Source organism: Balneatrix alpica DSM 16621, assembly GCF_000619885.1.
GTDB lineage: Bacteria > Pseudomonadota > Gammaproteobacteria > Pseudomonadales > Balneatricaceae > Balneatrix > Balneatrix alpica.
Map to the genome: position 1 here is coordinate 279,062 of NZ_JHUZ01000006.1, position 55,555 is coordinate 334,616.

57 protein-coding genes (2 of these 57 cut by a window edge) are annotated in these 55,555 nt (G+C 56.2%); 29 read left to right on the top strand and 28 right to left on the bottom strand.

Translation table 11 applies throughout. From position 1 onward, the window contains the following. Positions 1-214, bottom strand: the start of a protein-coding gene (chrA, locus tag Q334_RS0101875; RefSeq protein WP_027311726.1) for a chromate efflux transporter. 1,124 nt of this gene lie to the left of the window's left edge; only the first 214 of its 1,338 coding nucleotides appear in the window; the start codon lies at positions 212-214; its stop codon lies beyond the left edge, outside the window. 167 nt (positions 215-381) lie between these two features. Between chrA and Q334_RS0101880 the strand changes: the two genes are divergently transcribed. Then, positions 382-1,125 (top strand): GntR family transcriptional regulator, encoded by a 744-nt coding sequence (locus tag Q334_RS0101880; protein WP_035460505.1) that lies wholly within the window; start codon positions 382-384, stop codon positions 1,123-1,125. Here the strand turns inward: Q334_RS0101880 and Q334_RS17630 are convergent. After that, positions 1,065-2,294, bottom strand: coding sequence for an MFS transporter (locus Q334_RS17630; protein ID WP_051527441.1), 1,230 nt, complete (start codon positions 2,292-2,294; stop codon positions 1,065-1,067). The genes Q334_RS0101880 and Q334_RS17630 overlap by 61 nt on opposite strands. A gap of 99 nt (positions 2,295-2,393) precedes the next feature. Here Q334_RS17630 and Q334_RS0101890 point away from each other — a divergent pair, with 99 nt between their 5' ends. Further along, on the top strand, positions 2,394-3,272 hold the full coding sequence (locus Q334_RS0101890) for a LysR family transcriptional regulator (RefSeq protein WP_027311728.1): 879 nt from the start codon (positions 2,394-2,396) through the stop codon (positions 3,270-3,272). Here Q334_RS0101890 and Q334_RS0101895 read toward each other — a convergent pair. Continuing rightward, the gene (locus Q334_RS0101895) at positions 3,265-3,927 is read right to left on the bottom strand and encodes a fumarylacetoacetate hydrolase family protein (protein ID WP_027311729.1); all 663 of its coding nucleotides are present in this window, start codon (positions 3,925-3,927) and stop codon (positions 3,265-3,267) included. The two genes, Q334_RS0101890 and Q334_RS0101895, sit on opposite strands and share 8 nt — an antisense overlap. Before the next feature lie 204 nt (positions 3,928-4,131). Here Q334_RS0101895 and serA point away from each other — a divergent pair, with 204 nt between their 5' ends. Next, complete coding sequence (serA, locus tag Q334_RS0101900) at positions 4,132-5,364, top strand: phosphoglycerate dehydrogenase (RefSeq protein WP_027311730.1); 1,233 nt, start codon at positions 4,132-4,134, stop codon at positions 5,362-5,364. 69 nt (positions 5,365-5,433) lie between these two features. Here the strand turns inward: serA and Q334_RS0101905 are convergent, their stop codons facing one another. The 3 genes from Q334_RS0101905 to uraH all read right to left on the bottom strand — a co-directional run bounded on the left by Q334_RS0101905 (position 5,434) and on the right by uraH (position 8,336). Continuing rightward, the gene (locus Q334_RS0101905) at positions 5,434-6,198 is read right to left on the bottom strand and encodes a GntR family transcriptional regulator (protein ID WP_027311731.1); all 765 of its coding nucleotides are present in this window, start codon (positions 6,196-6,198) and stop codon (positions 5,434-5,436) included. Positions 6,199-6,423: 225 nt separating this feature from the next. After that, positions 6,424-7,779 carry an NCS2 family permease gene (locus tag Q334_RS0101910; protein WP_081414296.1) on the bottom strand — a complete coding sequence of 452 codons (1,356 nt, stop codon included), beginning with the start codon at positions 7,777-7,779 and terminating at the stop codon, positions 6,424-6,426. Between the two features lie 182 nt (positions 7,780-7,961). Next, a complete protein-coding gene (uraH, locus tag Q334_RS0101915) occupies positions 7,962-8,336 on the bottom strand; it encodes a hydroxyisourate hydrolase (protein ID WP_027311733.1) in 375 nt (124 codons plus the stop codon). Between the two features lie 392 nt (positions 8,337-8,728). Between uraH and puuE the strand changes: the two genes are divergently transcribed. From puuE to Q334_RS0101960, 8 genes are all read left to right on the top strand, one after another. Then, positions 8,729-9,652, top strand: a complete 924-nt coding sequence (gene puuE / locus Q334_RS0101920; RefSeq protein ID WP_027311734.1) for an allantoinase PuuE — start codon at positions 8,729-8,731, stop codon at positions 9,650-9,652. Then, positions 9,652-10,170, top strand: a complete 519-nt coding sequence (gene uraD / locus Q334_RS0101925) for a 2-oxo-4-hydroxy-4-carboxy-5-ureidoimidazoline decarboxylase (protein WP_027311735.1) — start codon at positions 9,652-9,654, stop codon at positions 10,168-10,170. The genes puuE and uraD overlap by 1 nt, the downstream gene beginning before the upstream one ends. A gap of 27 nt (positions 10,171-10,197) precedes the next feature. Then, entirely contained in the window at positions 10,198-11,208 is a 1,011-nt protein-coding gene (gene alc / locus Q334_RS0101930; RefSeq protein WP_027311736.1) for an allantoicase, read from the top strand. A 3-nt stretch (positions 11,209-11,211) separates the two neighbouring features. After that, entirely contained in the window at positions 11,212-11,712 is a 501-nt protein-coding gene (locus Q334_RS0101935; RefSeq protein ID WP_027311737.1) for an ureidoglycolate lyase, read from the top strand. 108 nt (positions 11,713-11,820) lie between these two features. Next, on the top strand, positions 11,821-13,065 hold the full coding sequence (locus Q334_RS0101940; protein WP_027311738.1) for a urate hydroxylase PuuD: 1,245 nt from the start codon (positions 11,821-11,823) through the stop codon (positions 13,063-13,065). 412 nt (positions 13,066-13,477) lie between these two features. Then, positions 13,478-13,630: a hypothetical protein gene (locus Q334_RS20385; RefSeq protein ID WP_155888942.1), complete on the top strand. Its 153-nt coding sequence runs from the start codon at positions 13,478-13,480 to the stop codon at positions 13,628-13,630. After that, a complete protein-coding gene (locus Q334_RS17635; protein ID WP_051527442.1) occupies positions 13,623-15,035 on the top strand; it encodes a nucleobase:cation symporter-2 family protein in 1,413 nt (470 codons plus the stop codon). The genes Q334_RS20385 and Q334_RS17635 overlap by 8 nt, the downstream gene beginning before the upstream one ends. A 109-nt stretch (positions 15,036-15,144) precedes the next feature. Next, positions 15,145-16,500, top strand: a complete 1,356-nt coding sequence (locus Q334_RS0101960) for an 8-oxoguanine deaminase (protein WP_027311740.1) — start codon at positions 15,145-15,147, stop codon at positions 16,498-16,500. Here the strand turns inward: Q334_RS0101960 and Q334_RS17640 are convergent. Further along, the gene (locus Q334_RS17640) at positions 16,497-17,399 is read right to left on the bottom strand and encodes an alpha/beta hydrolase family protein (protein ID WP_051527443.1); all 903 of its coding nucleotides are present in this window, start codon (positions 17,397-17,399) and stop codon (positions 16,497-16,499) included. The genes Q334_RS0101960 and Q334_RS17640 overlap by 4 nt on opposite strands. Further along, positions 17,392-17,808, bottom strand: coding sequence for a MarR family winged helix-turn-helix transcriptional regulator (locus Q334_RS0101970; protein ID WP_027311741.1), 417 nt, complete (start codon positions 17,806-17,808; stop codon positions 17,392-17,394). Before Q334_RS0101970 ends, Q334_RS17640 begins: the two co-directional genes overlap by 8 nt. A 155-nt stretch (positions 17,809-17,963) precedes the next feature. Between Q334_RS0101970 and Q334_RS0101975 the strand changes: the two genes are divergently transcribed. Together Q334_RS0101975 and Q334_RS0101980 are read left to right on the top strand one after the other, a co-directional pair. Further along, positions 17,964-18,467 (top strand): DUF1993 family protein, encoded by a 504-nt coding sequence (locus Q334_RS0101975; RefSeq protein WP_027311742.1) that lies wholly within the window; start codon positions 17,964-17,966, stop codon positions 18,465-18,467. Between the two features lie 205 nt (positions 18,468-18,672). Further along, a complete protein-coding gene (locus Q334_RS0101980) occupies positions 18,673-20,379 on the top strand; it encodes a thiamine pyrophosphate-binding protein (protein ID WP_027311743.1) in 1,707 nt (568 codons plus the stop codon). Here Q334_RS0101980 and Q334_RS17645 read toward each other — a convergent pair. Together Q334_RS17645 and Q334_RS0101990 are read right to left on the bottom strand one after the other, a co-directional pair. Next, positions 20,333-21,352, bottom strand: a complete 1,020-nt coding sequence (locus Q334_RS17645) for an MBL fold metallo-hydrolase (protein ID WP_081414297.1) — start codon at positions 21,350-21,352, stop codon at positions 20,333-20,335. The genes Q334_RS0101980 and Q334_RS17645 overlap by 47 nt on opposite strands. A 60-nt stretch (positions 21,353-21,412) precedes the next feature. Next, complete coding sequence (locus Q334_RS0101990) at positions 21,413-21,937, bottom strand: cysteine hydrolase family protein (RefSeq protein WP_027311744.1); 525 nt, start codon at positions 21,935-21,937, stop codon at positions 21,413-21,415. A 106-nt stretch (positions 21,938-22,043) separates the two neighbouring features. Here Q334_RS0101990 and Q334_RS0101995 point away from each other — a divergent pair, with 106 nt between their 5' ends. From Q334_RS0101995 to Q334_RS0102020, 8 genes are all read left to right on the top strand, one after another. Further along, entirely contained in the window at positions 22,044-22,991 is a 948-nt protein-coding gene (locus Q334_RS0101995) for a GlxA family transcriptional regulator (RefSeq protein WP_211249471.1), read from the top strand. A 516-nt stretch (positions 22,992-23,507) separates the two neighbouring features. Next, positions 23,508-24,542: a TIR domain-containing protein gene (locus tag Q334_RS17650; protein ID WP_051527444.1), complete on the top strand. Its 1,035-nt coding sequence runs from the start codon at positions 23,508-23,510 to the stop codon at positions 24,540-24,542. A 98-nt stretch (positions 24,543-24,640) separates the two neighbouring features. Next, the gene (locus Q334_RS0102005; protein ID WP_027311746.1) at positions 24,641-25,498 is read left to right on the top strand and encodes a hypothetical protein; all 858 of its coding nucleotides are present in this window, start codon (positions 24,641-24,643) and stop codon (positions 25,496-25,498) included. Positions 25,499-25,500: 2 nt separating this feature from the next. Next, on the top strand, positions 25,501-26,160 hold the full coding sequence (locus Q334_RS0102010; RefSeq protein ID WP_027311747.1) for a hypothetical protein: 660 nt from the start codon (positions 25,501-25,503) through the stop codon (positions 26,158-26,160). A gap of 114 nt (positions 26,161-26,274) precedes the next feature. After that, on the top strand, positions 26,275-26,604 hold the full coding sequence (locus tag Q334_RS20220; RefSeq protein WP_081414298.1) for a DHCW motif cupin fold protein: 330 nt from the start codon (positions 26,275-26,277) through the stop codon (positions 26,602-26,604). Positions 26,605-26,721: 117 nt separating this feature from the next. Continuing rightward, the gene (locus tag Q334_RS20225) at positions 26,722-27,111 is read left to right on the top strand and encodes a GFA family protein (protein ID WP_081414299.1); all 390 of its coding nucleotides are present in this window, start codon (positions 26,722-26,724) and stop codon (positions 27,109-27,111) included. Positions 27,112-27,315: 204 nt separating this feature from the next. After that, on the top strand, positions 27,316-27,651 hold the full coding sequence (locus Q334_RS0102015) for an antibiotic biosynthesis monooxygenase family protein (RefSeq protein WP_027311748.1): 336 nt from the start codon (positions 27,316-27,318) through the stop codon (positions 27,649-27,651). Between the two features lie 30 nt (positions 27,652-27,681). Then, complete coding sequence (locus Q334_RS0102020; RefSeq protein WP_211249472.1) at positions 27,682-28,497, top strand: BPL-N domain-containing protein; 816 nt, start codon at positions 27,682-27,684, stop codon at positions 28,495-28,497. Positions 28,498-28,988: 491 nt separating this feature from the next. Here Q334_RS0102020 and Q334_RS0102025 read toward each other — a convergent pair whose 3' ends face one another. Beyond that, positions 28,989-30,239 carry a type II toxin-antitoxin system HipA family toxin gene (locus tag Q334_RS0102025; protein WP_027311750.1) on the bottom strand — a complete coding sequence of 417 codons (1,251 nt, stop codon included), beginning with the start codon at positions 30,237-30,239 and terminating at the stop codon, positions 28,989-28,991. Continuing rightward, positions 30,236-30,541, bottom strand: coding sequence for a helix-turn-helix domain-containing protein (locus Q334_RS0102030; protein WP_004249763.1), 306 nt, complete (start codon positions 30,539-30,541; stop codon positions 30,236-30,238). Before Q334_RS0102030 ends, Q334_RS0102025 begins: the two co-directional genes overlap by 4 nt. Positions 30,542-30,771: 230 nt before the next feature. On the opposite strand from Q334_RS0102030, the gene Q334_RS17655 reads away from it, so the two are divergent. After that, positions 30,772-30,975: a DUF3955 domain-containing protein gene (locus Q334_RS17655; protein WP_035460509.1), complete on the top strand. Its 204-nt coding sequence runs from the start codon at positions 30,772-30,774 to the stop codon at positions 30,973-30,975. An 82-nt stretch (positions 30,976-31,057) separates the two neighbouring features. Here Q334_RS17655 and pyk read toward each other — a convergent pair whose 3' ends face one another. From pyk to gcl, 5 genes are all read right to left on the bottom strand, one after another. After that, positions 31,058-32,485: a pyruvate kinase gene (pyk, locus tag Q334_RS0102040; RefSeq protein ID WP_027311751.1), complete on the bottom strand. Its 1,428-nt coding sequence runs from the start codon at positions 32,483-32,485 to the stop codon at positions 31,058-31,060. Beyond that, entirely contained in the window at positions 32,472-33,752 is a 1,281-nt protein-coding gene (locus tag Q334_RS0102045; protein WP_027311752.1) for a glycerate kinase type-2 family protein, read from the bottom strand. The genes pyk and Q334_RS0102045 overlap by 14 nt, the downstream gene beginning before the upstream one ends. Before the next feature lie 55 nt (positions 33,753-33,807). Further along, positions 33,808-34,695, bottom strand: a complete 888-nt coding sequence (locus Q334_RS0102050) for a 2-hydroxy-3-oxopropionate reductase (protein ID WP_027311753.1) — start codon at positions 34,693-34,695, stop codon at positions 33,808-33,810. A gap of 10 nt (positions 34,696-34,705) precedes the next feature. Then, on the bottom strand, positions 34,706-35,488 hold the full coding sequence (gene hyi, locus Q334_RS0102055) for a hydroxypyruvate isomerase (RefSeq protein WP_027311754.1): 783 nt from the start codon (positions 35,486-35,488) through the stop codon (positions 34,706-34,708). A gap of 158 nt (positions 35,489-35,646) precedes the next feature. After that, positions 35,647-37,422 carry a glyoxylate carboligase gene (gene gcl / locus Q334_RS0102060; protein ID WP_027311755.1) on the bottom strand — a complete coding sequence of 592 codons (1,776 nt, stop codon included), beginning with the start codon at positions 37,420-37,422 and terminating at the stop codon, positions 35,647-35,649. 321 nt (positions 37,423-37,743) lie between these two features. On the opposite strand from gcl, the gene Q334_RS0102065 reads away from it, so the two are divergent. Together Q334_RS0102065 and Q334_RS0102070 are read left to right on the top strand one after the other, a co-directional pair. Then, positions 37,744-38,178, top strand: coding sequence for a GlcG/HbpS family heme-binding protein (locus Q334_RS0102065; protein ID WP_027311756.1), 435 nt, complete (start codon positions 37,744-37,746; stop codon positions 38,176-38,178). A gap of 178 nt (positions 38,179-38,356) precedes the next feature. Then, the gene (locus tag Q334_RS0102070; RefSeq protein ID WP_027311757.1) at positions 38,357-40,294 is read left to right on the top strand and encodes a methyl-accepting chemotaxis protein; all 1,938 of its coding nucleotides are present in this window, start codon (positions 38,357-38,359) and stop codon (positions 40,292-40,294) included. Between the two features lie 186 nt (positions 40,295-40,480). On the opposite strand, the gene Q334_RS0102075 is transcribed toward Q334_RS0102070, so the two are convergent. The 3 genes from Q334_RS0102075 to groES form a co-directional block, all read right to left on the bottom strand. Beyond that, the gene (locus Q334_RS0102075) at positions 40,481-40,783 is read right to left on the bottom strand and encodes a hypothetical protein (RefSeq protein ID WP_027311758.1); all 303 of its coding nucleotides are present in this window, start codon (positions 40,781-40,783) and stop codon (positions 40,481-40,483) included. 254 nt (positions 40,784-41,037) lie between these two features. Continuing rightward, the gene (groL, locus tag Q334_RS0102080; protein WP_027311759.1) at positions 41,038-42,666 is read right to left on the bottom strand and encodes a chaperonin GroEL; all 1,629 of its coding nucleotides are present in this window, start codon (positions 42,664-42,666) and stop codon (positions 41,038-41,040) included. After that, the gene (gene groES, locus Q334_RS0102085) at positions 42,663-42,977 is read right to left on the bottom strand and encodes a co-chaperone GroES (protein ID WP_027311760.1); all 315 of its coding nucleotides are present in this window, start codon (positions 42,975-42,977) and stop codon (positions 42,663-42,665) included. The genes groL and groES overlap by 4 nt, the downstream gene beginning before the upstream one ends. A 244-nt stretch (positions 42,978-43,221) precedes the next feature. On the opposite strand from groES, the gene Q334_RS0102090 reads away from it, so the two are divergent. The 3 genes from Q334_RS0102090 (at position 43,222) to Q334_RS0102100 (ending at position 46,901) form a co-directional block, all read left to right on the top strand. After that, positions 43,222-43,830: a hypothetical protein gene (locus tag Q334_RS0102090; RefSeq protein WP_027311761.1), complete on the top strand. Its 609-nt coding sequence runs from the start codon at positions 43,222-43,224 to the stop codon at positions 43,828-43,830. Between the two features lie 106 nt (positions 43,831-43,936). Next, positions 43,937-46,627 (top strand): cation-transporting P-type ATPase, encoded by a 2,691-nt coding sequence (locus tag Q334_RS17660; protein ID WP_051527445.1) that lies wholly within the window; start codon positions 43,937-43,939, stop codon positions 46,625-46,627. Positions 46,628-46,637: 10 nt separating this feature from the next. Beyond that, positions 46,638-46,901, top strand: a complete 264-nt coding sequence (locus tag Q334_RS0102100; RefSeq protein WP_027311762.1) for a TfoX/Sxy family DNA transformation protein — start codon at positions 46,638-46,640, stop codon at positions 46,899-46,901. Here Q334_RS0102100 and Q334_RS0102105 read toward each other — a convergent pair. Both Q334_RS0102105 and Q334_RS17665 read right to left on the bottom strand, forming a co-directional pair. Beyond that, on the bottom strand, positions 46,882-47,445 hold the full coding sequence (locus Q334_RS0102105; protein ID WP_027311763.1) for a class I SAM-dependent methyltransferase: 564 nt from the start codon (positions 47,443-47,445) through the stop codon (positions 46,882-46,884). The two genes, Q334_RS0102100 and Q334_RS0102105, sit on opposite strands and share 20 nt — an antisense overlap. After that, a complete protein-coding gene (locus Q334_RS17665; RefSeq protein WP_051527446.1) occupies positions 47,435-48,793 on the bottom strand; it encodes an aminotransferase-like domain-containing protein in 1,359 nt (452 codons plus the stop codon). Before Q334_RS17665 ends, Q334_RS0102105 begins: the two co-directional genes overlap by 11 nt. Positions 48,794-48,972: 179 nt before the next feature. Between Q334_RS17665 and Q334_RS0102115 the strand changes: the two genes are divergently transcribed. Together Q334_RS0102115 and Q334_RS0102120 are read left to right on the top strand one after the other, a co-directional pair. Further along, entirely contained in the window at positions 48,973-49,746 is a 774-nt protein-coding gene (locus Q334_RS0102115; RefSeq protein WP_027311764.1) for a transporter substrate-binding domain-containing protein, read from the top strand. A 54-nt stretch (positions 49,747-49,800) separates the two neighbouring features. Continuing rightward, positions 49,801-50,892 (top strand): M14 family metallopeptidase, encoded by a 1,092-nt coding sequence (locus tag Q334_RS0102120; protein WP_051527447.1) that lies wholly within the window; start codon positions 49,801-49,803, stop codon positions 50,890-50,892. Here the strand turns inward: Q334_RS0102120 and Q334_RS17670 are convergent. From Q334_RS17670 to Q334_RS0102150, 6 genes are all read right to left on the bottom strand, one after another. Further along, positions 50,889-51,215 (bottom strand): hypothetical protein, encoded by a 327-nt coding sequence (locus tag Q334_RS17670; protein WP_155888943.1) that lies wholly within the window; start codon positions 51,213-51,215, stop codon positions 50,889-50,891. The two genes, Q334_RS0102120 and Q334_RS17670, sit on opposite strands and share 4 nt — an antisense overlap. Positions 51,216-51,320: 105 nt before the next feature. Beyond that, entirely contained in the window at positions 51,321-52,127 is an 807-nt protein-coding gene (locus Q334_RS17675) for an alpha/beta fold hydrolase (protein WP_035460513.1), read from the bottom strand. Positions 52,128-52,135: 8 nt separating this feature from the next. Continuing rightward, positions 52,136-52,561 (bottom strand): PaaI family thioesterase, encoded by a 426-nt coding sequence (locus Q334_RS0102135; protein WP_027311766.1) that lies wholly within the window; start codon positions 52,559-52,561, stop codon positions 52,136-52,138. A 17-nt stretch (positions 52,562-52,578) separates the two neighbouring features. Then, a complete protein-coding gene (locus tag Q334_RS0102140) occupies positions 52,579-54,219 on the bottom strand; it encodes an AMP-binding protein (RefSeq protein ID WP_027311767.1) in 1,641 nt (546 codons plus the stop codon). A 156-nt stretch (positions 54,220-54,375) separates the two neighbouring features. Continuing rightward, complete coding sequence (locus Q334_RS0102145; protein ID WP_027311768.1) at positions 54,376-55,332, bottom strand: GGDEF domain-containing protein; 957 nt, start codon at positions 55,330-55,332, stop codon at positions 54,376-54,378. Between the two features lie 217 nt (positions 55,333-55,549). Then, positions 55,550-55,555, bottom strand: the 3' portion of a protein-coding gene (locus Q334_RS0102150) for an HlyU family transcriptional regulator (RefSeq protein ID WP_027311769.1). Its footprint extends 267 nt past the window's final position; only the last 6 of its 273 coding nucleotides appear in the window; its start codon lies beyond the right edge, outside the window — the gene reads right to left on this strand; its stop codon occupies positions 55,550-55,552.

A 55,555-nucleotide genomic window follows, 5' to 3' on the forward strand; every position in this document is an offset into this window, starting at 1 on the left:
TGGCTAACTGCTGTGCTTCCGGGCCAGGCAGCACCATGCAGTAGTTAAGGGCATGGAGGAAGCGCCGTTCAGATAGCCAGCGCCGCTTTTCAACCAGCTCCTGATGCATGATGGCAATTTGCCCAGCAGGGCCGCCAAAGCTGATCAGGCCCAGTTTCAGCCAGAACTTGAAGGCTTCAAACAAGCTGGGATGAGCAGGAGGAGAGGGGGTCATAGTCCAGATAATCCTGTTCAAGGGGCAAGGGTGGATAAAACGCGCAAGAGTGGCGGCAAAAATGTGATCAAATACTAGGGCTTCCCGAAGCGGCTTAGTATACTGACAGCCATTGACACTTTGATGAAGAACCTGGGGGAAAATCTTGCCGTAGAGCAGAAACCCTCATGCCTGGAGTACTGCCTTTGGCCAATCAGCCTGATCCTGCCGACCTGCCGACCGTTGCGCGTGAGGATAGCGAGACCCTGCATGAGTGGGTCTATAGCCAGTTACGTCAGGCGATTATGACCGGACACTTCCTGCCGGGACACAGTGTTACCATCCGCGGGGTGGCGCAGATGCTGAATGTCAGTCTGATGCCGGTTCGTGAAGCCCTGCGCCGTTTGGTGGCGGAGCGGGCGTTGCAGCTGTTGAGCAATCGCCGGGTAACGGTACCGAGCATGACCCCTGCCAAGCTGGAAGAACTGGCTGCGGCGCGTATCGCGCTGGAATCCTTGGCGGCTACCCGGGCGTTGCCCCATATCGATGAAGCCTGTCTGGCAGAGCTGCGGGCGATTGATGCCGAGGTGGATGAAGCCCTGCGGGTGGGTGATGTGCCCGCTTACCTGGCCAAGAATCAGGAGTTTCACCTGACCCTCTACCGTGCCGGTGATTCCCAGGTGCTGATCCCGTTGATCGAAAGTCTGTGGCTGCAGTTTGGCCCCTTTATGCGCATGGTATTGGGGCGGATTGGGGTGTCCTATGTGTTGGATCGCCATGCCGAGGCGCTGCGTGCCATTGAGCAAAAAGATGCCCTGGCGCTGCGCCTGGCGATTGAGGGCGATATCCGCGATGGCATGGGCTCCATCAGTCAGGAAGAACTCTTGGCCGCTTCTGTGCCGGCTAAGCGGGCGTCTGCCCGTAAGGGTTGAAGCCGGCGCGCCAGCAGCAGGCTCAAACCCAGGGTGCAGGCCAATACCAGCAGCACCGCCAGTACCACCCCTACCCATCCACCGGCACTCCAGAATGGATGCAGGTAATAACTGCCGACACTGGCCCCCAGGTAATAGCACACCAGATAGAGCGCCGAGGCACTGGCCTTGGCCTGCTGGGCCTGACGGTTAACCAGGCTACTCAGGGTGGCATGGGCGAGGAAAAAGCCAAAGCTGTTGATCAGTAGCCCTGCAATGATCAACCAGAGTGGGCTAGCCAGCGTACAGAGACTACCGAGCATCAGCAGCACAATGCCGCCTTTGATCGAACCCATTACTCCCCACTTTTGATTGAGCAAGCCAACCCGTGCAGAGGCCAGGGTACCGCTAAGGTAGGTTAAAAACAGCAAGCCCAGGGCACTGGCGGTTAAATGGAAGGGCGGTAATTCCAGCCGGAAAGTCAGGTAGGTGTAGAGGTTAATAAACACCATGAAATTGAGTCCGCCGATCAAATAAGGCAGCAACAGCTTGGGGTTACGCAGATGTTGGCCTAAGGGTTTGATCATCTGTAGCGGATGCAGTGGCTGGGGCTGAAAAGCCTGGGCTTTGGGTAACAGCAGACTGACCCCCAGCAGGCAGATCAGGCTAATCAACGCCATCACCAGGCAGGCACTTTGCCAGCCCCAGCCTTCACCAATAAAGCCACCCAGCAATCGCCCACCAATGCCGCCGAGAGTATTGCCGCTGATATAAACCCCCACGGCGGCTTGTAGCGCGCGGTGTTCAAATTCATCCCCTAAGTAAGCGACGGCCATGGCCGGTAGGCCGCCAAGAAACAGGCCCAGCAGGGCCCGTAGCAGTAACAGTTGGCTAAAACTCTGGACATAAACCAGAGCCAGGCTGCACAGCGCGGTGCCGGTTAGGCTGAGCAGAATCAAATGGCGACGGCCCAGGGCATCGGACAGGGGAGCCCAGATCAGCAGCGACAGCCCCAGCGTCAGGGTGCTGAGGGTAAAGCTGGCGCTGGCTTGCAGCGGCGATACCTGAAAACCCTGACTTAACATCGGCAATAACGGGTGCAGTAAGTAGAGGTTGGCAAACACCATAAAGGAGCCCAGCAGCAGGGCCAGGCTGGCGTGGCGATAAGGGCGGCTATGCAGGCTATACATGATGAGCACCGAAGGACAGCGGGATGGCTGTACTCTAGCGCCGGCTTTGCTATATAAAAAATATATGCCGATTATGGATTCTATAACGAGTATTTATAAATGGATGGAAAAAGCCTGAGTTATTTCCTGGCGGTGGCCAGGCAGCAAAGTTTTACCCGGGCGGCGGAGCAATTGGGGATTGCGCAGCCGGCGGTCAGTGTGGCGATTCGTAAGCTGGAGCAACAGCTGGAGGTACAGCTTTTCCATCGCCATGAGCGCCAGGTCAGCCTGACCGATGAGGGGCGTTATTTACTCAAGCATGCGCAGCGGATTGTCCAAGCCTTAGCAGAAGCACGCCTGGAGATGGCTGAATTAAAGGGCTTGACCAAGGGAGAGGTGCGGGTGGGGATTCCCTCCATGCTTGGCTCCTACTACTTCCCGCCGATTTTGATGGCGTTTAAACACCGTTATCCGCACCTCAATCTGGTGGTGATTGAGGCGGGCACCTGGCAACTGCAGCAGATGATTGAGCAGGGGGAGTTGGACTTAGGGGTGATCGTGGCGGAGTTTGTCCCGGAGCATCTGCAAGCCGAGGTATTTTTGCGAGAGCAAATGCTGGTTACCCTGGGGCCGGAGCATCCCTTGGCCAGTCATAGCCAGATCAGTCTGACGGATTTTTTTGCCGAAGAGCTGGTGATGTTTAAGCAGGGCTATTTTCATCGCAAGGTGGTGGATCGGCTGGCACAGGCGGGGGGGTATCAACCGCAAATCAGTTTTGAAACGAACCTGTTGCCGCTGATTAAAGCCATCGTTAAACAGGGCTTTGGCATCTCGACCCTGTTGCAGATGGCGGTGGCGGATGAGCCGGAAATCCTTACCCGTCCCTTTGCCGATCCTGTATGGCTGGACTTGTCGCTGGCCTGGCGCCGGGGAGCTTATCTTTCCCGTGCTAACCAGGCCTTTGTCGATTTTGTGCTGGAGTCGCGTCGCCTTACTTAACCTGGGTGGCAATGTGCAGCAGTGAGTCCAGGCTCAGGCTCAGCTGATCGCCACTGCGCAGTGGGCCGACTCCGGCGGGGGTGCCCGTCAGCACCACATCCCCTGGCTCCAGGGTAAAGAAGCGACTGGCATAGGCGAGGAGGGCATACACCGGGGTGAGCATGTCGGCGGTATTGCCTTGCTGGCGGACTTCGCCGTTGATCGTCAGGCTGAGGTTGAGGTTTTGCACATCGGCAACCGCCTCGGCCCGCAACCAGGGTGAGAGAGGGCAGGCGCCATCGAAACACTTGGCTTTTTCCCAGGGTTGACCTTTTTCTTTCAGCTTGCTCTGCAGCTCCCGCAGGGTCAGATCCAGCGCCAGGCCATAGCCGGCAATAGCCTGTTTGGCAGTGGCTTCATCTGCCTGGCGCAAGGGGGCGCCAATCAAGACTGCCAGCTCCAGCTCGTGGTGCACTTCCCCTAAACCTTGGGGCAGGCTGAGGGGTTCCTGTAAGGGGGTGACGCTGGTGGACGGTTTGATAAACAGAATCGGCTCGGTGGGAATCGGGTTATTCAGCTCTTTGGCATGTTCGGCATAGTTACGACCGATGCAAACCACTTTGCCCAGAGGATGCAGTAGGGTTTCGCCATCGACATAACGGTGAGCGTGCGACATTTTTACTCCTTTCGGTTCACTTTTAGCCTTGGTCTTTATGAATAAAACTAAGGCGAAGAGTTAAAAAAATACGTCTAACTTACGCTAAGGTTGATGCTTCTTGTCAGTTACACATTGCCCAGCTGTGCTATCATTGCCAGCCCACTTGAGGCGCTAATCACGCCGGTGAAGACAGCTAACGTATGCGAGGGTTACGTGAGCATCATGGCAAAAACTACTTCTCTGGATAAGAGTAAGATCAAAATTTTGTTGCTGGAAGGGGTGCATCAATCTGCACTGGATAGCTTCCAAGCCAACGGTTACACCAACATTGAGTACCACAAGGGATCGCTGCCAGAAGCGGAGCTGTGCGAGAAGATCGCCGATGCTCACTTTATCGGTATCCGCTCCCGTACCCAGCTGACCGCTGAGGTGCTATCCCATGCTAACAAGCTGGTAGCCATCGGTTGTTTCTGTATCGGTACCAACCAGGTTGATCTGGGTGCGGCGCTGGAGCGCGGTATTGCAGTATTCAACGCCCCTTACTCCAACACCCGCAGCGTGGCTGAGCTGGTGCTGGCGGAAATCATCATGCTAATGCGCGGCATTCCAGAGAAGAATGCGGTCTGTCACCGGGGTGGCTGGCTGAAAAGTGCAGAAAACAGCTACGAAATTCGGGGCAAAACCCTGGGTATCGTCGGTTACGGCTCCATTGGTACGCAGTTGTCGATCATGGCCGAATCGATGGGCATGAATGTGCTCTATTACGATGTGGTCACCAAGCTGCCGCTGTCCAAGGCGCAGCAGGTCGGTAGCCTGCAGGAATTGTTCCAGCGTGCTGACGTGGTCAGCCTGCATGTGCCTGAAACCGTCTCCACCAAGAATATGATTGGTGAGCGCGAGTTTTCCTGGATGAAACAGGGCAGCATCTTTATCAATGCTTCCCGTGGCACGGTGGTGGATATCGATGCCCTGGCCCAGGCGATCAAGAGTGGTAAGTTGTTGGGAGCGGCGATTGACGTCTTCCCGGTGGAGCCACGCTCTAACAATGACGAGTTTGTCTCGCCGCTGCGTGGCCTCGACAATGTCATCCTGACGCCCCATATCGGCGGTTCCACCATGGAAGCCCAGGAAATGATCGGGGTAGAAGTCGCCGACAAACTGGTGCGTTACAGTGATAACGGCACCTCGACCATGTCGGTCAACTTCCCAGAGGTGGCATTGCCCAGCCATCCTGGCAACCACCGCCTGTTGCACATTCACCAGAACGTGCCTGGGGTATTGTCACAGATTAACTCGGTCTTTTCTGAGAACGGCATCAACATCGCTTCTCAGTATCTGCAAACCAATGACAAGGTTGGTTATGTGGTGATCGATGTGAACGCTGAGTACTCTGAGCTGGCGCTGCAGAAACTGCAGGGCATTGCCGGTACCATCAAGACTCGCGTGCTGTTCTAAGCCCGTCGTCTGTCCAATAAAAAACCGCTGGTGTGAGCCAGCGGTTTTTTTATGCCCGATGCTGACGGGTTAGTCTTCCGCCAGCTTGCTACGTTTGACCTTGAGCGGCTTTTTATCCAACAGATGGGAAAACACCGCATGCAGATCATCGGTGGCGGCTTCACCATCCAGATTGAGTTTGTCCTCAACATGTTTGAGGTGATCATCCATTAGCTTTAAAGCACGGGCCTTGTCGCCTGCTTCAATCGCGGCAATCAATTCCATGTGCTCATCGTAGGAGCAGTGACTTTTACCGCCGGCTTCAAACTGGGCAATGATCAGGGAGGTTTGTGAAATCAGGCTGCGCTGGAAGTTCAGCATCGGCTGGTTAGCCGCCATCCGCGCCAGTTGCAGATGAAATTCACCCGACAGGCGGATGCCAGTACCGCGATCGCCGCGACTAAAGCACTGGTGCTCATCTTCCACCATTTGCCGTAGCACCCGCAGTTGTTCGCTGTTGCGATTGTCGACTGCCAGCTCGGTAATGGCTTTTTCGATAATGCGGCGGGTAAACAGAATCTGGCGGGCTTCATCGACATTAGGGCTGGAGACTACCGCACCGCGGTTGGGGCGCAGTTGCACCACGCCTTCATGGGAGAGGCGCAGCAGTGCACGGCGGATGACGGTGCGGCTGACGCCAAAGATTTCCCCCAACGCCTCTTCACTTAACTTGGTGCCGGGGGCCAGACGCTGTTCCAAAATAGCATCGAATACATGAGCGTAAACAATGTCATCCTGAGTTTGGCTGGGTTCTGCCGGAGCAGCCTTGTCTTTGCGTTTGATGAGTTCGTTCATGGGCGCTGAGAATACCTGCAAAGCTGTGCACAATTGCAGGCATCATAGTCGCTGATCATAAAATTGTACACAAACACTCAGGACAAAAAGTTGCACAATAGTGTGTGGCTTGTTTTGTATCCAAATGACGGGTGCTATTTAAGTTGCTTGCACTATTACGTAAAAGCCCCGCACGAGGCGGGGCTGTTTCCGTTAGGGCAAGGCCCTGGGAGTCACGGAAAAGGGTTAGAGGAAAGCAAACTTGCAGATAAAGAGTGCGCTGAGCAGATACATACTCAGGGACACCTCACTCTGACGACCGCTGGCCAGCTTGATCAGGGTATAGGCGATAAAGCCCAGGGCGATGCCGTTTGCGATCGAGAAGGACAGGGGCATCATAATCGCCGCAATGGCTGCTGGGGCTGCTTCGGTTAGGTCTTCCCAGTCGATATGGGCCAGGCCGCTCAGCATCACCACGGCGACATAGAAGAGTGCGCCAGCAGTGGCAAAGCCAGGCACCATGCCAGCCAAGGGAGCAAAGAACATCGCCAGCAGAAAGAGACCTGCCACGACTACCGCAGTCAGACCGGTACGACCACCGGCTTCCACCCCTGCGGCGCTTTCGACAAAGCTGGTGGTGGTAGAGGAACCCAGCAGGGAACCGCAGATACTGGCGCCGGAGTCGGCGATCAGGGCTTTGCCCATCCCAGGTAACTTGCCTTGCTCATCCAGTAATTTGGCCCGGTGTGCCACCCCCAGCAGGGTGCCGGCGGTGTCAAACATATCAACAAACAGGAAGGCGAAGATAATGCTGATCATCCCCACTTCAAAGGCACCGGCAATATCCAGCGCCAGCAGGGTAGGAGCAATACTGGGGGGCATGGAGACGATGCCGGAGTATTCCGTCATGCCTAACAGCAGAGCAATCAGCGTGACGGTGAGGATGCCCCACATCACTGAGCCAATCACCTTGTAATGGCTGAGCACCACGATGATGCCAAAACACAGGGCGGCCAGCAGTGGCCCGGCTTGGGTCATATCCCCCAAGGTGACTAGCGTGGCTGGGCTGTCGACCACAATGCCAGCGGTTTTCAGGGCAATAATCCCCAGGAACAGGCCTACCCCGGCGGAGAGCGCCATGCGCAATGACATGGGAATAGAGTTAATCACCCATTCGCGAATCTTAAAGATACTCAGGGCAATAAAAATTAAACCAGAGAGGAAGACTGCACCCAGTGCTACTTCCCAGCTGTAACCTAGTTCGCCGACAACGGTAAAACTGAAGAAGGCGTTCAAGCCCATGCCCGGTGCCAGGGCAATCGGGTAGTTGGCGTACAGGCCCATAATCAGGCTGCCAATCGCGGCGGCAATACAGGTGGCGACGAAGACGGCGCCGTAGTCCATGCCGGAGGCGGAGAGGATACTGGGGTTAACAAAGATGATATAGGCCATGGTGAGGAAGGTGGTCACCCCGGCAATCACTTCCCGTTTTACCGTGGAGCCTTTGGCACTGAGCTCAAACAGGCTGTCGAGCAGGCCGCCGCTGGCGGCAGAGTTCTCTTGCAGGCCGGATTCGGCCAGGCTGGTATCGTTCGCTTTCATCGGTAATGCCCTGTTTCACTTAGATTTATTGTCATCAGGTCACACCTTGGTGCGGCGATGGGAGCATCTAGCCCAAGCAGAGGGCAAGCCGATCCCGCCAGCCCGTTTCAGGGGCTGGGCTTCCTTGTCCGCACTAGGTGAAAGGCAATGCGGGAAGCAGCATTGCCTCCAAGCTGCTGGCCTTAACTACCCCGGTAGGTGGAGTAGCTGTAGGGCGAAATCAGCAGCGGGACGTGGTAGTGCTGGTCCTCTTCGGCCAAGCCAAAGCGCAATACCACCTCATCTAGAAAAGCCGGCTCCGCCAGCGTGACACCGCGGGCGCGATAGTAGTCGCCTGCGCTGAATTCCAACTCATACACACCAGCGATGAAGTCATCTCCCTGCAGCAGGGGCTGATCGCAACGGCCATCAGCATTGGTGCGGACGCTGGTGATTAACTGGCGTTGTTGACCTTGCAGGCGGTACAGCCGTACTAGCAGATCAGCGCCAGGAGTGCCGGCAGCGGTATCCAGCACATGGGTTGTCAGGTAGCCCTGGGGGCGATTAGTCGCGGGCATGGCCCCTCCTCCATCACAGGTTGTTGTCACCACTCTAGTACAATGCTGACCTGCGAGTCCACAAGAAAAGTTTTTTTTGTGTACAATTTTCTGGCCTTTTATTTGCTCTGCTTTCCTCTGGTTGTGCTAAGCAAAGAAATATCACGGGTGATCGGATTGGAATCCAGGCTCGGGCAGGCAAGGGCAATCAGGCTCGACTAAGCTAAAGCAGGATGAAAGCGTACTAAGCAGAGTGTGCGAATAGTGAAGTACAAAATGATTTACAAAAATAGAATTTGATTGTACACAATATTTGGAGCTGTTATTCTGCGATCATGCTTGCAGATGAGGGGGCATCCCGGTTTGGCCAAGAGCTACCACTGCCCAGCCTCCGCGAATTCAGGAGAAAACTTGTGAGTAGTCAGTATCCACGTGATTTGATTGGTTATGGTGCCAACCCGCCCCATCCCCATTGGCCGCAAGAGGCCCGTGTTGCCATCTCTTTTGTACTTAACTACGAGGAAGGCGGTGAGCGTTGCATTCTGCACGGGGACAAGGAGTCCGAGGCGTTTCTGTCGGAAATCCCCGGAGCCCAGCCTTTTCCCGGTGTGCGTCATATCAGCATGGAGTCCATCTATGAATATGGCAGCCGTGCTGGGGTGTGGCGCATTCTGAAACTGTTCCAGAAGTACGACATTCCCCTCACCATTTTTGCCGTGGCAATGGCGCTGGAGCGTCACCCAGAGCTGGCCAGGGAGTTTGTCGAATGCGGTCATGAGATTTGCTCCCACGGTTATCGCTGGATCGACTACCAATATGTCGATGAAGCCACCGAGCGTGAGCACCTGCACAAGGCGATTGAGATTATTGAGCGCCTCTGTGGCCAGCGTCCGCTGGGCTGGTATACCGGTCGCAATAGCCCTAACACCCGTAAATTGGTGATGGAAGAAGGGGGCTTTGCCTATGACTCGGACAGCTATGACGATGATCTGCCCTACTGGCTGCCCAATGGTGACAAGGGCCACTTGGTGATCCCCTATACCCTCGACACCAACGATATGCGTTTCTCGACCTCCCAGGGTTTTAACTCTGGTGAGCAGTTCTACCAATACCTGCGTGATGCCTTTGATGTGCTTTATGCCGAAGGGGCGGAATCACCCAAGATGCTCTCCATCGGTCTGCACTGCCGCTTGATTGGCCGTCCAGCCCGCCTGGCGGCACTGGAGCGTTTCCTGACCTATGCACGCAGTCATGAAAAAGTCTGGTTTGCCCGCCGTATCGATATCGCCCGCCACTGGCAGGAGCAACACCCCTATAAGGCGGGAGGAGAAAAGTGATGACCGAGTTGTTTAAAAGTTGTCAGCCAAGCCTGATGGGGCGTGATGACTTTGTGCAGACCTTTGCCGACATCTACGAGCATTCAGCCTGGGTGGCTGAGCAGGTGTATGACCAGGGGCTAACCCCTGAGCATGATCAGATTGACGGGTTGCACCAGGCGATGGCCAAGGTGTTGTTAGAGGCCAGTCAGGATAAACAGCTGGCATTGATTAATGCCCACCCAGATTTAGCCGGACGGGCGGCGATTCGCGGTGAGTTGACCGCCGCCTCCACCTCGGAACAGGCCGGGGCGGGGATTCACGAATGTACGGCGGAAGAGTTCGCCCGTTTTACCGAGCTCAATGGGGCCTATAAAGCGAAGTTCGGCTTCCCCTTCATCATGGCGGTCAAAGGCAGCAATCGTCACCAGATTCTGGCGGCCTTTGAGGAGCGGATTCACCACAGCCCTGAGCAGGAATTTGCCCGTGCGCTGGCGGAAATCAACAAAATCGCCCTGTTTCGTCTGCAAACCCTTTGATAACGCTTTGAGTGTGAGAATAACAGCATGAGCAGCAACAGCAGCCAACAACCTGGCTTTATGAAGTTTATCAACCTGGCCGATGCGCGCCTGGGTTCCAAAGTGATCTTTGTCACCGATGACTGGTTTGCCGAAGCAGACCGGATGCTCCAGCCTGGTGAGCCGGTGTGGAAAGAAGGCGTCTATGACGACAACGGCAAGTGGATGGATGGCTGGGAATCCCGCCGTAAGCGTTTCGAAGGCTATGACTTTGCGGTGGTCAAATTAGGGGTGCCCGGTTACCTCTACGGCTGTGACATCGATACCCGTTTCTTTACCGGCAACTACCCTCCGTCCGCTTCGATTGATGCTTGCTTTAGCCCCGAGCAGGAGCCGGATGAGCGCACCCAGTGGGTCAATATCCTCGACTCCGTTGCTCTGCAGGGCAACAGCCATCATCTGCATGAAATCAGTGCCAGTGGCCCCTGGACCCATGTGCGTCTGAATATTTTCCCCGACGGTGGGGTGGCGCGCCTGCGTCTGTACGGCATGCCTTACAAAGACTGGAGCAAACAGGATCCCAACGAGTTGGTTGACCTGGCGGCAGCACTGAATGGTGGCCGAGCCATTGCCTGTAACGATGAGCACTTTGGTAAGAAGGGCAACATCCTTAACCCTGGTCGTGGCGTCAACATGGGTGATGGTTGGGAGACCGCCCGCCGCCGTACCCCTGGCAATGACTGGGTGATCGTGGCCCTGGGCCATGTTGGGGTGGTGAAAGAAGTGCTGGTGGATACCCTGCACTTTAAGGGTAACTATCCGGACTCCTGCAGTATTCAGGCGGCCTATGTGCGTGGCGGTACCGATGAGCAGATCGCCACCCAGAGTCTGTTCTGGCGTGAGCTATTGCCCCAGCAGAAACTGCAGATGCACCAGGAACACCACTTCACTGAGGTTAATGACCTGGGCCCCATTACCCATGTGCGCCTGAATATCTTCCCCGATGGCGGGGTGAGCCGCCTGCGTCTGTTTGGCCATATTCAGCCCACAGAGGAATAAGCCATGAGCCGCCTGATCCCGATTGAGCCGTTGACGGCTGAAGCCTTTGCCCCCTTTGGTGATGTCATCACCACCGAGGGTAAGGACTACTTCATGATCAACAACGGCTCCACCCGTCGCTATCACAAGCTGGCCACGGTAGAGGCGGAGGGGCAGGAGGCCAGTGCCATTATCAGCATCTTTCGTGCCCAGGCCCTGCCGATGCCGTTGACCGTCACCATGATGGAGCGGCATCCGCTGGGCAGCCAAGCCTTTATCCCGCTCAAGCGACAGCCCTTTCTGATTCTGGTGGGCCCCAAAGGGGACCAGCTTGATCCGGCCAGTCTGCGTTGCTTTATCAGCGATGGCAGCCAAGGGGTGAACTACCACAAGGGGGTTTGGCACCACCCGGTGCTGGCTCTGGCAGCGGAAGATGACTTTCTGGTAGTGGATCGCAGTGGTAGCGGTAATAACTGTGAAGAGATTTTCTTTCCCCCTGAGCAACAGCCGCTGTTGCAGCCCTGACTAGGTTCAGGGCTCGGGGAAAGCGCAGACTCCCATCAAGGCAATTCAGGCAGGAGGCCAGGGGGTTGCCACGAATAAAGATAAGTAGAGTGCTTGTGAGGAGAAGTTATGGATCCGCACTTTCATGAATGGTTAAACCTGGCGATCCGCTGGGTACATATGATTACCGGCATCGCCTGGATTGGGGCCTCGTTTTACTTCGTTTGGCTCGAAAACAACCTCAACCGGGTTAACCCCCGTACCGGCCTATCCGGTGATCTCTGGGCGATCCACGGTGGTGGCATCTATCACCTGGAAAAGTACAAACTGGCGCCACCGCAAATGCCAGAGAACCTGCACTGGTTCAAGTGGGAAGCCTACTTCACCTGGATCACCGGCATGCTGCTGTTGGCGGTGGTGTTCTACATGAATGCGGATCTCTACCTGCTGCGGCCCGATGCAGGCCTGACCCCCGTCAGTGGGGTGGCACTGGGGGTAGCGGCCTTGGTAGCGGGTTGGTTTATCTATGACTTTCTCTGTGATTCCGCCCTCGGTAAACAACCGGCTTTGCTGGGTGGGGTGATCTTTGTGCTGCTGATTGCGGCGGCCTACGGTTTTAGCCAGGTCTTTAGTGGCCGGGGGGCCTTTATCCATGTTGGTGCCATCATCGGTACCATCATGGTGGGTAACGTCTTCCGCATTATCATGCCGGCTCAGCGGGCCTTGGTGAAAGCCATTGAAGAAGGGCGTGAGCCTGATCCGGTGCTGCCAGCCAAGGGGCTGCTGCGCTCACGCCATAACAACTACCTGACGTTGCCGGTGCTGTTCATCATGATCAGCAACCACTTCCCCAGCACCTATGGCCATGCCTTTAACTGGGCGGTGTTGGCGGCGCTGGCGGTGTTGAGTGTGTTGGTGCGCCACTACTTCAATACCCGCCATGACAGCAACAAGTTTGCCTGGACTTTGCCGGTCGCTGCGTTGGGCATGGTCGCCCTGGCGTTTGTGACCGCGCCTGAGCGCAAAGCCGTGAATGCTGCCGCTGCCCCTGTAGCGACCGAAGCCCATGCTCATGCAGAGCAGGCGGCTCCAGTGAGCAGCGATGATGGCATTGATTCCAACCAGGTGTTTGCCATGGTGCAGGAGCGCTGCAGTGTCTGCCACTCGTCCAATCCGACCCATAGTGCCTTTGCTACTGCACCGGCGGGGGTAATGATTGATAGTCCGGCGCAAATGCAGCAACTGGCGGCCCGTATCTATGCCCAGACCGTGGCCACCCAGGTGATGCCACTGGGCAACCTGACCCAGATGACTCCTGAGGAGCGTCAGCTGCTGGGGCAGTGGGTGGATGCCGGCGCCCAGCTGGATCCTTAACCTAGCGCGGGTTGCACCTTGCTGGTGCAACCCATGCCATGCTATTGCTCAATCTGTACACATAACGCCTAATTTTTGCGTAATCTACTGCTTTTCCTGCTTGTAAAAACTGGCCTAGATCTTGCTCCGCTCAGGTAGCGGTAAGTTGCCGGTTTTGTCCCTCTGATTCAGGTGTGTCATAGCAACCTTAGCGCCCCCCATGTCAGCAAATAGGCTGACTGTGCGGGGCTTTTTTATGGTCAAAATTATGGATTCAATTTGCCAATAAAATTGTTCACAAATTAGAAAAGGAGTGTCTATAATGGCAGGGCTCCCACCACTGGACTGCATCGCTCAGTCCGTCCCGCAACATAACAATAAAAGGGAGCGGGGTCGGGTATCTGCACCCGATTACCGCCTGGAGGAAACACCCATGCCTATGCAACCGATGCCGGTGGCAGATTTGGCGCTGGATTTACAATCCAGCTCGCAGGAGGACTGGCGTCATAGCTGGCCACTTTGTTTAGTGCGTTATCTGTTGCAGCAGATGCCACTGATCAGCAAAGGAGGGGCCAAGCATGACTAAGCCTCACTCCACCTTGATCTTCGGTGTCGAAGATCGCCCTAATGTTCCCACCTCTATTTTCACTGCTTTTCAACATATTCTTGCCAGTTTTATCGGTGTCATCACCCCCACCTTGATTGTCGGAGGGGTGTTGGGCCTGGGGGATTATGTGCCCTATCTGGTCAGCATGGCGTTGATCGTCTCGGGTATAGGAACCTTTATTCAGGCGCGTAAGTTTGGCCCGGTTGGTTCGGGTTTGTTGTGCTTACAGGGCACCAGCTTTGGCTTTCTCAGCGTGATTTTAAGTGGCGGCATGATCGTCAAAGCCCGGGGCGGCAGCCCGGAGGAAATCCTCGCCACCCTCTACGGCTGTTGTTTTCTTGGTGCCTTTATCGAAATTGCGGTGAGTCGTTTTATCCACAAGCTGAAGCGCATCGTCACCCCGGTGGTAACCGGCACCATCATTACTCTGATGGGGTTGTCGCTGGTGAAGGTGGCAATGACGGATATGGCCGGTGGCTTTGGCGCCAGTGATCTGGGCTCGATTGAAAACATTGGTCTGGCGGCACTGGTGCTGGGGATCATTGTGGTGCTGAACCGCTTTAATCTGCAGTTTTTGCGCATGAGCGCGATCTTTATCGGCCTGCTGGTCGGCTTTGCCGTGGCCGCCATGATGGGTAAGGTGAACTTTGCCGGTTTGGCGGACTTCCCTCTGTTAGCGGTGCCGGTGCCCTTTAAGTTTGGTTTTAGCTTCGACTTGGCGGTATTTATCCCCATCGGCCTGATCTTCCTGATTACCGCGCTGGAAACCACCGGCGACCTGACCGCTAACTCGATGCTCTCCAAGCTGCCGGTATCCGGGCCGGAATACATCAAGCGGATTCGCGCCGGGGTGCTGGCCGATGGCATTAACTCAGGCATTGCGGCGACCTTTAACAGCCTGCCGATGACCACCTTCAGCCAGAATAACGGCGTGATCCAACTGACTGGGGTGGCCAGCCGCTATGTGGCCTATTACATGGCAGCTATTTTGGTGTTGTTAGGGTTATTCCCGGCGGTAGGGGCCATGCTGCAGTTGTTGCCCAAACCAGTGCTGGGTGGGGCGACGGTGGTGATGTTTGGCACCGTGGCTGCCGCCGGTGTGAAGATCCTGGCGGAGTCCAAACTGGGGCGCCGCGATATGCTGATCTTTGCCGTCTCCATTGGTTTGGGGATGGGGGTAGCAGGCGTGCCTGCCGCCTTTAGTGGTTTCCCGGAGATTATCCGTAATATTTTCGGTTCACCGGTGACCATCGGTGCCTTTTCCGCCATCATCCTGAGCCTGGTGCTGCCACCGGAAGAGCCCAGTATTGAGGAGGTGGCCGAGGCTGCAAGCCCGACAACGAGCGCGCCCGCAACTCAGCAGGCTGCCCTATCCAGTAGCTAAGCTGCTGACCCTATTGTGCGGATTTTCCGCGCGATCGGCTGACGTACCTTCCCGGATTGTGCGTCAGCCGTGACTACATCCGGGCAATGCAACTCCATAGGACCGAGCGATGCAACGCCCTCAACGTATTTGGATTGATTCCCCCCTAGCCACCCTTGAACCCAGCTATGCCAATGGCCTGGTGCTGGAGGGTAGCCTGATCGTCGAAACCCTGGCCGCCGGGCAACAACCCAGTGCGCCGGTGGATCAACGGATCGACGCCAGCGAGCATGTACTGCTACCGGGGCTGATCAATACCCACCATCATTTCTATCAAACCCTGACCCGTGCCTTTCCTGCTGCGCTCAATAAAGAGCTGTTTCCCTGGCTGCAAACCCTCTACCCGCTGTGGGCGGGGTTAGAGCCGGCGATGATTCACAGCTCCACCCAGGTGGCGCTGGCAGAATTGCTGCTATCGGGTTGTACCACCGCCAGTGATCATCACTACCTGTTTCCCCAGGGATTGGAACAGGCCATCGATATCCAGATCGAGGCGGCGGCCCCCCTGGGGATGCGCTTGCACCTGACCCGGGGCTCGATGAGTCTGGGCCAGGAGCAGGGCGGCCTGCCGCCGCAGTCAACGGTGCAGAATGAGCAGCAGATTATTGATGACTCCCTGCGCCTGATCCGCCGTTATCACCAGCGCGGTGCCGGGGCCAAGGTGCAGATCGCCCTGGCGCCCTGTTCGCCGTTCTCGGTCTCACCGCAGTTGATGGCGGAAACCGCTCGCCTGGCGGCCAGTGAGGATGTGCGCCTGCACACCCACTTGGCGGAAACCGAAGATGAAACCGCCTTCTGTCTGCGCCTGTTTGGCATGCGTCCCCTGGATTACCTGGAGCAGCAAGGCTGGTTACAGCCGCGCACCTGGCTGGCCCATGGCATCCACTTTAACGATGAGGACGTGCGCCGCTTAGGTCAGCAACAGGTGGGCATCTGCCATTGCCCCTCCTCCAATATGCTGTTGGCCTCGGGCCAGTGCCGCACCCTGGAACTGGAAGCCGCTGGCAGTCCGGTGGGGCTGGGGGTCGATGGCTCCGCCTCCAATGATGGCTCCAATATGATCCAGGAGGTGCGCCAGGCCCTGCTATTGCAGCGCCTGCGTTACGGCGCGGCGGCGGTGACCCATCAGCGCGCCCTGCACTGGGCGACTCAGGGCTCGGCGGCCTGTTTGGGGCGGGAGGATATTGGCCAGCTGGCGGTGGGCAAACAGGCGGACTTGGCCCTGTTCAAGCTGGATGAACTGCGCTTTGCCGGTGCCGGTGATCCGCTGGCGGCGTTACTGCTATGTGGCGCCAGCCGCGCCGACCGGGTGATGGTGGCGGGGCAGTGGCAGGTGTGGGATGGCCAGCTGACCCAGCTTGATCTGGCCCAGTTGCAGGCTAACCAACGGCAACTGGCCAACCAGTTGGCTGCCAAGCTTAGTTAAGCCTGAGCGGCAGGGGTGACATGGAGGTCGCCTGCTGCCGGCAGCAAGGGCAGCAAATAGTGTTGCCATAAAGCCTCATAACCGCGGCGATGCCAGCCAATGTGGCCGATTCGCTTTTTGCCGATTTGGGCAGGGCTGATTTCAATACGGGTCACCTCACTCCCGCTAAAAAAGCCATGCAAGGCATCAATACTGGCTTTGGACATCATCTCATCATCACTGAAGGCGAGGGCGGTGATGGGTTGCTTGACCTGGGCAAAACGCTGCCACAACCACTCCCCCTCTGCTTGGGGAGCATAGTGACGGTGCAGGCACCAGTGCCGCCACTGTTTAATCACGCCCTTGGGCAGGTCGCACATAATGCCAATGCGTTTGCCCGGAAAGTAGCCGTAAAGCGGTACTAGCAAGGGCACCAGTACAAACCACAAGAACCAGACGATACGCTTGGTCGGCCAGGCATTGAGCCACCAGGTACCAGTCCCCGCTGCCACGGTGATGGCACGGTCGATCAGGTGGCTATCGGGCATCATGCCCAGCAGGTGGCCACCGACACTATGGCCAATCCAAGTCCGTTCCAGGCTGGGAAATTGTGTGGCGACCCAACGCAGCAGGGTAGGGCAATCCTGATTAGCCCAGCTCAGCACATCGGCACGGCAATCACGAATATTCCCTTCCAGCGATAAGCCAATGCCCTGGTAATCAAAGGTCACCACATGAAAGCCATGGCCACTTAACCAATGGGCCAGATCGTCATAGAGATACTGCGCCACCCCCGTAGCGGGAGCGAGAATGCAGACCCCGCGAGGGGAATAGGCATCGGTACGGAACAGGCGTGCGCTGATGGCATGGCCGGCGGGGGTCTGTAGGCGCTCAAGTTGGGGAGAATTGGCTCTAGTCATACTGTTCCAGAATAAAGTTGAGGAAGCGCGCCACCAGCGCCAGCTCCTGCTCGCTAAAGGCTTCGCTAAAGCGTTGATTAAACTGTTGAATCAGTGGTTTGACGGCGGCGGCCTTGCTTTCCCCCAGGGCGGTGGGATAGAGCGCCTGGCCACGGGCATCGTCACTGGGGGTTTGGCGGCTGACCAGACCATTGGCCTCCATCCGGCTGAGCAGCCCGGTGATAGCGGATTTGTTCAGATCCAGCTCAGCAGCCAAGTCTTTTTGCAGGCAACCAGGCTGTTTGACGATATAGAGCAGGGCAGCCAACTGGGTGACAGAGCTGCCCAGCTCTTGCTCGCAGCGCCGATCAGCATGGCGATACAGGCGTTTTTGTGCCTGGGTCAGCAGGAAGAACAAGCGGTGTTGCATGATAGTTCACATCTAAACTATAGAGGTGCCATCTCAACACAGATTAGTTTAGATGTAAACCATCTACCTCAGCCTGGCATCGCAGAAGGGGGGGAGGTAAGGGTGATAGGGGTTGATTAAGATGGAGCGGCGAATCAGAGCAGAAGGACAGCAGGATGAATCCACAGCGGGTATTTCAGCATTACTTAATCCAGGCCGAAGGCTTGCTCGACAAGCTGGAAGGCTATTGCCAGCAACAGGGGCTGGCCAGCACCACCCTGCTGCAAGCCCGCTTGCAGGAGGATATGTTCCCCCTGGCCCAACAACTGCGTACCTGCGCCAGCTTTGCCCTGCGCAGCCTCTATCCCCTCTATGGCTTAACCCCACAGGCCTTGGCAGCAGGTGAGGATCTGCCCGGCCTGCGAGGGGTATTGCAGCAGACCCGTCAGACACTAGCAGCCTTACCGCCCCTGCCCCCTGAGCCCTGGCCACATTGTCAGGAGCAAGCCGGCACGGCACAGGTGGCGTTAGCCGGGCAGGAGTTCGTCTGGCTCTATGGCCTGCCGAACTTTTTCTTTCACCTCAATATGGCCTACGCCATTTTGCGCCAGCAGGGGGTGCCGGTAAGTAAGGGCGACTATGATGGCTGGCACCAGTACCCCATCGGCTTCCGCTTTTGATTGGGCTAAAAGGCACTTTAGCTATTAGAAAAACTTGTGCTATGCGTAAATGCGACCTCGGCTTTGCTGAGTACTGAAATAAACAGGCAGGCTCGGCGCTCCTTGTCTAAGGTCAATAATCGGCTGTCGATCTTTCTCAATAATGTCGACAACTCTTGCCTGACAGCCTCAGGCATTTCGCTTATTGCCGCATTCAGGAGCCTCTATGTCAGCTGCTGTTTCTCCTAAGCCTCGCCAGGGCGGTCGTATTCTGGTGGATCAACTCGCTATACAGGGATGCCGACGGGTGTTTGTGGTACCGGGGGAGAGTTATTTGCCGGTGCTGGATGCGCTCTATCAGCATGAACAGATCGACACCATCGTCTGCCGCCAGGAAGGGGGGGCAGCGATGATGGCCGAGGCCCATGCCAAGCTGACCGGCAGCGTGGGGGTATGCATGGTGACCCGTGGCCCTGGGGCGACCAATGCCTCGGCGGGGGTGCATGTGGCCATGCAGGACTCCACGCCGATGCTGTTGCTGATCGGCCAGGTGGAAACCGGCATTCGCGATCGTGAAGCCTTCCAGGAGGTGGATTATCGGCAGATGTTTGCTCCTCTGGCCAAGTGGGTGGCGGAGGTGGATAGCATCGAACGCCTGCCGGAATACCTCAGCCGGGCCTACTATCAGGCTCTGAGTGGGCGCCCTGGGCCGGTGGTACTGGCCTTGCCGGAGGATGTGCTCTTTGGCATGGCGGCCTGTGAAGACTGTTTGCCCGCCGAGCCGGCGTTAGCCTTGCCGGATACCGCCAGCAGCCAGCATCTGCTGGCCAAACTGGCGGTGGCGGAGCGCCCGGCGATTATCGTCGGCGGCCCCCGTTGGAGTGAGGCGGCGGGGCAGGCACTGCTGGCCTTTGCCGAGCACAATCAGATCGGCGTCTGTACCTCAATGCGCTGCAAAGATTATGTGGATAACAGCCATCCCTGCTACATGGGGGATCTGGGTATTAATGCCAGCCCGGCCCTGCAACAGTGGCTGAGTGAGGCGGATGTGATTCTGGTACTGGGGGCGCGTTTAGGGGAGATGACCAGCCAGAGCTACCAGCTATTTTCTATCCCCAATCCTACGCAGCAGTTAATCCATGTTATGCCGGATAGCGCTGAACTGGGGCGGGTCTATCGCCCGGCATTGGCATTGCAGGCCTGTCCAGAGGTACTGAGCCGCCAGCTAGGTGAGCAGTTGCTGCCCCTCAGCGCCAGTCAAAAACGCAGCTGGCAATGGCGCGTTAAACAACAGCGCGAGGCCTATGAAGGTTTTATCCAGGTCCAGCCGCTGCCGGGCAAGCTGCGCTGGAGCGAGGCCATCCTCACCCTGCAGGAGCAACTGCAGGAAGATGCCATCCTCTGTAACGGCGCGGGTAACTATGCCGCCTTCCTGCATCGCTTTTATCAGCATCGCCGCTATCGTACCCAGTTGGCGCCTACCAGTGGCTCCATGGGCTATGGCCTGCCAGCGGCGGTGGCCGCGGCCTTGGCGGCCCCACGGCGACAGGTGGTGTGCGTGGCGGGGGATGGCTGTTTGCTGATGCATGGCCAGGAGCTGGCCACCGCAGTGCAGTATGGGGTGAAGATGCTGGTGATCGTGGTCAATAACGGCCACTTCGGCACGATTCGTATGCACCAGGAAAAACACTACCCCGGACGGGTAATGGCGACCCAGCTGCACAACCCGGATTTTGTCGCCTGGGGGCGCAGTTTCGGTGCCTGGGCAGCCCTGGTGCAACAGCAGGATGAATTTGCTGGCGCCCTGGCCGAAGCCCTGGCCCAGCCGGGGCCGGCGTTGCTGGAGCTGCAAGTGGAGATTGAAGCCCTGACCCCAGCCCGCACCCTCAGCCAGATTCGGGCAGAGAGCCTGGCACGTCAGGGCCAGTCTTAAGCGCCCGGGGGCGATAGCTCTCCCCGCGCTGTAACTGGCCCTCAGGGGTCAGACGATAGTGGCGCAAATCTTCTGCCAGCAGCAGGCGGCCTGCATAAACGGCGGCGGCCTCCTGCTGCAGGGCCTGGATCGATAAGGGGCCGCTGGGGCGCTGATAGCGTGGGCTAAAGTGGGTCAGTAGCAGATTAGGGATACCTGCTTGGCTGGCGTAACGGGCAATCCGCGCTGCACTGCAATGCATGGGGCCAGGGCCAACCTTGGCCAGCACCTCCTCACTATAAGTCGCCTCATGTACCAGCAAATCCGCCGGTAGCAAGGGCGCCAGGCAGCTTGGCTCAGCATTATCGCCACTAATAATCACGCGGCGTGGTGCGCGGGGGCTGAGGATAAAGTCATGGCCATGATAGTGCTGTCCTTGCCACTCCACCCGCTCACCACGGTGCAGCTGACCCCACAGGGGGCCGGCAGGAATGCCAGAGTGACGCAGCTTGGCCTCATCCAACTTGCCTGGCAGGCGCTTTTCGCAAAAGACGTAGGCATAGCTGGGCACCCGATGGGCCAGCGGGCAGGCACTGAGCTCAAACTCCGCCAGCATTAGGGGCGCTTGCAGCGACTCCAGTGGGTGAAACTCCAACGCAAAACTAAGATGCAGGTGGGTATAGGCGCAGGTGGCCTGCAGCCAGGGCCAGAGATCCGCGGGGCCCACTAAGCGCAACGGCGCACTGCGCCCCTGCATACTGGCACTGGCCAGCAGCCCCGGCAGGCCATAACAGTGGTCACCATGCAGATGGGTAATCAACAGGGTATCGAGTTGGCTCAGGCTAAGGGGCAGATGCAGCAACTGATGTTGGCTGGCCTCGCCACAGTCGACCAAACACCAGCTTTTGCTATTGGCCCGGCGCAGGGCGATGCCGCTGACATTGCGACCTTTACTGGGCACCCCGGAAGAGGTGCCAAGGAAGAAGAGTTCCATAGGGAGAGACCATCACCATCGAGTGTGGTCAGCTTAGCCTGACTTGGGCGCTTCCCCAACCTAGGCTTGTACCAGCTGTGGCAGGCTAGTCAGCTCCACCCGGGTGGAGAGTGCATTCAACGCAATCAGGTGCAGCATTTTATCCACCGTTGTGCAGCAATCGCCCAGCACCTTGATCTGATAGCCCTCAGCCGCCTTGGACAAGGCAGTATGGGTGACGCAGTTTTGCGTCATCATCCCGCACAGTAGCAGGGTATCCACCTCCCACTTATCTAGCACGGCAGCCAGCTCGGTTTGCTCAAAGGCATCGGCATAGCGCTTGATCACAACGGGCGCACCCTTAGCAGCAGTGGCGATCTGTGGGTGGATGGTGGCACCTTCTGTTCCTTCATTAAAGAAGGGGGCCAACCCCTTGGCTGGGTCAGCCAGATGCTGCACCAGAATCACCGGCCAGCCCTGCTGCTGGGCCAACTCAATCGCCTGTTGGCAGTGCTGGCGCACCTCCTCACTGCGGTGCAACGGGTAGTGGCCCGTAGGGAAGTAGTCATTCTGTAGATCAATCACAATCAGAGCGGGGCGGGTCATGGGTTGTCCTCCTGTTGGGGTGATGGACATTATCCCCAGGCTTTTCTAGGCTGCTCAGTGTCGTAACTGACAAGTTTTGGGTTATATCGGACACAAGGCCAACTCCATGCTGCAGCAATACGCTATTGCCATCCTCGACTACCCCGGTTGCTTAAAATCGGCGCTTTATGGCTGGCAGGAGATGCTGCAATTGGCTAATCGCTTGGCCGCCCAGCAGCAACTGCCCTGGCAGTTTGACGGCGTGATTGTCACCCCCGCCGAGCTGCAGCCTTTGCAGGACTGGCAGGCGCTGTTACTGCCCCCCAGTGGCAATGGTGCCGAGCGCTATTATTTACAGCCAGAGGACAGCCTGTTGCAGGCCCTGCGCCAGCATTATGGCCGGGGATGTTGGCTGGCCTCGGCCTGTGCCGGTAGCTTTATTCTGGCGGCGACGGGTTTGCTGCACGGGCAACGTTGCACCACCCACTGGGGCTTAGCGGCGGAGTTTCGCCAGCGTTATCCCCAGGTGGTGCTGGACACCCAAGCCCTGTTGGTTAATCAAGGTCAGCTCACCACGGCGGGGGGCTTGATGTCCTGGGTGGATTTGGGTTTGGAGCTGGTGGCGCGTCTGGGTTCCCCAGCCTTAATGCGGCAATTGGGCAAGACCCTGATTGTCGATACCGCTCCCCGTGAACAGCGCTGCTATCAGGTATTTCGCCCGCCTTTTCAGCATGGCGATGCCCAGGTACTGAAGGTGCAGCACTACCTGGCCGAACACTATGGCCAGCCCCACACCATCAGCGAACTGGCGGCGCTGGCCTGCCTGAGTGAGCGCAGCCTGCAGCGCCGTTTCAATCAGGCCACGGGCTATCGCCCCAGTCACTACTTGCAACGGCTGCGGGTGCAGCAGGCCTGCGACTTGCTGGAGAGTACAACGCTAAGCTTTGAACAGATTGCCGCCCGGGTAGGCTTTCAGGATGCCAGTGCCTGCCGCAAGTTGTTTATCCGCACCCTGGGGGTGAGCCCGCGTGAGTTCCGGCAGAAGTTTGTCGGAGGCACTGCGCTGATGTCGTAGGTTGGAAAAGCTACAGGCGCCTTCCAACAACGTTGTTATGCCAGATCGCCGATGCCTTGTTGGATGGCGCCGCGTGGCGGCTTATCCAACCTACATTCTGTGTTCGTTGTTACATTCCCAGGGAGTAGGTGGACTGATCGGTGGCGGAATCAACGGCTTGACTCCCCGGTAAAGCAGAACATTTAAACAGTATATTGTTTGATGGCGTTGCAATGTGCGCGTATTGCTACCAAAGTGTGCCTATTTTTCCCTGGAATTTTTGGCAAAACTGGACGAATATCAACCCGTTAGGGAAAGCACGCTGCAAGATAACGCGCAATGCTTTGCAGAAAAACGCGCATGCGCGTTTTAAATGGAGAACGTCAGTTATGAAGTCGATTTTTCTCTTTTTATTTTATGTGCTTAGCTTATTTTTTTCTGCTTTATAAGAAGAAGAGAAATGAGCATGCTCAGTATTATTATTTTAACTGTCTATGCAGCACCCGAGTACATTCAAAAAATGGAAGCTCTATAAATATGACATCAGAAAATAATTCTAAAGCAGAAAGTAAGGAAAAAGCTGAATTACCGAAAGCCATAAATCCATTGGTATTCATTAGTCATGATACAAGGGACGCAGAGATCGCTGAAGCTTTTAGCAAACTGATCGGAAGTGTGAGTGCCGGTGTTCTTAAATCCTTTAGGTCGTCAGATCGTAAAGGCGTCCAAGGAATTGAATACGGAGTGGAGTGGTATCCAACAATCATGGGGCAGCTTGATAATGCATCTGATGTTGTCTGCTTGTTGACCCCAATGAGCTTAGAGCGACCATGGATTCTTTATGAAGCTGGAGTGGCAAGGGGAAAGCTGAATACACCTGTGCATGGAGTAGCTATTGGTGTACCTCTTTCAAAAGCTGCAACAGGCCCATTCGCACAGTTTCAGAATTGTGGTGATGATGAGGAAAGTTTAACCTCGCTGGTTATGCAACTAGTCGATCGAATACCGAATTCTGAGCCAGATAGGGAAGTGGTAAAATTTCAGGTCGCGGCTTTCAAAGCAAAAATTGAAACAATATTATCTGCAAGAAAGGAATCATCTCAAGTAAGTTCACCAGACGAAGTCGAAGATAACAATGTTGTTAAAATGTTTGAGGAGGTTAAGGTTATGTTCCAAGACCTGCCACGACATATTGAACGACGACTTGATCCTGAAGTAAGAGAAGAGGAGTTTCATCGACGCTCCAAACGATTCCGTCTTCATCCAAAATACATCGATGAATTGTGTTATATGGCTGGAACAAGAGAAGATGATCCTATTTTTCTTTTGATAATTGGGTCAGAGTTATCTTCTACTTACCCTTGGTTCTACGAGCTTGCAAAACGAGCATACGACGCCCTTCTTTCCAAAGAAGAAAGTCCCCATGAACTTGTCAGAAGTATAATGAAGACGCTGGACTTTATTACTCATGGCCCAGGAATGAAAATGATGGGCTATTCATCTCCAAGGCAACGTGAAGAAATGAGGGAGTTGATGATGTATCTAGAGCATCGACTTTCGCGCTTTCTATAAATCAACAGTTAACAAAGCGTTGTACCGGACTAGCCGGTGAACGCAGCGTTACATGCCAATAGCTAAGTCATTATCGGAATCATATATAGGGAGTAATTGTGAGTCTTGTTCAAATTCATTTTGATGGTGATATAGCTGTCAACCACCAAGTAAGTATGAGAACCCTTGGTAAAACGCTAACGCATTTACAAAATTCGATGGATAGAGCCTACTTGGAGCAGCGTTATGGGCAGCTATGGAAGTTTGCAAAAATGCGACAGGAGTTTTACTCAGAGGTTGAGCTGCTTGTACAAGAGCCTAAAGAAGGTGGCTATGTACTAGATTTCTTATCGTCAAACCCCGTAACCAAGGCCGTTATAAACAGAGTTTCTAGCGCTGTTAATGGTGCAGTCGAAGCTTCAATGCAAGCAGGTTTGGAAAAAGCAACTAAAATCGAAGACTCTCTAAGCACTAGGATCGCTCAAGTTGAAAGCGGAATTCTTATCCCAAAAGACCTGCAGACGATGATAGATAACCCAGATGCATCAGTCATAAGGAGATATGGAGATCGTGCGATCTCTAGGGAAATCGATCAAATATTGTCAATCATTAGAGCTGGGCACGCAGGAGATAGTACTTTTGAGCTTTTTTTAAGTGGAGATAAATCTGCTAAATTTGAATTTAATAAAGAGTCTGCTGGAAGGTTTCATTCAACCGTTTCTCGCAGAGAGCTAGGTGAGCCAGTACTCTACACTGCAAAAATATCATCACTAGATCGGCATAATAACAATGGAAAGATTTACAACTTAATAACCGAAAAAGTTGCCAATATTCATTTTTTTAATGAAGATTTTCTTGAGATGGTAATACCTTTTTTTCAAGAGAAAAACGAAATGGTTTTTGTGGGTTCTCCATTAATAGAATACGGTGCATTTGATCCAAATGCTGGTGATATCTACTTTATCAAGTTGGCATAATTATGGATGAACTGGCGAAGGCGGTACAAAAAAAGTATATTGAAGATATAACCAAGAAGTATCCGCTTCATCGATTCCTTGTTATGTTTATGGTGATAACTTCATCATACATTTACTCCAAGGGTGATGACGTTCGAGTACTCTCTGAGCTACAGAATATAAAGTTAAGCTTTATCTTTGATTTTAACAAAGGCTTGCTTGCTTCAGTTGATTTCGAGCAATTGGTTATTGCCATTTTTATGTCGGGGATTATTGGTCACATATATTACAAAGTTAGCAGCATGTCATTCAATTTGCTGGCGAAAGTGTCTTCTTTTGATTCTTATATATCCAAAATTAAAGAGAAGGTTGACTCAAAAAAATCACAAGAGGAGGTTTTGAATTACTTTCTTGCTAAAGATGTTTCGAAAGAGCTTGAGGGGTTGAGAGTGAAATTGAAATCTTTTCATACCTGTTCTGAGGTTTTTCTTGTTGCTGCATTAATTATAGGGTGGGGATGGGGTTCTAATAATTACTTTGATTGGTTTTTAGTTTTGGTGCTGATGGTGACTGTTTTTTACAATATTTGGAAAGCTTTTCAATTCTATATTTCTGATTTCTTACCTTACTATATAACGGAACAAACATTGTTGGGGGCGACTGTTGACTTTGGTGATAAATAGGCATGTAACAAGTCACTCCACACGGTAATTTTACTCGCTACGCTCCCAAAATTCCGGTGAGTGAAGCGTTATGAAGTGTTTTTAAATGTATGAATGAAGCCTGCAAGGATAATTATGGAAATATATGAATTGCCATTCGGTGTCACAGATTGGTCATCTATAGAGCCAACGGAACATAAAGGTGAAATTGGTTCGGCATTATGGCGAACAAAACAGTTTGGGAGCATAAGAGTCCGTTTAGTCGAGTACACGCCGGGTTATTTAGCAGATCATTGGTGCGTTAAAGGTCATATTCTGTTTTGCATTGAAGGTGAATTAATAACAGAGTTAGATGATGGCAGGGTGTACATACTGAAACCGGGAATGAGTTATCAAGTAGGAGACAACGCTGAAGCTCATCGGTCATCAACAAATGTAGGGGCAAAATTATTTATTGTTGACTAATGTTGAAAAATCCGTATGGCGCATAACAAGGTGCTTAAATACGTTCCGGACCTATGGCCCTCCACTGCAACTGCCATTTAACAAAACATTATGAGTCAATCAAGCATCGAGGTAGAAATGATCACTGGTAGTTGTCTTTGTAGAAACGTGAAATACAAAATTTCTGGCAAGGTTGGCGATATCGTTCACTGTCATTGCGAAACTTGCCGGAAGGCCCATGGCTCAGCATTTTCGAGTGTGGCTGCGGTTGCAGACGCCGACTTTGAGCTGTCAGGTAATGAGCACTTAAAGTCATTTGAATCTTCAAAGGGTAAGCGCCGTTATTTTTGTGCGAATTGTGGTACGCAAGTCTACGCCAAGAGAGATGGCACTCAGCATATAATCTTGCGTCTAGGCTCTTTAGATGATGATCCAAAGTCTAAGGAAAGAAGTCACATATGGGTTTCTCAAAAAGCCAGCTGGTACTCGATAAATAGCAAATTATCTGAGCATTCTGAATTTGAATAAAAAATTCATAACAAGGGGCCAAGTGGAAGTCATAAAGATACGTTCGCTTCGCTCAACATTTTAGCAAACGTGTCGTCGCGCCTTAACGCAGCGTTATGTGTCCAAGCTACCCACAAACAATAGACACCTCCAGTATTAGCTTTACGCCTGCTAGGGAGATATAAGCTGGTTGACTTATCTAGAGTGAACAAATAGGAGAAGCCAATGGATGAAATCAGTGTGATTAATACCATTCAGGTGCCGGCAGGGATGGAGCAAGTGGCTGAGCAGGTGCGGGATGAATATGTGCGTTACTTTAAAAGTCAGCCGGGTTTTGTCCGTTCGCTATTTTATAAGTCGATTGAAACCGGCGAGGATGGCAGCCTGCAGTATGTCAATATTGTGGTGTGGGATTCGTTGCAGAGTTTTCAGCAGGTGGTGAATCTCGGGTTTGCCAATGCAGAAGGGGAGAATAGCGATGGTTATCGGGTATTGGGACGTGGTTTTCCCGAGCCGATCAAGGTGTCCCCTGGCCGTTATGTCAGCATCCGGGTCGATTAGCGGAGTGACATTCCGCGTACGTAGAGAGGGATGCCGATAGGCTCTCAGAGTGTGATAGGGCGGGTGGTGATGAACAGGATGGGGATGATAGTGCGCTTGGGCTCGATGCTGCTGAGCCTGCTCGTGAGTATGGAGTCGATGGCCGTAGTGAGTGCTGGGTCGGCACCTTATGCGCTCATCTACAATGGGCCTACGGCGGATGAGGCCAGCACAGAGGCGATTAGCGCGGTGGTGCAGCAGCTAGGTTTGCCGATTCGCTATATCAGTGAGCTAGAGACTTTGCCGAGCCTACTGCAGGAGGCGAAGGTGTTTGTGATTGGCGGCACCGATGATGATGTGGAGCCCTTATTACAGCGCTTTACGCCCACTTTGCGCGCTACGCTCAGAAGTTACTTGCAAGATGGTGGGCGTTTCCTGGGTATTTGTGGCGGGGCTTATCTGGCTTCCCTGGGGTGGCAGGAAGAGGAGCGTTTTGTCGAGGCGCTGGCCATCGTTCCTGCCCTGTCGGCGAGTTACGATGAGGATTTCGAGGCTAAAATTTACCCCGTGACTTGGCAGGGGGAGGCGCGTCAAATGTATTATCAGGCGGGCCCCAGCTTTACCTTGGAGGCGAGTGCGGACAGGGTAACCAAACTGGCTTATTACCAGGATCAGCAACTGGCCGCGTTGTTGAGCTCCTATGGACGGGGCAAGGTTGCAGTATCGGGACCTCATCCAGAGGCGCCGGCGTCCTGGCGGCATGAGGCGTATAACGGCGAGCAGATGGATAACAATATTGATCTGGCCCTGCAATTGTTGCAGGTGTTATTGGCTGATCAGCCCGTGCTGCAGTCTGCTACCGAGTAATCGGCTGTTATGGTGGTGCTTCGCACGTGAAAATCTGTGGTGTGACACTCGTGCTCCGGTTCTGCGTGGGAACGCCGGAAATTAGATCACTCTTCTGGGCTTTAAAGCTGTGGCCGCGTAAGTAAACTGCACTGTTTCACCCTACGCGTCCACAAGGCGCGAACTTCTGGGGTGAGTCGTCTGGTGGCGTAGGTTGGAAAAGCCGCAGGCGCCTTCCAACAGCGTTGTTATGCCAGATCGCCGATGCTCTGTGGTTTATCGTATCCATGCTCCTGCGTGGAGTCGCATACGGAACTTCGCTAACTCCTTGAGCTGGGGCGTAGGTTGGAAAAGCCGTAGGCGTTGATAGAGCGCGTTCATCTGGGCTTTGGCTGGTTCATAACCCTTTTACTGGTCATGCCATCTTATCTCTCGGTAGATCGTGGAATGATGAACTTGGGCTGCACGGGCAATCACGGCGGGAGAAGGTGCCTCCTGCACCGGATAGATCATCAAACGTTAAACGCTGATTGTTTCATTGCTTGCTCGGCTCGGCTGATCCCTAGTCGCTTAGCAACGGTTTGCCATTGCTTTACCGCCGTTAGTACTTCATCGTAAATTTGCGTGGCTTGGGTTTTCGAAAGTCGGAAGAAGTCTTTTACGTCAAAGGCTAATTGGTAGTCTAAAGCGTTGTCTGCATCCGAAATATTCAGATGCAGGCCATGCTTACCTACTATCGGGTTTACGTCATAAGCTGGAGATAACTTCCAGCCATTCTTTGTCAGTAAAAACCCATGGTTGCGCAGGTGATCGTCTGTGTTAGACACCGCAATATTAAACACGATACGACGCCATAACTGTGCTAAATCAGCTTCGGTTTGTGCACCAGAATTGCAAATAAATTCAGCAATCTCTAAGTAGCTGGCACCTTGAGATTGTTCACCATCATAGTATTGCAGTTGTGTCATGGCCGATGAAAAATGCAGCCGCTTTTCGCCGTCTCGGTCAAACCGTTTTGTTAAAAAGGTATGATGCTGTGACGAAAATTGCCTTATTTCACTTGGGAACATGTCAACTCCCGCCGCCAAAGCCAATTCATAACAGACCATCTCCCACGCCCCCACGTCATGGGTATCATTTAAATTGGGAAATTTGGCAATCCACAAGTGGCCTTGTTCATCTGTCACACAAGCCTTGGGCCTTGCACCACCTAATGATGAGCCTGGAGAAATCAGCATCTTCAGCCAGCGGTAATACTCATCACTGTCGATGTTATCGTCTTTTTCAATCTGCATTGCAGCGTGCTCTAGCTCTCGCAAAGAAGCCATTGGCGGCGCAGCAAATTCAGAATTGTCATCCAAAAAAGCATCCGATCCTGCTCGCTTAAATCGAATACCACCCATCCGGTAAGAGTCATGTACGCCCAGCAGGTAATCCAACTCGTTTAATCGACTTGTTGCACGAATACCCTTGCGCGCTTCAATGGCCGCACGCCGCTGCATTAAAATACGTCCCCATCTATCAGGCGATGAATCGAGAAATGCACGGAAGTTTTTATCGGCTTCATCGTTGTAGAGTTCACCGGAGTGAAGCGTCAGGATGGGATCAATTTGCAAGCGATAGGCTGAGCTTAAAAACGCTTTATCGTAGGTAAAACTAAACACGCCGCCTCGGCTTGTGTCGCTGTAAGAGAGCTGCCCTATTAGCAAAGGCACTTCAATTGGCTGCCAGTCGGCATAGACTTCGACGATTTCACGGCTCATCTTGAACCTTCCAGCAATTTTATGTTTTGCAGCTTGATACCCACTTCATCATGGGCGGCCATTTCTGCAAAGTTGCTTTCCATGCCAAGTACGGCCATAACCTTTAAGTAAGTGCCTATGGCAACGCCAGGATCACCTGCGAAGACTTTGTTCACGGTTTTATGATCAAAGCCTGTACGCTCACACAGCAGCTTTTTTGTAAAACCACGTCGCTTCATCGCCAACAGCAAGTCCTCACCAAAATGAGTCAGGATTTTGCGTTGCTTTGGAAACAGCACGTTGTGCAAATCGCGCTTAGCCATAACACCCACCACAGGGACTGTATCCCCACTATTCAGTCATTGAAGGGAATATAGTCCTGCTTATCTACTTAAACAACTACAGCGGTCAAAAAGTTGGACTATATTCCTATTTAATAGGAAAAAATGGTATTAATATCCCACTATTAAGTTTGTCTTGAGGATGGTTAGGGCGGTGGTATGAGGATCTGACTGCCGTCATCCACACAACACAGTAAAAAGAGGTAGTGAGTATGGCGCAGAAAAAATGGCGGTATTTGGCTGGGCTGTGTTGGGGTTTGGCGCTGCTGAGTGCGGCCAGTTATCACTGGATTGGTGTTGAAGTGGATAGTGAGGGGGTATTACGGGAGCCCTTTGGTTTGATTCCGCTGACTTGGTTGTTGCTCCTGCTGGGGAGTGTGGCTGGGCTGCTGAGCCTGTGGCGCGGGCGGGGGTGAGGCTGTTGCAATCCATCAACGGTTGCCAGCCATAAAAAAGGGCAGCCGAAGCTGCCCAAGCCACCAGGGTTAAGGTCAAAACTCAGGGAGTGGTGGGCTCCAACTGTTCAATCTGCAGCATATTGGTGGTGCCGGGCTGGCCAAAGGGGATGCCAGCGGTAATGACGATGCTGTCACCGGCTTGCCCTAGGCCCAATTGCCGCACCGCTTGCTTGGCGGTATCCGCCAGGTTGCTGACTTCGGCATAGCTGGGCTGGTGCAGGGAGTAGACTCCCCAGGCCAGGGCCAAACGGCGGGCGGTGCGCAGGTTGGGGGTGAGGCTGAGAATCGGCACCTGCGGACGCTCACGGGCGGCACGTAAACTGGTGCTGCCACTGCTACTGAAATTAACCAGGGCACTCAGCGGAAGAATCCGCGCAATGCGGCGAATGGCGCAGCTGATGGCATCGGCACTGGTGGGCTCGGCACCGGGGTGCTGGGCATCCAGTTGGGTGCGGTAGGCTGGGTCACTTTCTACCTGACGAATCACTTTGCTCATCATCTGTACTGCTTCCAGCGGGTAATGTCCGGAGGCGGTTTCGGCGGATAGCATCACGGCATCGGCCCCTTCAAACACGGCATTGGCCACATCGGTTACTTCGGCGCGGGTAGGGGCAGGGGAGAAGCGCATGGACTCCAGCATCTGGGTGGCGACCACCACCGGTTTACCCTGCAGGCGGCAGCGCTGAATAATGCGCTTTTGCAGGCGTGGCAGGGTTTCGGCGGGTAGCTCTACTCCCAGATCACCACGCGCTACCATCACCGCATCGGACAGTTCGATAATGGCGTCCAGCTCGGTAATGGCGGAGGGTTTTTCAATCTTCGCCAGCAGGAAGGCGCGTTCACCAATAATGTTCCGGGCTTCCCGCATGTCCTCGGGCCGCTGCACAAACGACAGCGCTACCCAATCCACTCCAATTTGCAGGCCAAAGTCGAGGTCGGCGCGGTCTTTGCTGGTGAGGGGGCTGAGCTCCAGCAGGGCCTCGGGCACATTCACCCCTTTGCGGTCGGAGAGCTCGGCGGGGTTTTGCACTTCGGTAATGGCGGATTCCGGATTGGCATCAATGACTTGCAGGCGAATCTTGCCATCATCCAGCAGCAGCTGCATGCCGGGGCGCAGGGCGGCCAGAATTTCCGGGTGGGGTAAGCACACCCGCTGTTGGTCGCCGGGGCTGGGGTCTAAGTCCAGGCGTAGCAATTGGCCCTTTTCTAAATCCACTTTGCCATCTTTAAAGGTGCCAATGCGCAACTTGGGCCCTTGCAGATCCATCAGTGCCGCCAGGGGTTGGCCCAGCTCAACTTCGGCCTGACGAATCCATTGCAGGCGGGTAGCGTGATCCTGATGGCTACCGTGGCTGAAGTTGAGGCGAAAGACGTTGACGCCTGCTTGGGCCAGGGCCAACACATCCGCTGCATTGCGGGTGCTGGGGCCAAGGGTGGCGACAATTTTGGTAGCTTTAAGCTTGCTCATGGTCAGCGTCCAGAATCAGGATGGCTCGAAAATCATTAACGTTGGTACGGGTCGGCCCGGTCATCAGCAGGGCGTCCAGGGCGGCGAAGTAACCATAGCCATCGTTATTGGCGAGGTAGGCTTCGGCATCCAGTCCCAGTTGCTGTGCTTTAGCAAAGCTGGCGGGAGTCATCAGGGCGCCGGCATTGTCCTCGGAGCCATCGATGCCATCGGTGTCGGCGGCCAGGGCATAGATGCCGGGGCTGCCCTTGAGGCTGGCGGTCAGGCTGAGCAGAAACTCGGCATTGCGTCCGCCGCGGCCTTGGCCACGCACGCTGACGGTGGTTTCACCCCCGGAGAGGATGACGCAGGGCGGCTGGATGGGCTGGCCATGCAGGCGTACCTGCTTGGCAATGCCAGCATGGACTTTGGCCACTTCGCGGGATTCCCCTTCCAGATCACCCAGAATAAGCGGGGTAATGCCCTGGCGTTGGGCGTAGTCGGCTGCCGCCTGCAGCGATTGCTGCGGGGTGGCGATCAGGGTGAAGTGGCTGCTGTTTAAGCAGGGGTCACCGGCTTTGATGGTTTCTGATTCGCTGCTCTGCAGCCAGTCCCGCACCGGTGCGGGGATGTCGATTTGATAATGCTGCAGAATGGCGAGTGCCTGGGCTGAGGTGGTGGGGTCGGCCACACTGGGGCCGGAGGCAATCACACTGGCCTCGTCACCGGGCACGTCGGAAATGGCATAGGTGTAAAGCTTGGCCGGATGACAGGCCTTGGCCAGGCGGCCGCCTTTGATGGCGGACAGGTGCTTACGCACGCAGTTCATCTCGCTGATGCTGGCGCCGGAGCGCAGCAGGGCCTTGTTGATCTGCTGTTTGTCCGCCAGGGTCAGGCCGGGGGCGGGCAGGGCGAGCAGCGAGGAGCCACCGCCGGACAGCAGAAAAATAACCGTATCGTCCGCGCTGAGGTTGGATACCAGCGCCAAGACTTCTTTGGCGACCGCTTCACCGGCGGCATCGGGCACCGGGTGGGCGGCTTCCACCACTTTGATTTTTTGGCAGGGGGCACCATGGCCATAACGGGTCACCACCAGGCCACTCAGCTCACCCTGCCATTCCTGTTCGATGGCGGCGGCCATCGCGGCGGCGGCCTTGCCTGCGCCTATCACCAGCGCCCGTCCGCTTTTATCAGCGGGGAGATGGGGGGCGAGTACCTGGCGTGGATGGGCGGCATTGACGGCTTCGCTAAAGAGTTGGCGCAAAAAGGCGGTGGGGTCGTGCAGCATGGTGTTCTCCTGCGGGGCAAAGGCTGACCCTGGGGGTCAGCCAGACTCGGGCCGATCAGTCACGAATAGAGTGATTGGCCATGTGTTCCAGTGCCTTGATCATAGCTGAGTGATCCCAATTGGCACCGCCCAGGGCCGCACAGGAGTTAAACAATTCCTGCGCGGTGGCGGTGTTGGGCAGGCTCAGCTGCAGTTGGCGGGCACCGCTGAGGGCCAGGTTGAGGTCTTTCTGGTGCAGGCTGATGCGGAAGCCTGGGTCAAAGGTGCCCTTCACCATCCGCTCACCGTGTACTTCCAGAATCTTGGAGGAGGCAAAGCCGCCCATCAGCGCTTCCCGGACTTTGGCGGGGTTGGCGCCGGCCTTGGAGGCAAACAGCAGGGCTTCGGCCACGGCCTGGATATTGAGCGCCACGATAATCTGGTTGGCGACTTTGCAGGTTTGTCCATCGCCATTGCCGCCCACCAGGGTGATGTTTTTACCCATCACTTCAAACAGGGGTTTGGCACGGGCAAAGCTGTCTTCTTCACCGCCCACCATAATGGTCAGGGTGGCGGCCTTGGCGCCCACTTCGCCACCGGATACCGGGGCATCCAGATACTGGGCGCCGGTGGCGTTGATACGTGCGGCAAAGTCTTTGGTGGCGATCGGTGAGATGGAGCTCATGTCGATCACCACTTTGCCAGCGCCTACGCCGGAGGCCACGCCGTATTCGCTAAAGAGGACGTCTTCCACCTGGGGGGTGTCGGGCACCATGACGATGATAAATTCCGCTGCCTCTGCCACGGCGCGTGGGTTGGGGCAGGCAAAGCCATTGCTGCCGAGCAGGTCGGCGGGGGCGGCTTCATAATGTTCAGAGAAATAAAGGGTATGACCGGCCTTTTGCAGGTTTTGCGCCATGGGCTTGCCCATGATGCCGGTGCCGATAAAGCCAATGTTGCTCATGCGATGCTCCTTAGATCTGCTTGTAGGTGCGTAACCAGCCAAGGCCGGCTTCGGTGGTGGTGGCGGGCTTGTATTCACAGCCAATCCAGCCGCCGTAGCCGAGGCGGTCGATAAAGTCGAACAGGAAGGCGTAGTTGATTTCGCCGCTGCCAGGTTCATGGCGGCCAGGGTTGTCGGCCAGCTGAATGTGCTGGATGGCGGCCAGATGGGTCTCGATGGTGCGGGCCAGATCGCCTTCCATAATCTGCATGTGGTAGATGTCGTATTGCAGGAACAGGTTGCTGCTGCCCACCTGCTCACGAATCGCCAGCGCCTGGGCGGTGTTGTTGAGGAAGAAGCCGGGAATATCGCGGGTGTTGATCGCTTCCATCACCAGGCGAATACCGGCCTGCTCCAGTTTGGCGGCGGCGTATTTGAGGTTGTCCACCAGGGTGGCTTCGGCGGTTTTGGCGCAGGCACCGGCAGGTAGAATGCCAGCCAGGCAGTTGACCTGGGTATTGCCCAGCACCTTGGCATAGGCGATAGCCTGATCGACCCCGGCGCGGAACTCTTCCACCCGCTCAGGGAAGATGGCAATGCCGCGCTCGCCCTTGGCCCAGTCGCCGGCGGGCAGGTTAAACAGCACCTGGGTCAGCTGGTGTTTGTCCAGCTCGGCGGCAATGGTCTCGGCAGCAAAATCATAGGGGAACAGGTACTCAACCCCTTTAAAACCGGCTTGGGCGGCGGCGCCAAAACGTTGGATAAAGTCTTGCTCGGTAAAGAGCATGGATAGGTTGGCGGCGAGTTTGGGCATGCTAGCTCCTCGTTGTTGGAGTTGGGGCTCATCCCCCCCGGCCAGGGCCTGACTCGCGAGTGAGGGAAATCCTGGCGGGGGAAGATGAGGTTCGCGATCTGGCTGATCAGAAGCCCAGCGGTGGCCTGGTCCGCCGCCGCTGTGCTTGCTCCCCCTGATCAGTCCAGCAGAGCGATGGCGGTGGGGGCATCCTCAGCCCCTTCGGCCAGCGCCTCGAACTCGTTGACGGCGTTGATTTCGGTACCCATGGCAATGTTGGTGACCCGTTCCAGAATGACTTCTACTACGACTGGCACCTGGAATTGCTCGGCCATTTGCTGGGCCTGCTGCAGCGCAGGTTGAATCTCTTCCGGTTTGAATACGCGGATGGCTTTACAGCCCAGGCCCTCAACCACGGCCACATGGTCGACGCCATAGCCGTTCAGCTCGGGGGCGTTGATGTTCTCGAAGGACAGCTGTACGCAGTAATCCATCTCAAAGCCGCGTTGCGCCTGGCGAATCAGCCCCAGGTAGGAGTTGTTCACCACCACATGCACATAGGGCAGCTTGAATTGGGCGCCGGCGGCCAGTTCTTCGATCATAAACTGGAAGTCATAGTCACCGGACAGCGCTACTACCTTGCGCTTGGGATCGGCGGCACAGACCCCCAGGGCGGCAGGAATAGTCCAACCCAGCGGGCCCGCCTGACCACAGTTGATCCAGTGGCGTGGCTGGTAAACGTGCAGGAATTGCGCCGCGGCAATCTGCGACAGACCTATGGTGCTGACGTAGCAGGTGTCTTTGCCGAAGACTTTGTTCATCTCTTCATAGACGCGCTGGGGTTTGACCGGCACCGCATCGAAGTGGGTTTTGCGCAGCATGGTGCGCTTGCGCTCCTGGCAATCGGCCAGCCATTCGTTGCGTTGTGGCAGTTTGCCTGCTGCTTTCCACTCTTTGGCGATGGCAACAAAGTGCTCCAGTGCGGCCTTGGCATCGGAGACGATGCCGTAATCCGGGGCAAATACCCGACCAATCTGGGTCGGCTCAATATCCACATGCACAAAGGTGCGGCCTTCGGTATAGACCTCCACCGAGCCGGTGTGGCGGTTAGCCCAGCGGTTACCAATACCCAGCACAAAGTCAGAGGAAAGCAGGGTGGCATTGCCATAACGGTGTGAGGTTTGCAGACCAACCATGCCCGCCATCAAGGGGTGATCGTCAGCAATACAGCCCCAACCCATCAGGGTCGGCACCACTGGCACCTGCACCAGCTCGGCAAACTCCTGCAACAAGGCGGCGGCATCGGCATTGATCACACCGCCACCGGCAACCAGCAGCGGACGTTCAGCGGCGAGTAGCATCTGCATCGCTTTTTCGACCTGCTTGCGGCTGGCAGCAGGCTTGTAAACCGGCAGGGGCTCGTAGGTTTCTGGATCGAATTCGATTTCCGCCATCTGCACATCAAAGGGCAGGTCGATCAGCACCGGGCCGGGACGGCCAGAGCGCATCAGATGGAAGGCCTGTTGGAAGGCGCGAGGCACCTGGGCGGGTTCCATTACGGTGGTGGCCCATTTGGTCACGGGCTTGGCGATTTCCTGGATATCCACCGCCTGAAAGTCTTCTTTGTGCATCCGCGCACGGGGGGCCTGACCGGTGATGCACAGAATCGGAATCGAATCCGCGCTGGCGGAGTAGAGGCCGGTAATCATGTCGGTGCCGGCGGGGCCGGAAGTGCCAATACAGACACCGATATTGCCGGCGGTGGCGCGGGTATAGCCCTCTGCCATATGGGAGGCCCCCTCGACATGACGAGCCAGAATGTGGTCGATACCGCCAATTTTATTCAGAGCGGCATACAGGGGGTTGATGGCCGCACCCGGTACTCCGAATGCCAGCTCGACGCCTTCACGTTTCATTACTTCAACGGCGGCTTCAATTGCCCTCATTCTAGCCATAATATGTACCTCAAATAATTTAAGATTGTGTACAAAATTTAAGTTGATCGGATTATATGCACGTCCTGACTTGGCGGTCAACTTAGGGAATATCCTTAATTTGTTTGGTTGCAGGAAGAGTGGGTTAAAATTTACCAGCTGGTAAGGCTTGGTTTTGCTGGGATTGTCTTGCAAGGTGATGCTGAAGAGCGTATTAATGTTTCTAAATAACTATAAATTTGTATGCAATAAGAGTTTGTTTTTGTTTTAAGTAGATCTAACTTTGCATACAGCTGCCGCTGCCTTGGGACCCTTTTCGTTTTACGTTAGGAGATGCCGAAGATGGCCGTATTAACCCTCGAAATGGCCCTGCTGATGAGTCAGGCTGCCTTTGCCAAAGCTAAGCAGTTAGGCACTGCCCCTTTAACGGTGGCGGTCTTGGATGCAGGAGGTCAGTTAGTGAATTTGCAGCGTCAGGATGGCTCCAGTCTGCTGCGCCCCCAGATTGCCATGGGTAAAGCCTGGGGGGCGTTGGCGCTGGGTAAAGCTTCCAGACGCTTGGGTATGGATGCAGAGCTGCGCCCGGCTTTCTATGCGGCCTTAAATGCCATGAGTGGCGGCCAGGTGGTGCCAGTACCGGGTGGCGTGCTGATTCGGGATGCCGCCGAGCAGGTGATAGGTGCCGTAGGGATCAGTGGTGATACCTCGGATATTGATGAGAGCTGTGCGATTGCTGGGGTGGAGGCCTTGGGGTTATTAGCCGATGCAGGACGTTAAGCTGGGTTGCCCTTGTCGATTGCCCACTTGTCATGCATCTACACTAGGCAGGCTTGCACGAAGAAAGGACTCTTCTACCTTTATTGCTGTGTGTTAAGCACAAGCCAGGAAGAAAAATAACACTTGCCCACTCATGTAAGTGGGCAAGGCTCTCCAAAGAGATGTGGCTGGAGGCGCTATGCTGGGCAATTTATCGATACAGAATCGACTGATATTAGCGATGGGGGTGGTATTAACCATTGCTCTCTTGCTGACGGGGGGAATGACCCTCTATCAGGCTCGTACTGTGATAGAAGAGCGGGTGCTGGAAAAAGAGTTACCGAATCAGCTGCAGGCCCAGGTTGCGGGTTTGGAGCAGCAAATAGAGCGAATTGTCAGCGGTGGCGTGCAGTTAGCCAACAACCGCTATCTGCTCGACTGGTTAAGTCAGGGTGAGCCGGAGGCCGGCAAAGCGCAGGTTTTGGCTCAGCTGAAACAGGTTAAGGAAACCCTGGGGGGGATCGTCGCGTTTTTGGTGACGGTGGATAAACGCAATTACTTTACTCAGGATGGCTTGCTAAAGCAGGTGAGTGATTCTGACCCCCGCGATGGTTGGTTTAAGGCCTTCGTTAACTCCGGCTTACCCTATGAGCTGAGTCTGGATTATGACGAAAAGAGTCAGACCATGGTGGCCTTCCTCAATTACCGCATGACCGATGCCAGTGGCAAAACCCTGGCGGTAACAGGGATTGGTGTCACCCTGGCGGACATGATCAAACTGGTGACAACCCATCAGCTTGGTGCAGGTGCCCAGACCTTTTTGGTGGATGCCCAGGGATTGATCAAGATTCACTCCCAGGCGGATTTGATCAACAAAACCAGTTTGAGCGGCTTACCCGGTTTAGCTGCCAGCCAAGGTAAATTGCTTAATCAGCCAGGCTTTCAAGTACACCCTTACAGCGGCAAAGCCGGTGCCGCCCTGTTGGCGACCCAGGCAGTACCCAGTTTGGGCTGGTACCTGGTGGCAGACTTACCCCGTAGCCTGATCTTTACGGAATTGGATAGCGCGTTCTTTAGCATCGGTGCGCTGGTACTGATTGTGGCGTTGTTGCTGTTGATTCCGGTGGCCTTGGTGAGCCGTCGGGTGGTGGCGCCGATTCGTGAAGTGGCGGACTTGCTGCATAACATCGGTGAAGGTGAAGGCGACTTGCGCCAACGCTTGAAGGTGCACTCTGCGGAAGAGCTGGCTCGTTTGGGCAATGGCTTTAACAGCTTTGTCGAAAAAATTCGTGGCACTGTGGTGCAGGTCGATCAGGTTGCGCGGGAAATGGGCCAGACCGTGGGCTCTGTTACCCGGAGTGCATCCTCCACGATCAGCGATGTGGATCAGCAGCAGGCGCGGATGATTCAAATGGCGAGCGCCATTGAGGAAATGCGCGCCACGGTGCAAAACATTGCCGATAGTGCTGGCAGTGCATCGGCCACCAGTGCCGATGTGCGCAAGCAGACCGACCGTGGTCTGAGTGTGGTGGATGAATCCCTTGGCTCAATTAATGGCCTGTCAGGCGAAATCACCCATGCCAGTACGGCGATTGATCAACTAGCCAAGTACGTCAGTGATATCAGTAACCTGTTGGCGGTGATCCGTGATGTGGCGGAGCAAACGAACCTACTGGCCTTGAACGCAGCGATTGAAGCGGCGCGGGCCGGTGAGCAGGGGCGGGGATTTGCGGTGGTGGCCGATGAGGTGCGTGGCTTGGCTACCCGCAGTAATAACCTGACGGATGAAATCCAGGGCATTATCGGTCAACTGCAAAAAGGCGCGAAGGATGCGATTGCCGCGATGGAAAAAGCCCGGGATGGCAGTAGCCGTAGTGTGGAATTAACCAAACGCGCCAGCAGTGCCTTTAAATCCATCAGTGATGCGATTGAATCCATCAGTGAGATCAATGCCCAAGTGGCAGAGGCACTTAGTCAGCAGTCGCAAGGGGTAGAGGAAATTTCCATGAATGCCCAGGCGATTAGCGAAACAGGGGAACGCACTAAGGATGCGGCCGGGCATACCGCCAGTGCCTGTAAAGAGCTGGAGGCCATGTCTAATCAACTGGTGAAAGGTATGGGGCAATTCCGTTTCTAAGTTTGCTCCGATGCTGATGTTTTATCCTTGACGGGCCCTGCGGGGCCCGTTTTGTTCGTTAGCTAGATAGAGAAGAAAGGAATAAAAAAAAGACCTGGCATTGCGCGCAGGTCTGAATATGCAGTCTTGGTTAGAGTTGGCCGTGAACAAAACAACCCTGGCCAAGATGCCTTTGGGAAAACGGTTTTAACGGCTGCGATATTGACTCAGCAGCGTGCTGGCAATGTTACGCCACTCACTCTCTAGGCAGCCTTGAGCGGGTTGGCGATCGGCCCGTTGGTACCAATATCGGGCATTGCTAAGATCCCCTTCTTTACGGTGCAAGTAGGCATGTACCCAGGCTGCACCCTGACCGAGCTCATGGCGCACCAGCTCATGGGCCATCTGCCAATCACCCCGTTTGTCTTGCCACAGGGCTGCCAGCGCATTGCTGAGTTGCACGGGGGCGGACTGCTGTTCCATTGCCTGAAGAAACTGGTGCAGCGTCATCTTGAGATTCCTTAAAAATATGAACGCGTGGTCAATATTAATAACTAAAACGGACTTTTGGGTCAATAAAAACATGACAATCAAGTCAGTTTTGTCATTGGATGATTCTTGGGGCAGTAAAGCAAGAAGGGATGACAGCAAGATGGCAGTGGCAGAACAGTCTGTGTGATGGCACGTCGTATGGGGTGGGAGGCACCCTCAACCAGAAAATAAAAAGGGGGAGCGACGCCCCCCCTTTGACTGCAGGCTAGGCCTTAGTCGAAGTCATAGTTAGCCGGTGCAGCGGCTTTTTTGTCTTCCGGGGCTTCGCTGACCATGGCCTCAGTAGTGAGGATCAGGCTAGCCACCGAGGCAGCATTTTGCAGGGCGGTGCGAGTCACCTTGGCGGGGTCGAGGATGCCCATTTCCAGCATGTCGCCATAGTCTTCGCTTTGCGCGTTGTAGCCCCAGGTGGCGGAGCTGTTGGCGCGAACTTTGTCCAGCACCACGCTTGGCTCTACTCCTGCGTTGGCCACGATCTGACGGAAGGGCTCTTCCATTGCCCGCAGGGCAATCCGGATACCGACGCGCTGGTCTTCGTTGGCGGCTTTCAGCTCGGCTTTGCTGACCGCATCGGCAGCGCGCACCAGGGCAATACCCCCGCCAGGCACAATTCCCTCTTCAACGGCGGCACGGGTGGCGTGCAGAGCATCGTCGACCAGGTCTTTCTTCTCCTTCATTTCGACTTCAGTGGCGGCTCCCACCTTGATGACGGCTACACCGCCAGCCAGTTTGGCCACCCGCTCCTGCAGTTTTTCACGGTCGTAGTCAGAGGTGGTGAGTTCGATCTCTTTGCGGATTTGACCGACACGGGCGTCGATATCCGCCTTCTGACCGGCACCCTCAACGATGGTGGTGTTGTCTTTGCTGATGACGACCCGCTTGGCAGAGCCCAGCTGGCTCAGCTCGACTTTATCCAGGCTGAGGCCCACTTCTTCAGCAATCAGCTGGCCGCCACTGAGGATGGCGATATCCTGCAACATGGCTTTGCGACGGTCACCAAAGCCAGGGGCCTTGACCGCAGCTGCCTTGAGAATGCCGCGCAGGTTGTTCACCACCAGGGTTGCCAGCGCCTCACCTTCCACTTCCTCTGCGATGATCAGCAGCGGACGGTTGGCCTTGGCAACGGCTTCCAGGGTGGGAATCAGGTCGCGGATATTGCTGATTTTTTTCTCGTACAACAGGATGTAGGGGTTCTCCAGCTCCACCTGCATCTTGTCGCGGTTGGTGATGAAGTAGGGAGACAGGTAGCCCCGGTCAAACTGCATGCCCTCAACCACATCCAGTTCATTTTGCAGGGACTTGCCTTCCTCAACGGTGATCACCCCATCGCGACCGACTTTATCCATGGCTTGTGCCAGGATATCGCCGATGTCGGTATTCCAGTTGGCAGAAACAGTGGCCACCTGACCAATGGCCTTGTTGTCGTTGCAAGGCTTAGCCAGTTTGTGCAGCTCCTCTACCACGGCAGAAACCGCTAAATCGATGCCGCGCTTGAGGTCCATTGGGTTCATGCCGGAGGCAACGGCTTTGTGCCCTTCACGGACAATGGCCTGGGCTAAAACAGTTGCAGTGGTGGTTCCATCACCGGCCAGATCGGCGGTTTTGGAAGCGACCTCCTTCACCATCTGCGCGCCCATATTTTCGAACTTATCTTTCAGTTCGATTTCCTTCGCAACGGATACCCCATCTTTAGTGACGCGGGGCGCGCCGAAGCTCTTGTTGAGAATCACATTGCGACCTTTGGGGCCCATGGTGACTTTAACCGCATTAGCCAGGGTGTTGACCCCCGCCAACATGCGCTCACGGGCATCCTGGGAAAAAGTAATCACTTTGGCGCTCATGCTGCTTTCTCCTTGGCTTCAGTTTGTTCGACCACGGCAAAGATGTCGGATTCACGCAGAATCAGATAGGTCTCCCCATCGACTTTGACTTCAGAACCGGCGTACTGACCAAAGAGCACGCGATCTCCTACTTTTACGCTGAGGGGCTGACGCTCGCCCTGCTTGTTGAGAGAGCCTTCACCGACGGCCACGACTTCGCCCTGAGTGGGTTTTTCGCTGGCTTTGTCGGGGATCACGATGCCGCCTTTGGTAGTGGTTTCCGCAGCCAGTCGACGTAACACTACCCGATCATGCAAGGGTTTGATTTGCATTGAGAATTCCTCCCAATTGAACTCACAAACAGCAAAAGACACTGACTTCAATGGAGCGCGCCAAGGCGCTTCGCCGACAAAATAGGTACGCCTTGGCAGCTTTCAAGAGGGGGGAGGGGGGCGGTTTTTTAGAATTTATTTTTATAAAAAACACATTTTATATGCACTTGATACCGACAAAGAGTCGCCCTAAAAACAGTGTAAGAGCCCACCTTGAGGCTCGAGTATGGAAAGGGAGAGGACTATGTCTGCTACAGCTAACGGCAACCGCACCGCGCAGTTCCAGCGCACCCTCAGTGATTATTTTCGCCAACGTTTGGATCAGTGTGCCGCCGAACTCGATTCCCCGCCGCAAACCGACACCCTCTGGTATATGGGCGCTCTGTTGGCCCGCTTTGGCGAAAGCCAGCAACTCTTTAGTTTTGATGAGGGACGGCTGGGACTGCGCCCCTTGGCTCTGCTATACAAGGATGCCCAGGAGAGCGGTGAAGATCGTCAACGCTGCCTGATTCTGCGCCAGTTGGGGGATCAGGCATTATTTATCGGTGCGCTATTCCCGCAGCGCTATGCCCGCCGGGGCCTGGGGCAGGACTACTTTATTGGCATGGGAGGCGGGGCCTATGACTATCTGGCGGAGCATGCCCCCAGCCATCAGTCCGTTTTTGCGGAGCTGGCGGAGCGCTTTGCTGCCTGTCTGCAGTTAGTGGCCCAAGCCTGTTATCAGCAAGCCAGAGTTGAGGTGGAAGATGTTTTGCAGCTATACCAGCAATGGCAACGTAGCCGGGATCCCCAGCTTGCTCGACAGTTGCAGCAGTTGGGCATCAGCCTGGAAGGGGATGAGCAACGCCATTAGGGGTAAGGAAAAACCCTGACCCTGATCAGGGCGGCGGCGACCAACTGGACTAAGCTGGGCAGACGACCACTATTTCAGGTCAAGCAAGGATAGCAAGGAGCTCAGCATGTCTACCCCACCTTCTTGGCACCAGCAATCGGTAACCGAGGTCAGTGCGCAGTTAAACAGTCCGGAACAAGGCTTGAGTGCCGCCGAGGCAGACGCACGCCTGTTGCAATATGGCCCCAATCAATTGACTGCGGCGGCGCCGCTGCCTGGCTGGCGCCGGTTTTTGCAACAGTTTCATAATCTGCTGATCTATGTCCTGCTCGGTTCCGCCGCGATTACCGCTCTGCTGGGGCACTGGGTGGATACCCTGGTGATTGTCGCCGTCGTGTTGGTCAATGCCTTGGTGGGCTTCCTGCAAGAGGGTAAGGCCGAGCGGGCGCTGGATGCGATTCGTCATATGCTGGCGCCCCAGGCGGTAGTGCTGCGCGAAGGCAAACGTCAGACAGTGCCTGGGTCCGAGCTGGTGCCGGGGGATCGAGTCTGGTTAGAAGCCGGTGAGCGGGTGCCTGCCGACCTGCGCTTATACCGCTGCCATGGCTTACAGCTGCAGGAAGCTTTGCTGACGGGGGAGTCGCTGCCGGTGGAGAAGCAAACCGAGGCCGTGGCGGAGCAGGCCGCGCTAGGGGATCGCAGTTGCATGGCCTATAGCGGCACCCTGGTCAGTAGTGGCCAGGGCCTGGGCATTGTGGTGGCGACCGCCAGTCAAACGGAGTTGGGGCGGATTAGTGGTCTGTTGGATCAGGTCAACACCCTCACGACTCCGTTGCTTGAGCAGATGGCGCAGTTTGCCAAATGGCTGACTCTGATGATTCTGCTGCTGGCCGGTCTGTTACTGGCATTTGGCCATCTGGTGTTGGCTTACCCCTTTGCCGAGCTGTTTATGATTGTGGTGGGTCTATCGGTGGCGGCGATTCCGGAAGGCTTGCCAGCGGTCTTGACCATCACCCTGGCGGTGGGGGTGCAGGGGATGGCCAGACGCAACGCCATCGTGCGGCGCTTGCCAGCGATTGAAACACTCGGCTCCGTCTCGGTTATTTGCACCGACAAGACCGGCACCCTGACCCGTAATGAAATGATGGTGGTCAGCCTGGCACTGCAGCAGGGCGAGTTGCAGTTGAGCGGTGCAGGCTATGCGCCTACTGGTAGCGTCAGCCTGGACGGGCAGTTGTTGGCGTTGGAGCAGCTGTCGGCCTACTGGCCGCTGGGACGGGTGGCGGCGCTCTGTAATGATGCCGCCCTGCACGATCAAGACGGTAACTGGAGTGTTGAAGGCGATCCGATGGAAGGGGCGTTGCTGTGTCTGGCGGCCAAGCTGGGGCTGCAGGTGGAGCAGGAGCGTCGCCAGTGTCCCCGCCGTGATCTGATCCCGTTTGATTCCCGGCATCGCCTGATGGCGACCCTTAACCATGATCACCAGGGCCAGGCGGCGATCCTGCTGAAGGGAGCGCCGGAGCAGGTGCTGGCCTGTTGCAGCCAGCAGTGGCAGCAACAGGATAATGCCGCCCTGGACAGGGACTATTGGCAACAGCAGGTTGAACGGCTGGCGGCCCAGGGCCAGCGGGTGTTGGCCCTGGCGACCAAGGCTGTCGATGCCGAGCAGGGCAGCCTGCAGTTCGATGATTTGCAGGGGATGACCCTACTGGGGCTGGTGGGGATGCAGGACCCACCGCGGGCCGAGGCGATCAGCGCCATCCATGAGTGCCGCCAGGCCGGTATCCGGGTGAAGATGATTACCGGTGACCATGGCATTACCGCCAAAGCCATAGGCGCTCAGTTGGGGCTCAGTTGTAGCGAACGGGTGCTGACCGGTGCCGAGCTGGATCAGTTGGATGATGCTAGTCTGGCGCTGCAGGTGCAGGAAGTGGACATCTTTGCCCGCACCAGTCCTGAGCACAAACTACGTCTGGTGATGGCATTACAGGCGCAGGGGCTGACCGTGGCCATGACCGGTGATGGTGTCAATGATGCGCCGGCGTTGAAGCGGGCCGATGCGGGTATTGCCATGGGGGGGAAAGGCAGTGAGGCGGCCAAGGAGGCGGCGGAGCTGGTGCTGGTGGATGACAACTTCGCCTCCATCGTGGCGGCCGTGCGCGAAGGGCGTACCGTCTACGATAATCTGAAAAAAGTGATCAGCTGGACCCTGCCAACCAACGCCGGGGAGGCCATCACCATCGTGGTGGCCCTGCTGCTGGGGCTGACCCTGCCGATTACGCCGGTGCAGATTCTGTGGGTCAACCTGATTACCGCCGTGACCCTGGGGATCGCCCTGGCCTTTGAGCCCGTCGAGCCTAATACCATGCGCCGTCCCCCCAGGCCACGCCATCAACCCCTACTCAGCGGTGAGCTGGTATGGCATATCCTGTTGGTGTCGCTGTTATTTTTGGCCGGGGTGTTTGGCATCTATCGTTATGCTCTGGCCCAGGGCTATAGCCTGGAGCTGGCTCGCACCCTGGCGCTGAATACCCTGGTGGTGATGGAAATCTTCCATCTGTTCTTTATCCGTAATCTCTATGGCAGCTCCCTCAACTGGCAGGCAGTCAAGGCTACGCCGATGGTGTGGGCGATGGTGTTGAGCGTCACCCTGGCGCAGTTCGCCATCACCTACCTGCCACCCTTGCAACAAGTGTTTGCCACCACTGCGGTGCCGCTGGCGGACGGTGTGCTGGTGGTGGCGATTGGGGTCGCCTTGTTCGCTATTGTGGAATTAGAAAAACAGCTGCGCTTGTTATTGAAAAAGATGAGGGACTAAGGAGATCAAGATGGCTATCCGCGACCTAGCCGGGTTAGGGCCGAAAAGCGAGCAGATGCTGGCGGCCATCGGTATCGAAACGGTGGAAAGCTTTATGGCAGCGGATGCCTTTGAGCTTTATCTGCAATTGCGCGCGCAACAGCCGGGGCTGAGCCTCAATATGCTCTATGCCATGTTGGGAGCGCAGCAAAACCGGCCCTGGCAGGAGGTCGCCCGCGAGGACAAGACCGCCATCCTGATGCGTTTGGATGACCTTAACGCGGCGCCGCGTTAGGAGCTTGCCAGACATATAGATCCAACTGCGGTTGGCTGGTGCAGGGGCCCGCGTGCAGCAGGGACAGTGAGGGGAACTGCTGGCGATACTGTCCCGGTTGCAGACAAAAGCGGGGGTTCATCTGCGCCTGCTGGTTAAAGGTGCAGAACAGCAAGCGCCCTTGCGGCGCCAGGCGCGCCGCTAAGGCTGGCCATAGCTCGGCTGCGGGCAGGTAGCGCAGGATCAGGATCAGGGCGAAGGGCCCCGCCGGCAGCTGGTCAGGTTGGTTGAGATCCACCACCTGGGTGCTGAGTTGCAATGCCTGTTCCTGCGCAAAATGCTGCAAGCGCTGCAGTCCCTGGTCGGCAATATCCACCGCGGTCAGCTGCCAGCCCGCTTGCGCCAGGGGCAGGCTGGCGGCACCCTCTCCGGCGGCAATATCCAGTGCATTGGCCACGGGCTGGGGTAGCCAAGACTGCAGTTCCGCCCAGACCTCAGGCCGGGCAGGCGCCTGCAGCGGGCGTTCGGCATAGCGTTGATTCCATTTGAGTGCATCAGGGTGCATAGCGGGCTAAGTACTCGAACAGGGCGGTATCACAATAGGCCACATTGAAGCGCAGCCAACGGCTGGGACGACGTTGTGGATAAAACAGGGTGCCGGGGGTCAGCAGCCAGCCCTGCTGCAGGGCATCTTCGCACAGACTCAGGGCATCGCCCAGGTGGGCGGGTAACTCGACCCAGACGAAACAACTGGCGGCGGGCTCGGCAAACAGACGCCAGCCCAGGCGTTGGAAGCCCTGACGGGCGTGCAGATTGGCGGCCAGCAGGCGTTCCCGCAGTTGGGTTAAGCGATGGCGCTGCCGGCCATCGGCGAGGAGCAGGCTGGCCAGTTGCTCATTCAGGGTGGAGCTGGTCAGGCTCAGATTAAGCTTGCTCTGCAGCAGGGCGGCATAGAGGGCCGGATGGGCACAGAGATAGCCCAGCCGCAGGCCCGGAGCCAAGCTTTTGGACAGGCTGCTGAGGTAAATCACCCGTTGTAACTGATCCAGCGCCGCCAGGGTGGGGGAGCCGGGGGGAGCCAGGGCTGCCGCCACATCGTCTTCAATCAGCCAGCAGTCATACTGCTCCGCCAGTTGCAGCACTCGATGGGCGCAGGCCTGGGAGTAACTGGCGCCACTGGGGTTATGCAGGCGGCTATTGGTAAAAAACGCTTTGGGTTGATGCTGCGCCAGCAGCCTGGCCAGGGCTTGGCAATCCGGCCCTTCTGCTGTCCAGGGCACCCCTATCACCTCGGCGCCAACCTGGTGCAGCAGACCGAGCAGGTTGGTATAGCCGGGCTCATCCACCAAGACCTTCTGTCCAGGGCTGATCAGCGCTAGCACGATCAGGCTTAAGGCCTGGCTGGCGCCTTGCGTCAGTAGCAGGGTGTCGGCCTGGGCGGGAATCCCCTGTTCCTGTAATTGACTGGCCAGCTGTTGGCGTAAAGGCAGCCAGCCGGCGGTTTCGCCATAGCCCAGCTGTAAAGGCTGACGGGCTAACTGGCGTAGGGCTTTGTGCAGGGCATCCTGGTCGTACCAGCTATCTGGCAGCCAGCCGCTGCCGGGTTGGGCGGCGTCGGAGTCGGGATGGAAACGGCTATCGATCAGCCAAAAGGCGTCCAGGCGGGGTGGGGGCAGGGCGGAGTGGGCACCATGCTGGTTGGCATGACAGGCAAAAAAACCTTCCCCGCGCCGGGCTTCGATCAGGCTGGCGGCCACCAGACGATCGTAAACATCCGCAACGGTGTAGGTGCTGATGCCCTCCTGCTGGGCCAGTTGACGGATGGAGGGCAGCCGCTGGCCAGGCAGCCAATGGCCCGCATGGAGCTGCTGCTGCAGAGTGGTAAACAGGCGTTCGGCCAGTGTCGGTGCCATGCTGGGGTCCTGGCTAGATTCGGGCTGGGGCGATGAGTTGTTAATGCCACAGGGACGAGCCGCTGCCAAGGCTGTATTGGTGAAATCACCATGACAGCTCAGTGGGGATTATGGGCTGCTGTATCGGGGCAGGGTGGAGAGGGCTGGCTAGAGTAGGGTTTCCAAACAGGAGGAACCCTATGCGAACAATAACAAAACTGGCTGCGCTTGCCGTGGCGCTGGGTCTGAGTGTCAGTGCACAGGCGGAGCAGAAAACCCTAAGAGTGGCCACCGATGGGGCTTTCCCGCCCTATAGCATGGTGTTGGCGGACGGCACCCTGACCGGCTTTGATGTGGAGATCGCCCAGGCTCTGTGCGAGGAAATGAAGGTCGAGTGTCAAATTCAGCATTACGATTTCGATAGCCTGATCCCTGCTTTGAAGGCGCGTAAGTTCGACATGGTGGTGGCCTCCATGGCGATTACCGAAGAACGACTCAAATCGGTGGATTTTAGTGATAAGTATGAAGGGGGCTATTCGCAGTTTATCGGCCCCAAGGGTACCAGCCTGGACGGTAGTCCGGCGGCGATGGCGGGCAAGAAAATCGGTGTGCAGCTCGGCACCATTCAAGAGAACTACACCCAAGCCATCTATGTGCCCGCCGGGGCGGAAATGCGCACCTATAGCACGCCGGAGAACGCCTTCCTTGACCTGGTTGCTGGCCGCTTAGATGCGGTGGTGGTCGAGGTAGGGGTGGGCTATGAGCTGCAAAAAGGGCCCCAGGGCAAAGATTACGCCCTGTTTGGGCCGAAGATGGATGATCCCCAGTATTTTGGTACCGGCTCCGGTATCGCGGTACGCAAGGGTAATAGCGAACTATTAGGCAAGATCAATCAGGCGCTGGCGGCGATTCTGGCCGATGGCACCTATGAGCTGATTAACGATCGCTACTTTGACTACAACCAATACGACTAATCCTCTGGGCGGCCCCGCACCGGATGGTCGGGGCCCTGAGCGCGGAATCCTGTGATGCAGATCGAAACCCTTTGCCTTGAGCCCGGTAGCCCTGGGCGCCACCATCAGTTGCAGGTCTGGCACTTTGGCCAGCCTGATGCTGAACCCTGTGTTTATTTGCAGGCGGGACTGCATGCCGATGAGAGCCCCGGTAGCCTGGTGCTGCACCGCCTGATTGCCTGCTTACAACACTGGCAAGATGAGGGACGCTTGCGTGGCCGGGTCATCGTCGTGCCGATGGCGAACCCGCTGGGCTTGGGGCAGTGGCATCTGGGACTGCTGCAGGGCCGTTTTGAGGCGCGGAGCGGGCAAAATTTTAATCGTCACTTTCCCCTATTAGCCGAGCAGGCGTTAACCCTGCTGGCTCAGCAGGAGCAGGTCAGCTCACACCAGGCCCGGGACGCCCTGTTGGCGGCTTTGCAACAGCAGCCTGGTTTGAGTGAGCTGGAGCAATTGCAGGGGCGTTTATTTGCCCTGGCATTGCAGGCGGATGTGATTCTGGATCTGCACTGTGATTCTGAGGCCTGCTTACACCTGTATGCCAATGAGCATAACCGCGCCCAGGTAGCGGAGCTGGCTCAGCATCTGCAGGTGCCGCTGGTGCTGTTGGCGGAGGAGGCGGGGGGGATGTCCTTTGATGATGCCATCATGCAGAACTGGTTAAGGCTGCGTCAGCACTATGCGGATTTGCCGTTGCCGCTGGCGGTGACCCTGGAGCTGCGTGGACAGTTGGATACCGATCCGGCCTATACCGAGGCGGATGTGGCCGGTTTGCTCAGTTACCTGTGCCAGTTGGGGGTATTGGCGGGCAGTGCCAGTGCCCGGGGGCAGGCAGCGCACCTGTTGCCCTTAGCCGGGGTGGAGGCGCTCCGGGCGCCGATGGCCGGGGTGGTCAGCTATCTGCAAATGCCGGGACGCTGGCTGGCAGCAGGCACCCCTTTGGCCTGGATTCAGTGCCCCTACTCGGGGCAACGCCTTAGCCTCTGTGCGCCGCAGGAAGGGTATTTCTACGCTCGTCTGAGTCAGCGTAGTGTGGGGCGTGGCGAGGAGCTGTGCTTTATCGCCAGCCGCTCACCCCGTCGTCAGGGACGTTTATTGGCACTTTAAAGCCGTTGGAAAAAAGCCAGCTGGGCACTGCCAGGTTCGATCAAGGCCAGATAGTCCAGGCAAGCGGGGGCACTCGGCGGATTGCCCCACTTGCTGCATAGCGCCTGAGCCCGCTCGGCGCTATCGGCAAAGACCACATCGACATATTCACCACTGTACTGATCACGCAGCAGGCAGTGACCGAGAAAACCAGGTTCATTGGCATAGAGACCGGCAACCATCGTGGCTGCTGCTTGGCGCAACTGGGCCTCACTGGCCCCTGGGCGTAAACGAAAACGGGAAAACTCCATACCGGCAAATGACATTAAGTGGGTGTGATCCATAACAGGCTGCTCCATGGTGGGGTTAACAGCTTGCCAGCTTAGCCGGTGGCTCCTGACAGCGACTGTCAGGAGAGTGTGGGGGCTTACTGTACCCGGGTGGGCAGGCTAGGGTGTTGTCAGGGGTAGCAAGGGCTCCAACCAATGTTGGATGGCGGCAATTACTGCTTCGGCCTGTTCCAGGTGTGGGCTATGGCCGCAGGCGGGTAAAAAGCACGCCTCTGCCTGTTCACCAATGCCATGCGCGATATCCAGTACCTGACTGGGTAGGCCGTAGGCATCCTCCTCGCCCTGCATGATCAGTGCCGGGCAGCGAATCTGTTTGAGCCAGGGGCGTAAATTTAACTGTTGATAGGAGGGACGCAGCCAGGTTTCGGCCCAGGCGCGAAACAGAGGATCGGTGCGCTCACCATGGTAACGTGCCAGACGTGTGGCCAGATCCTGCTGTTGATAGCGCTCGACCGCCTGCTCAATCCCCTGGGTGGTGAGCGGGTCCACGTAGATATGGGCCGCCAGGGTCACAATAGCGAGGATGCGCTCGGGGCAGCAGGCCGCGCCGACCAGGGCAATGGAGCCGCCATCGCTATGGCCGAGCAGAATCACCTTATCCAGTTCCAGTCGTGCCAATAGCGCCGGTAACCAGTCGCGCCCCTGTTCAATCAGGTAATCATCGCTGCGGGGGCCACTGAGGGGGCTGGATTCACCATAGCCTTCGCGGCAGTAGGCGATCACCGGGAGGCCAGTGGCCTCGGCTAATTCGGCGGGAAAGTGGCGCCAGAGGCTGAGATTGCCCAGCGCTTCATGCAGCAATACCAAGGTGGGGCCGGGACGGGCGGTGCGGGGCTGCCATTGCTGCACCTGTAGCTGCAAACGGCGGCCCTGAGCCTCGACTTCAAGCAGATAGGGGGAGCTCATGCTGTGCCTCAGGCGGGGATGGAGTAGGTCAGGGTGGCATGGGCCACCGGCTCGTCATCACCCTCGGAATAGAGCAACACTTCTCCGACCGCCAGACGCTTACCGACTTTAAGCATTTTGGCCTCCGCCAGTAGATCCACGCCTGCCTTGGGTTTGCGCAGAAAGTTGATGTTGAGGCTAGTGGTGACGGCCAGCGCCACCGGGCCGATGCGGCTGAGCAGCGCGGCATAGAGGGCGACATCCGCCAGCCCCATCATGCTGGGGCCGGAGACGGTACCGCCGGGGCGCAGGTGGTCGTCATCCACTTGCAGGCGCAGACGCGCCCAGCCTGCCCCCAGGGCTTCCGGATAACCATATTGGTGACCCTGGGGAAAGTGCTCCTGGAAGAAGGCCTGCAGTTGCTCCAGGCTCATCTTTTGTTGTTGCTGAGGCATGCTGGCTCCTCTGTTGGTTAACCCCGTGCGGCCTCGTCTTCGGCTTGCTTGCGCAGGATAAAGCGCTGAATTTTGCCGCTGGGGGTCTTGGGCAGGCTGTCAACAAACTCGATTTCACGAGGAAAGGCGTGGGTGGAGAGGCGCTTGCGTACCAGTTCCTGCATTTCCTTGGCCAGCTCATCACTGCCACTGGCATTGCCCTTCAGCACCACAAAGGCCTTGATAATCGAGCCACGGGTAGCATCGGGCTTGGCTACGACACCGGATTCGGCCACGGCGGGGTGTTCCAGCAGGGTGCTTTCCACATCGGCGGGGCCGACGCGATAGCCTGCGGTGGTGATGATGTCATCATCGCGTCCGGTGAAGGAGTAGCTGCCATCACCATGGCTGATCACCACATCACCGGTGAGATAGTAGCGGCCATGGTAGGGACGCTTTTCATCCCAGGTATAACCCTGGAAGAAATACAGCGGCGAGGCTTGCATATCCACCGCCAGCTGACCGATTTCGCCTTCGCCAATTTCGTTGAAGTTGCCATCCAGGGCGACGACCCGATAGCCGGGCATGGAGTAGCCCATGGAGCCGATGCGCACGGGATGGCTGAGGGCATGGTGGTTGCAGCAGGTCATGCCGGTTTCGGTTTGGCCGTAGTGGTCCATCACCGGGCAGCCCAGGCGCCGCTTGACCCAATTGATCACCTCGGGGTTAAGGGGTTCCCCCGCACTGCTGGCCACCCGCAGCCCCAGGTTTTCACCGGCGGCCAGGATGTGATCGTTGGCCATCAGCAAACGATAGGCTGTCGGTGCTGCCGCCAGATTGGTGATGCCATACTGGCGAATCATCTGGTAGGTGGTTTCCGGGGTAAAGCCCTGCTCGTTGAAGTGGGTGGTCTGGCCTAGCAGCAAGGGGCCGAGTACTGCGTAATAGAGGCCATAGGCCCAGCCGGGATCGGCAACGTTCCAGTATTTATCCTCGGCGCGCAGGTCGATGGCGTATTTCATATAGACATAGAACGCCAACAGGGCCTTGGCGGGCACCGCCACCCCTTTCGATTTGCCCACGGTGCCGGAGGTGAACATCTGCAGCATGGCATCATCGCCGTGAATCAGCACCGGCTCACAGTCAGGGCTCTGTTGGGCCAGGCGCTGGTAGTAGTCAATATCCTGGTGGAGGTTGTGGCTGACACGGACAATAGGGGGACAGTTGGCGACATCATCCAGCTTGCTGCGGTTGCTGTCGTCGGTGAACACCACCTTGGTTTGCGCCTGACTCAGACGATACTCAATGGCGCCGGAGCCAAAGGCAGTAAACAGAGGTTGATAGACCGCCCCCAGGCGCAGGGTCGCCAGTACGACGGTGAGGAGTTCAGGGGTGCGGGGTAAGAGCGCGGCAACACGGTCGCCTTTTTTGACCCCCAGACTGGCCAGCAGGTTGGCTAGGCGAGCGCTGTCTTGTTTGAGCTGAGCAAAGCTAAGGTCCTGATTGGCGCGGTTGGCGCCCTGATAACGCAGGGCTAAACGAGTAGGGTCGCTGGCCCAACGGTCGCAGACTTCCACACAGACATTCAAACCTTGCTCCAGGCTGCCTTGCAGCACCTCTTGCGCCAGGCGTTGGGGGTCAAAGTCGGAGTAAAAGTCAGGGTAAGCCGGCGTGGTCATGGTTCTCTCCCTCTGTCTTGCGCAGCCAATCAAAGTCGTAGATCAGTATATAGACAGTAACGACTTTGACGTAAACGTAAACTTTGGTATGAGATTGACGCGAGCGTCATGCTGGCTGCTCAGCCAGTGCAGGCTAGTCCATGAGTGAGGGGAGGATTATTTTTCTCGCTTATGTTTATACATTTGTCGATCGGCCTCGTGCAGTAACTGGGTGAGGTCGATGGGTTGCTCGGGCTGCCAGTGGGCCATGCCGACGCTGGCATGCAGCTGATAGCAGCGCCCTTGTTCGCGGTTGAAGGTATCCAGCTCACTGGCAAAGCGTTGCAAAATACCCTGTACCTGATTGCGGCTGGTTTGGGCTAACAGCACGACAAATTCATCGCCCCCCAAGCGGCCGAGCACATCGCTATCACGGAAGCTTTGTTTCAGTACCTGGGCAAAATCAACCAGGGCACGATCGCCTTCCAGATGCCCGAAGGTGTCGTTAATCCCTTTAAAACCATCCATATCAAAAAATAACAGGCTGGCGGGATGGTGATGACGTTGGCAAAACTTCAGGGTGTGTTCGGCCAGAATGCTAAAGCCGCGGCGGTTGGAAATATGAGTCAGTTCATCGACGGTGGCGATTTGCAGGGCGATGAGCTCTTGCCGGGCCATATTGGCCAGGTCTTGCAGTAAAGCCAGATCTTCCTCGTCGAGTTTGCGTGGGCGGTTGTCAATTAAGCAGAGGGTACCCAGGGCGCAACCATTGTCGAGAATCAGTGGGAAACCAATGTAAAAACGGATAAAAGGCTCGTTGGTAACCAGCGGGTTGTCGGCAAAGCGAGGGTCTTGACGGGCATCTTCGATGATAAAAGGCTGATCGGTGAGGATGGCATGGCCGCAAAAGGAAATATCGCGGGCCGTTTCACAGACATCAATTCCTTGTTGCGATTTAAACCACTGACGCTGTTCATCCAGCAAACTAATCAAGGCGATAGGTACGTCGAACAGCCGTTTCGCTAGCCTGGTCAGGCGATCAAAACGCTCCTCAGCAGGGGTGTCGAGAATATTCAGGGCGTGCAGCTGATGTAGGCGCTGCAGTTCATTGCGGGGTGCGGCAGGTTTTTCCATCACAACAACTCAGATAACTGGGTTAACCGGGCATCCTGCGTTAGTGCACTTAACCTGATGCATTCCCTGGCTCAGGTGGATGTCTGATAAGTAAGCCTTTTTTGGTGCCGCTTCAAGCCAAATGGGTAAATTTGCTAACGACGGATTGAGTCTGGCGCCTTTCTCACCCCTGTGAGGGGCAGTCGGCTGTGGCCAGCCGACTCGAGACTGGTGTCCGTTAGGC

Bases quoted from the DNA above. Each gene is read 5' to 3' on its own strand.
- Q334_RS0101880 (WP_035460505.1), top strand. From the start codon at position 382: ATGCCTGGAGTACTGCCTTTGGCCAATCAGCCTGATCCTGCCGACCTG.
- Q334_RS17630 (WP_051527441.1), bottom strand. From the start codon at position 2,294: ATGTATAGCCTGCATAGCCGCCCTTATCGCCACGCCAGCCTGGCCCTG.
- Q334_RS0101890 (WP_027311728.1), top strand. From the start codon at position 2,394: ATGGATGGAAAAAGCCTGAGTTATTTCCTGGCGGTGGCCAGGCAGCAA.
- Q334_RS0101895 (WP_027311729.1), bottom strand. From the start codon at position 3,927: ATGTCGCACGCTCACCGTTATGTCGATGGCGAAACCCTACTGCATCCT.
- serA (WP_027311730.1), top strand. From the start codon at position 4,132: ATGGCAAAAACTACTTCTCTGGATAAGAGTAAGATCAAAATTTTGTTG.
- Q334_RS0101905 (WP_027311731.1), bottom strand. From the start codon at position 6,198: ATGAACGAACTCATCAAACGCAAAGACAAGGCTGCTCCGGCAGAACCC.
- Q334_RS0101910 (WP_081414296.1), bottom strand. From the start codon at position 7,779: ATGAAAGCGAACGATACCAGCCTGGCCGAATCCGGCCTGCAAGAGAAC.
- uraH (WP_027311733.1), bottom strand. From the start codon at position 8,336: ATGCCCGCGACTAATCGCCCCCAGGGCTACCTGACAACCCATGTGCTG.
- uraD (WP_027311735.1), top strand. From the start codon at position 9,652: ATGACCGAGTTGTTTAAAAGTTGTCAGCCAAGCCTGATGGGGCGTGAT.
- alc (WP_027311736.1), top strand. From the start codon at position 10,198: ATGAGCAGCAACAGCAGCCAACAACCTGGCTTTATGAAGTTTATCAAC.
- Q334_RS0101935 (WP_027311737.1), top strand. From the start codon at position 11,212: ATGAGCCGCCTGATCCCGATTGAGCCGTTGACGGCTGAAGCCTTTGCC.
- Q334_RS0101940 (WP_027311738.1), top strand. From the start codon at position 11,821: ATGGATCCGCACTTTCATGAATGGTTAAACCTGGCGATCCGCTGGGTA.
- Q334_RS20385 (WP_155888942.1), top strand. From the start codon at position 13,478: ATGCCTATGCAACCGATGCCGGTGGCAGATTTGGCGCTGGATTTACAA.
- Q334_RS17635 (WP_051527442.1), top strand. From the start codon at position 13,623: ATGACTAAGCCTCACTCCACCTTGATCTTCGGTGTCGAAGATCGCCCT.
- Q334_RS0101960 (WP_027311740.1), top strand. From the start codon at position 15,145: ATGCAACGCCCTCAACGTATTTGGATTGATTCCCCCCTAGCCACCCTT.
- Q334_RS17640 (WP_051527443.1), bottom strand. From the start codon at position 17,399: ATGACTAGAGCCAATTCTCCCCAACTTGAGCGCCTACAGACCCCCGCC.
- Q334_RS0101970 (WP_027311741.1), bottom strand. From the start codon at position 17,808: ATGCAACACCGCTTGTTCTTCCTGCTGACCCAGGCACAAAAACGCCTG.
- Q334_RS0101975 (WP_027311742.1), top strand. From the start codon at position 17,964: ATGAATCCACAGCGGGTATTTCAGCATTACTTAATCCAGGCCGAAGGC.
- Q334_RS0101980 (WP_027311743.1), top strand. From the start codon at position 18,673: ATGTCAGCTGCTGTTTCTCCTAAGCCTCGCCAGGGCGGTCGTATTCTG.
- Q334_RS17645 (WP_081414297.1), bottom strand. From the start codon at position 21,352: ATGGAACTCTTCTTCCTTGGCACCTCTTCCGGGGTGCCCAGTAAAGGT.
- Q334_RS0101990 (WP_027311744.1), bottom strand. From the start codon at position 21,937: ATGACCCGCCCCGCTCTGATTGTGATTGATCTACAGAATGACTACTTC.
- Q334_RS0101995 (WP_211249471.1), top strand. From the start codon at position 22,044: ATGCTGCAGCAATACGCTATTGCCATCCTCGACTACCCCGGTTGCTTA.
- Q334_RS17650 (WP_051527444.1), top strand. From the start codon at position 23,508: ATGACATCAGAAAATAATTCTAAAGCAGAAAGTAAGGAAAAAGCTGAA.
- Q334_RS0102010 (WP_027311747.1), top strand. From the start codon at position 25,501: ATGGATGAACTGGCGAAGGCGGTACAAAAAAAGTATATTGAAGATATA.
- Q334_RS20220 (WP_081414298.1), top strand. From the start codon at position 26,275: ATGGAAATATATGAATTGCCATTCGGTGTCACAGATTGGTCATCTATA.
- Q334_RS20225 (WP_081414299.1), top strand. From the start codon at position 26,722: ATGATCACTGGTAGTTGTCTTTGTAGAAACGTGAAATACAAAATTTCT.
- Q334_RS0102015 (WP_027311748.1), top strand. From the start codon at position 27,316: ATGGATGAAATCAGTGTGATTAATACCATTCAGGTGCCGGCAGGGATG.
- Q334_RS0102020 (WP_211249472.1), top strand. From the start codon at position 27,682: ATGCCGATAGGCTCTCAGAGTGTGATAGGGCGGGTGGTGATGAACAGG.
- Q334_RS0102025 (WP_027311750.1), bottom strand. From the start codon at position 30,239: ATGAGCCGTGAAATCGTCGAAGTCTATGCCGACTGGCAGCCAATTGAA.
- Q334_RS0102030 (WP_004249763.1), bottom strand. From the start codon at position 30,541: ATGGCTAAGCGCGATTTGCACAACGTGCTGTTTCCAAAGCAACGCAAA.
- Q334_RS17655 (WP_035460509.1), top strand. From the start codon at position 30,772: ATGGCGCAGAAAAAATGGCGGTATTTGGCTGGGCTGTGTTGGGGTTTG.
- pyk (WP_027311751.1), bottom strand. From the start codon at position 32,485: ATGAGCAAGCTTAAAGCTACCAAAATTGTCGCCACCCTTGGCCCCAGC.
- Q334_RS0102045 (WP_027311752.1), bottom strand. From the start codon at position 33,752: ATGCTGCACGACCCCACCGCCTTTTTGCGCCAACTCTTTAGCGAAGCC.
- Q334_RS0102050 (WP_027311753.1), bottom strand. From the start codon at position 34,695: ATGAGCAACATTGGCTTTATCGGCACCGGCATCATGGGCAAGCCCATG.
- hyi (WP_027311754.1), bottom strand. From the start codon at position 35,488: ATGCCCAAACTCGCCGCCAACCTATCCATGCTCTTTACCGAGCAAGAC.
- gcl (WP_027311755.1), bottom strand. From the start codon at position 37,422: ATGGCTAGAATGAGGGCAATTGAAGCCGCCGTTGAAGTAATGAAACGT.
- Q334_RS0102065 (WP_027311756.1), top strand. From the start codon at position 37,744: ATGGCCGTATTAACCCTCGAAATGGCCCTGCTGATGAGTCAGGCTGCC.
- Q334_RS0102070 (WP_027311757.1), top strand. From the start codon at position 38,357: ATGCTGGGCAATTTATCGATACAGAATCGACTGATATTAGCGATGGGG.
- Q334_RS0102075 (WP_027311758.1), bottom strand. From the start codon at position 40,783: ATGACGCTGCACCAGTTTCTTCAGGCAATGGAACAGCAGTCCGCCCCC.
- groL (WP_027311759.1), bottom strand. From the start codon at position 42,666: ATGAGCGCCAAAGTGATTACTTTTTCCCAGGATGCCCGTGAGCGCATG.
- groES (WP_027311760.1), bottom strand. From the start codon at position 42,977: ATGCAAATCAAACCCTTGCATGATCGGGTAGTGTTACGTCGACTGGCT.
- Q334_RS0102090 (WP_027311761.1), top strand. From the start codon at position 43,222: ATGTCTGCTACAGCTAACGGCAACCGCACCGCGCAGTTCCAGCGCACC.
- Q334_RS17660 (WP_051527445.1), top strand. From the start codon at position 43,937: ATGTCTACCCCACCTTCTTGGCACCAGCAATCGGTAACCGAGGTCAGT.
- Q334_RS0102100 (WP_027311762.1), top strand. From the start codon at position 46,638: ATGGCTATCCGCGACCTAGCCGGGTTAGGGCCGAAAAGCGAGCAGATG.
- Q334_RS0102105 (WP_027311763.1), bottom strand. From the start codon at position 47,445: ATGCACCCTGATGCACTCAAATGGAATCAACGCTATGCCGAACGCCCG.
- Q334_RS17665 (WP_051527446.1), bottom strand. From the start codon at position 48,793: ATGGCACCGACACTGGCCGAACGCCTGTTTACCACTCTGCAGCAGCAG.
- Q334_RS0102115 (WP_027311764.1), top strand. From the start codon at position 48,973: ATGCGAACAATAACAAAACTGGCTGCGCTTGCCGTGGCGCTGGGTCTG.
- Q334_RS0102120 (WP_051527447.1), top strand. From the start codon at position 49,801: ATGCAGATCGAAACCCTTTGCCTTGAGCCCGGTAGCCCTGGGCGCCAC.
- Q334_RS17670 (WP_155888943.1), bottom strand. From the start codon at position 51,215: ATGGATCACACCCACTTAATGTCATTTGCCGGTATGGAGTTTTCCCGT.
- Q334_RS17675 (WP_035460513.1), bottom strand. From the start codon at position 52,127: ATGAGCTCCCCCTATCTGCTTGAAGTCGAGGCTCAGGGCCGCCGTTTG.
- Q334_RS0102135 (WP_027311766.1), bottom strand. From the start codon at position 52,561: ATGCCTCAGCAACAACAAAAGATGAGCCTGGAGCAACTGCAGGCCTTC.
- Q334_RS0102140 (WP_027311767.1), bottom strand. From the start codon at position 54,219: ATGACCACGCCGGCTTACCCTGACTTTTACTCCGACTTTGACCCCCAA.
- Q334_RS0102145 (WP_027311768.1), bottom strand. From the start codon at position 55,332: ATGGAAAAACCTGCCGCACCCCGCAATGAACTGCAGCGCCTACATCAG.